This is a genomic window from Neptuniibacter pectenicola, assembly GCF_001597735.1.
Classification (GTDB): Bacteria; Pseudomonadota; Gammaproteobacteria; order Pseudomonadales; family Balneatricaceae; genus Neptuniibacter; species Neptuniibacter pectenicola.
The window spans coordinates 115,343-166,469 of the sequence record NZ_LUTS01000009.1 but is presented as its reverse complement, the minus strand read 5'-3'; the positions used below and the strand labels follow the sequence as shown (position 1 = coordinate 166,469).

The 51,127-nt window shown below is 45.9% G+C and carries 45 protein-coding genes and 4 tRNA genes (1 of these 49 only partly in view); 11 read left to right on the top strand and 38 right to left on the bottom strand.

Annotation, left to right across the window (positions count from 1 at the left end; genetic code table 11):
- Positions 1-350: 350 nt before the first annotated feature.
- Positions 351-1,025, bottom strand: coding sequence for an FMN-dependent NADH-azoreductase (locus tag A3773_RS13000; protein ID WP_067986699.1), 675 nt, complete (start codon positions 1,023-1,025; stop codon positions 351-353).
- 139 nt (positions 1,026-1,164) lie between these two features.
- Between A3773_RS13000 and A3773_RS12995 the strand changes: the two genes are divergently transcribed.
- Entirely contained in the window at positions 1,165-2,016 is an 852-nt protein-coding gene (locus A3773_RS12995; protein ID WP_067986723.1) for a LysR family transcriptional regulator, read from the top strand.
- A 345-nt stretch (positions 2,017-2,361) separates the two neighbouring features.
- Positions 2,362-3,141 (top strand): TSUP family transporter, encoded by a 780-nt coding sequence (locus A3773_RS12990; RefSeq protein WP_067986697.1) that lies wholly within the window; start codon positions 2,362-2,364, stop codon positions 3,139-3,141.
- A 668-nt stretch (positions 3,142-3,809) separates the two neighbouring features.
- On the opposite strand, the gene A3773_RS12980 is transcribed toward A3773_RS12990, so the two are convergent.
- From A3773_RS12980 to A3773_RS12885, 19 genes are all read right to left on the bottom strand, one after another.
- On the bottom strand, positions 3,810-4,382 hold the full coding sequence (locus A3773_RS12980; RefSeq protein ID WP_067986694.1) for a Tll0287-like domain-containing protein: 573 nt from the start codon (positions 4,380-4,382) through the stop codon (positions 3,810-3,812).
- Positions 4,383-4,478: 96 nt separating this feature from the next.
- Positions 4,479-5,237, bottom strand: coding sequence for an enoyl-CoA hydratase-related protein (locus tag A3773_RS12975; protein WP_067986692.1), 759 nt, complete (start codon positions 5,235-5,237; stop codon positions 4,479-4,481).
- A gap of 44 nt (positions 5,238-5,281) precedes the next feature.
- Positions 5,282-5,836, bottom strand: coding sequence for a DUF2889 domain-containing protein (locus tag A3773_RS12970; RefSeq protein WP_067986689.1), 555 nt, complete (start codon positions 5,834-5,836; stop codon positions 5,282-5,284).
- 14 nt (positions 5,837-5,850) lie between these two features.
- Complete coding sequence (locus tag A3773_RS12965; RefSeq protein WP_067986686.1) at positions 5,851-7,515, bottom strand: AMP-binding protein; 1,665 nt, start codon at positions 7,513-7,515, stop codon at positions 5,851-5,853.
- Positions 7,516-7,627: 112 nt separating this feature from the next.
- A complete protein-coding gene (locus tag A3773_RS12960; RefSeq protein ID WP_269454502.1) occupies positions 7,628-8,065 on the bottom strand; it encodes an SCP2 sterol-binding domain-containing protein in 438 nt (145 codons plus the stop codon).
- A 21-nt stretch (positions 8,066-8,086) separates the two neighbouring features.
- Positions 8,087-9,874, bottom strand: coding sequence for an acyl-CoA dehydrogenase C-terminal domain-containing protein (locus A3773_RS12955; RefSeq protein ID WP_067986683.1), 1,788 nt, complete (start codon positions 9,872-9,874; stop codon positions 8,087-8,089).
- Between the two features lie 344 nt (positions 9,875-10,218).
- Positions 10,219-11,463, bottom strand: coding sequence for a flagellar hook-associated protein FlgL (gene flgL, locus A3773_RS12950; RefSeq protein WP_067986681.1), 1,245 nt, complete (start codon positions 11,461-11,463; stop codon positions 10,219-10,221).
- A gap of 11 nt (positions 11,464-11,474) precedes the next feature.
- Positions 11,475-13,745: a flagellar hook-associated protein FlgK gene (gene flgK, locus A3773_RS12945; protein WP_067986678.1), complete on the bottom strand. Its 2,271-nt coding sequence runs from the start codon at positions 13,743-13,745 to the stop codon at positions 11,475-11,477.
- Positions 13,746-13,826: 81 nt separating this feature from the next.
- Positions 13,827-14,870: a flagellar assembly peptidoglycan hydrolase FlgJ gene (gene flgJ, locus A3773_RS12940; RefSeq protein WP_067986676.1), complete on the bottom strand. Its 1,044-nt coding sequence runs from the start codon at positions 14,868-14,870 to the stop codon at positions 13,827-13,829.
- Positions 14,870-15,958: a flagellar basal body P-ring protein FlgI gene (locus A3773_RS12935; protein ID WP_067986674.1), complete on the bottom strand. Its 1,089-nt coding sequence runs from the start codon at positions 15,956-15,958 to the stop codon at positions 14,870-14,872. Before A3773_RS12935 ends, flgJ begins: the two co-directional genes overlap by 1 nt.
- Before the next feature lie 12 nt (positions 15,959-15,970).
- Entirely contained in the window at positions 15,971-16,648 is a 678-nt protein-coding gene (gene flgH / locus A3773_RS12930; RefSeq protein WP_067986671.1) for a flagellar basal body L-ring protein FlgH, read from the bottom strand.
- A gap of 25 nt (positions 16,649-16,673) precedes the next feature.
- Positions 16,674-17,459, bottom strand: coding sequence for a flagellar basal-body rod protein FlgG (gene flgG, locus A3773_RS12925; RefSeq protein WP_067986669.1), 786 nt, complete (start codon positions 17,457-17,459; stop codon positions 16,674-16,676).
- Between the two features lie 20 nt (positions 17,460-17,479).
- Positions 17,480-18,223 carry a flagellar basal body rod protein FlgF gene (locus A3773_RS12920; RefSeq protein ID WP_067986666.1) on the bottom strand — a complete coding sequence of 248 codons (744 nt, stop codon included), beginning with the start codon at positions 18,221-18,223 and terminating at the stop codon, positions 17,480-17,482.
- A gap of 137 nt (positions 18,224-18,360) precedes the next feature.
- The gene (locus tag A3773_RS12915; protein ID WP_067986664.1) at positions 18,361-20,289 is read right to left on the bottom strand and encodes a flagellar hook protein FlgE; all 1,929 of its coding nucleotides are present in this window, start codon (positions 20,287-20,289) and stop codon (positions 18,361-18,363) included.
- 10 nt (positions 20,290-20,299) lie between these two features.
- Entirely contained in the window at positions 20,300-20,998 is a 699-nt protein-coding gene (locus A3773_RS12910) for a flagellar hook assembly protein FlgD (protein WP_067986662.1), read from the bottom strand.
- A gap of 31 nt (positions 20,999-21,029) precedes the next feature.
- Complete coding sequence (flgC, locus tag A3773_RS12905) at positions 21,030-21,464, bottom strand: flagellar basal body rod protein FlgC (RefSeq protein ID WP_067986660.1); 435 nt, start codon at positions 21,462-21,464, stop codon at positions 21,030-21,032.
- 2 nt (positions 21,465-21,466) lie between these two features.
- Complete coding sequence (gene flgB, locus A3773_RS12900; RefSeq protein WP_067986658.1) at positions 21,467-21,865, bottom strand: flagellar basal body rod protein FlgB; 399 nt, start codon at positions 21,863-21,865, stop codon at positions 21,467-21,469.
- A 326-nt stretch (positions 21,866-22,191) separates the two neighbouring features.
- Positions 22,192-23,040: a CheR family methyltransferase gene (locus A3773_RS12890; protein WP_067986653.1), complete on the bottom strand. Its 849-nt coding sequence runs from the start codon at positions 23,038-23,040 to the stop codon at positions 22,192-22,194.
- 32 nt (positions 23,041-23,072) lie between these two features.
- Positions 23,073-24,008: a chemotaxis protein CheV gene (locus A3773_RS12885; protein WP_067986651.1), complete on the bottom strand. Its 936-nt coding sequence runs from the start codon at positions 24,006-24,008 to the stop codon at positions 23,073-23,075.
- Positions 24,009-24,091: 83 nt separating this feature from the next.
- On the opposite strand from A3773_RS12885, the gene flgA reads away from it, so the two are divergent.
- The 4 genes from flgA (at position 24,092) to A3773_RS12865 (ending at position 25,890) form a co-directional block, all read left to right on the top strand.
- Positions 24,092-24,787 carry a flagellar basal body P-ring formation chaperone FlgA gene (gene flgA / locus A3773_RS12880; protein WP_067986649.1) on the top strand — a complete coding sequence of 232 codons (696 nt, stop codon included), beginning with the start codon at positions 24,092-24,094 and terminating at the stop codon, positions 24,785-24,787.
- 140 nt (positions 24,788-24,927) lie between these two features.
- Positions 24,928-25,239 (top strand): flagellar biosynthesis anti-sigma factor FlgM, encoded by a 312-nt coding sequence (flgM, locus tag A3773_RS12875; protein ID WP_067986647.1) that lies wholly within the window; start codon positions 24,928-24,930, stop codon positions 25,237-25,239.
- Positions 25,240-25,248: 9 nt separating this feature from the next.
- On the top strand, positions 25,249-25,734 hold the full coding sequence (locus tag A3773_RS12870) for a flagella synthesis protein FlgN (protein ID WP_067986645.1): 486 nt from the start codon (positions 25,249-25,251) through the stop codon (positions 25,732-25,734).
- 79 nt (positions 25,735-25,813) lie between these two features.
- Positions 25,814-25,890: transfer RNA gene (locus A3773_RS12865), tRNA-Arg, on the top strand.
- A gap of 78 nt (positions 25,891-25,968) precedes the next feature.
- Here A3773_RS12865 and A3773_RS12860 read toward each other — a convergent pair.
- Both A3773_RS12860 and A3773_RS12855 read right to left on the bottom strand, forming a co-directional pair.
- Positions 25,969-26,691: a response regulator gene (locus tag A3773_RS12860; protein ID WP_067986642.1), complete on the bottom strand. Its 723-nt coding sequence runs from the start codon at positions 26,689-26,691 to the stop codon at positions 25,969-25,971.
- A 4-nt stretch (positions 26,692-26,695) separates the two neighbouring features.
- On the bottom strand, positions 26,696-28,315 hold the full coding sequence (locus A3773_RS12855; RefSeq protein WP_067986640.1) for an ATP-binding protein: 1,620 nt from the start codon (positions 28,313-28,315) through the stop codon (positions 26,696-26,698).
- Between the two features lie 180 nt (positions 28,316-28,495).
- On the opposite strand from A3773_RS12855, the gene A3773_RS12850 reads away from it, so the two are divergent.
- The 3 genes from A3773_RS12850 (at position 28,496) to A3773_RS12840 (ending at position 31,618) form a co-directional block, all read left to right on the top strand.
- Positions 28,496-29,479 carry a tripartite tricarboxylate transporter substrate binding protein gene (locus A3773_RS12850; RefSeq protein WP_231902209.1) on the top strand — a complete coding sequence of 328 codons (984 nt, stop codon included), beginning with the start codon at positions 28,496-28,498 and terminating at the stop codon, positions 29,477-29,479.
- Positions 29,480-29,586: 107 nt separating this feature from the next.
- Positions 29,587-30,060 carry a tripartite tricarboxylate transporter TctB family protein gene (locus tag A3773_RS12845; RefSeq protein WP_067986634.1) on the top strand — a complete coding sequence of 158 codons (474 nt, stop codon included), beginning with the start codon at positions 29,587-29,589 and terminating at the stop codon, positions 30,058-30,060.
- A gap of 4 nt (positions 30,061-30,064) precedes the next feature.
- Positions 30,065-31,618 (top strand): tripartite tricarboxylate transporter permease, encoded by a 1,554-nt coding sequence (locus A3773_RS12840; protein ID WP_067986632.1) that lies wholly within the window; start codon positions 30,065-30,067, stop codon positions 31,616-31,618.
- Between the two features lie 181 nt (positions 31,619-31,799).
- Here the strand turns inward: A3773_RS12840 and A3773_RS12835 are convergent, their stop codons facing one another.
- On the bottom strand, positions 31,800-33,404 hold the full coding sequence (locus tag A3773_RS12835) for a tetratricopeptide repeat protein (protein WP_067986630.1): 1,605 nt from the start codon (positions 33,402-33,404) through the stop codon (positions 31,800-31,802).
- Between the two features lie 294 nt (positions 33,405-33,698).
- Between A3773_RS12835 and A3773_RS12830 the strand changes: the two genes are divergently transcribed.
- The gene (locus tag A3773_RS12830; RefSeq protein ID WP_067986628.1) at positions 33,699-34,622 is read left to right on the top strand and encodes a histone deacetylase family protein; all 924 of its coding nucleotides are present in this window, start codon (positions 33,699-33,701) and stop codon (positions 34,620-34,622) included.
- Between the two features lie 63 nt (positions 34,623-34,685).
- Here A3773_RS12830 and A3773_RS12825 read toward each other — a convergent pair whose 3' ends face one another.
- From A3773_RS12825 to pncC, 13 genes are all read right to left on the bottom strand, one after another.
- Positions 34,686-35,987, bottom strand: a complete 1,302-nt coding sequence (locus A3773_RS12825) for a sodium ion-translocating decarboxylase subunit beta (protein ID WP_067986626.1) — start codon at positions 35,985-35,987, stop codon at positions 34,686-34,688.
- 10 nt (positions 35,988-35,997) lie between these two features.
- The gene (gene oadA / locus A3773_RS12820; RefSeq protein WP_067986624.1) at positions 35,998-37,779 is read right to left on the bottom strand and encodes a sodium-extruding oxaloacetate decarboxylase subunit alpha; all 1,782 of its coding nucleotides are present in this window, start codon (positions 37,777-37,779) and stop codon (positions 35,998-36,000) included.
- A gap of 56 nt (positions 37,780-37,835) precedes the next feature.
- Positions 37,836-38,072, bottom strand: a complete 237-nt coding sequence (locus tag A3773_RS12815; RefSeq protein WP_067986622.1) for an OadG family protein — start codon at positions 38,070-38,072, stop codon at positions 37,836-37,838.
- Positions 38,073-38,296: 224 nt separating this feature from the next.
- The gene (gene thiI / locus A3773_RS12810) at positions 38,297-39,760 is read right to left on the bottom strand and encodes a tRNA uracil 4-sulfurtransferase ThiI (protein WP_067986619.1); all 1,464 of its coding nucleotides are present in this window, start codon (positions 39,758-39,760) and stop codon (positions 38,297-38,299) included.
- An 80-nt stretch (positions 39,761-39,840) separates the two neighbouring features.
- A tRNA-Arg gene (locus tag A3773_RS12805) sits at positions 39,841-39,917 on the bottom strand.
- A gap of 22 nt (positions 39,918-39,939) precedes the next feature.
- A tRNA-Arg gene (locus A3773_RS12800) sits at positions 39,940-40,016 on the bottom strand.
- Positions 40,017-40,025: 9 nt separating this feature from the next.
- A tRNA-Ser gene (locus tag A3773_RS12795) sits at positions 40,026-40,115 on the bottom strand.
- A 57-nt stretch (positions 40,116-40,172) separates the two neighbouring features.
- Positions 40,173-40,361: a carbon storage regulator CsrA gene (gene csrA / locus A3773_RS12790; protein WP_067986617.1), complete on the bottom strand. Its 189-nt coding sequence runs from the start codon at positions 40,359-40,361 to the stop codon at positions 40,173-40,175.
- A gap of 139 nt (positions 40,362-40,500) precedes the next feature.
- A complete protein-coding gene (locus A3773_RS12785; RefSeq protein ID WP_067986615.1) occupies positions 40,501-41,742 on the bottom strand; it encodes an aspartate kinase in 1,242 nt (413 codons plus the stop codon).
- Positions 41,743-41,763: 21 nt separating this feature from the next.
- Entirely contained in the window at positions 41,764-44,358 is a 2,595-nt protein-coding gene (gene alaS / locus A3773_RS12780) for an alanine--tRNA ligase (RefSeq protein ID WP_067986719.1), read from the bottom strand.
- Between the two features lie 204 nt (positions 44,359-44,562).
- A complete protein-coding gene (locus A3773_RS12775; protein ID WP_067986612.1) occupies positions 44,563-45,030 on the bottom strand; it encodes a regulatory protein RecX in 468 nt (155 codons plus the stop codon).
- Between the two features lie 89 nt (positions 45,031-45,119).
- Positions 45,120-46,160 carry a recombinase RecA gene (gene recA / locus A3773_RS12770; protein WP_067986610.1) on the bottom strand — a complete coding sequence of 347 codons (1,041 nt, stop codon included), beginning with the start codon at positions 46,158-46,160 and terminating at the stop codon, positions 45,120-45,122.
- Between the two features lie 90 nt (positions 46,161-46,250).
- Entirely contained in the window at positions 46,251-46,727 is a 477-nt protein-coding gene (pncC, locus tag A3773_RS12765) for a nicotinamide-nucleotide amidase (RefSeq protein WP_067986608.1), read from the bottom strand.
- A gap of 187 nt (positions 46,728-46,914) precedes the next feature.
- On the opposite strand from pncC, the gene mutS reads away from it, so the two are divergent.
- Positions 46,915-49,479 carry a DNA mismatch repair protein MutS gene (mutS, locus tag A3773_RS12760; protein WP_067986606.1) on the top strand — a complete coding sequence of 855 codons (2,565 nt, stop codon included), beginning with the start codon at positions 46,915-46,917 and terminating at the stop codon, positions 49,477-49,479.
- Positions 49,480-49,540: 61 nt separating this feature from the next.
- On the opposite strand, the gene rpoS is transcribed toward mutS, so the two are convergent.
- Together rpoS and A3773_RS12750 are read right to left on the bottom strand one after the other, a co-directional pair.
- Positions 49,541-50,548 carry an RNA polymerase sigma factor RpoS gene (gene rpoS, locus A3773_RS12755; protein ID WP_156473531.1) on the bottom strand — a complete coding sequence of 336 codons (1,008 nt, stop codon included), beginning with the start codon at positions 50,546-50,548 and terminating at the stop codon, positions 49,541-49,543.
- 55 nt (positions 50,549-50,603) lie between these two features.
- A protein-coding gene (locus A3773_RS12750; protein WP_231902208.1) for a peptidoglycan DD-metalloendopeptidase family protein crosses the window boundary here: on the bottom strand, positions 50,604-51,127 show its 3' portion. The gene runs 367 nt beyond the window's last position; only the last 524 of its 891 coding nucleotides appear in the window; its start codon lies beyond the right edge, outside the window; the stop codon is at positions 50,604-50,606.

Genomic DNA, 51,127 nt, shown 5'->3' with positions numbered 1-51,127 from the left:
GATATAAATCGCTATGGATGGTGACCTTCCTACAGAGGACTTTCACCTCATTAGTTCATGCCCATGCTGGGCGTACACAAGGTGCTCAAGTTCGTTCGCTGCCGCTCACTGGGACGCTCGCTTCGCTCGCGCCCCTTAGCACAGCGTTATGTTTCAGAGAGCTCGGTGCACATCCACACCAACAGGGTCAGGTCTTGCTTTTTGCAATACATAACAACAAGCACAACGGGGTCATATATGGTCCGCCTGCCTTGGCATTGCTCATAGCCAAGTCAATGACCTCGCCTCCACACTTTATGAGGCGTTCTTCAGTCATATAGTTACACACTATTGGCCTCGTTTTTTGACAATTAAGCTAGGGTTAAAGTACTCAGTTCTGATGCGATAATTTTGGCTCGATGTTTTGCATTGGCTAATGACATGCGGTGTCTATCATCACCAAATTCCTGATATTCAGAGGCAATCTCATAGATTGTATCCACCCCTAGATATTTACTCAGTGTCCGCAGGTGCGGTGTCAGGTGACCCGCATCTTCTCTAACTCCACCTTTTTCAAAACCAAACTCCCCGCTGGAAGTTACTATGATCAAGGTCTTACCTGAGAGTAGAGGCTGTAATGGGAAGTCCCCTCGTGCGAGATCGAAATCAAACGTTTTATTGATGCGTACAATTTGATCGAACCACGCTTTCAATTGTGCCGGCATACCGTAGTTATACATGGGTGAGGAAATCAAGATAACATTAGCTGCCACCACTTCAGCGATCAGTTGATCTGACAGTGCGAGTCTCTCTTTCTGTGCCGAGGTCCTCTTTTCCTCAGGAGTAAACACCGCACTAATCCAATCCTGTGTGATGAAATCAGGTGGATTCACTCCAACATCACGATAGATATACTCATCTTCAGACCGAATCTGTTTCCATGTATCAATAAATCGTAGAGCGATATTTTTAGATATGGAATCATGATCTGGATTCGTGTTATTCACAGCTCTCACGCTAGAGTCTATGTGTAATAATGTGCTCATATTCATTACCTTAATTGATTAATAACAGGAGCTATTTTGTGAGCCTGTATAAAATAGTACAAACGCAAAAGTTACACTTGTAGATGAGTTTAAATCATCTAAACTATCAATGAACTAGTTGCTAATGTGGGGATTAAGTTTGCAAGTATCGTTACAGGCACTGAAAGCCTTTGAGTCGGCTGCCCGTCAGGGAAGTTTTAAGTTGGCCGCAGAAGAACTTTCGCTGACGCCAACAGCCATTTCGCACCACATTAGCAACCTGGAAAGTCGGTTAAATGTAAATTTGTTTCATCGACTAGGAAGACGGATATCACTAACCGGAACAGGTATAAGGTTAGCTAAAGCAACCTCAGACGGATTTCGGAAAATTGACAGTGCTTTGGAAGAGGTGATGAAGGCTGGTAGTTCCGTCAGGGTGACGACGACATCATCATTTGCAGCGATGGTGCTAATCCCTTCCCAGCATGAGTTTGAACAAGCCAACCCCGATATTTCTATGGAAATATCGACCGGCGAGTCGGTTGACAGCCAATCATATATTATTCCAATTCGGTTCGGTGATGTCTCAGTCGCAGAGGATGCTGATGTTATTAAATCTGAGTCATTCAATGTATTTGGTACTTATGGAATGGCGCCTCCTTCTTGGTCGAATGAACCCATTACCCTTTTTACAACGGAGTGGAAGAATCAATCGTTACCGGCCCCTCCATTAGCCGCTTGGCTGGAAAAAAATGGACTCGATGGGTCTAATATTAAACTCAAAAAATTTGATCAAGAGCTTTTCGGGATCCAGCAGGCTATGGCAGAAAATGGACTTGTGTTCTGTTCTACGACACTCAGTAAAAGACTGTTAAAATCTAACTTGCTACAACAATTTGAAACTCGATCGGTCAAATCAGACCTTTGCTATTACGTACCAAATAAGCATAGCTTCGAAACTAGAAGTGCCATTAGATTTTTAAATTGGATCGAATATATGTTGAACCAGTAATTCGTGAGGGCTCTTCTGGCTAACCGAGTATTCCCAAGGCAAAATACCTGCATAACAAGCTACTGCTGTCGAAAAAATTACTCGCTGGAAAACCTTGAGGGTCAGGTCTTAATTGTTCAATACATAACGACAAGCAAGAGCTGACTCCTTACATAGGGCTATTAGTCACCCTCATCCTTCTCAACGTCTTTCGGATAAATGTTATGAAGGGAAAGCTGATTCTATTCATGATATTGGGGCATTCCAGACAACTGGAAAACTAACCGTAAATATTTAAATGAGCCTAAGGCGAATAACATAGTGACTTATATTACACCAGCGGTGTAAGGAAAAAGGCGTATCCCATTGGAATTTACGAACTACTCTATCGAATTACTGGCACTTTTATTTTTAGTGTCGGTTGTCGCCGGACTCCTTGATACATTGGCAGGTGGTGGCGGGTTAATATCAATACCCGCCTTAATTTTGAGCGGTGTTCCCCCTTTGGCTGCACTGGGGACCAACAAATTACAAGGTTGCATGGGGACGGCTACAGCGTCTTATATGATGCTTAAAAATAAAAGAATACGCTGGGACAACGTGAAGTATCTAATGTTGACAGCGTTTGTAGGCGCAGCATTGGGCACCATCGCTGTGCAATTTATAAATACAGATGTATTAGCCTTTGTTATTCCTATTGTTCTTTTATTTATCGCTATCTACTTTCTTATATCGCCAAAACTAATTAAAACTCAGGGTGTCGCTAAATTAACCAACACAAAGTATAAAAATATAGTTGTCCCTTTTATTGGTTTTTATGACGGTATGTTTGGTCCGGGTACGGGCTCTTTTTTCGCCCTGTCGGGTATTCTATGTCGAGGACATGACTTAATAACAGCGACAGCCACCGCTAAACCCTTGAACTTTGCGACCAACATCGCGTCTTTAATTATATTTTTAGTAGCCGGTCATATTATCTGGGGTGTTGGACTATTGATGATGTTGGGGCAATGCATAGGGGCATGGCTTGGCGCGCATTGTTTGTTCAAAATTAAGCCCGCCTATTTAAGAATCATTGTCGTTCTTATGTGTAGTGCTATGCTATTAAAGTATGCTGATTCAATGGGATGGTTTGTCTTCACCTAATCAGCCACTCAACAGGAAAAATAACGGGCGGCTCTTACGCCTTTGTCGCTTATGTTAACCCACTATAGTTTGTCTCTTGATGGAGCGTTATAGAGTAACCTTGTGATTAAAAACCTTTCTAAAACGAAGACGTTCATACTGGGTTGCGCTATCCCCACTGCGTTTATTGCCTTATTCCATACAGTAAAAACACTCGGGTTTGCTTGGGCTTCCTCCCTTGACGCCATCGTAATAGGATTTTTGGTGCTTTCCTTTCCATGGTCAGCGCCTTCATTTGCATTGGTTGGCGAGTTAAACGGGTTAATAGGATCGGAGTACCGTAGCTATCTCCAAGCGGCGTGCCTTATTCTCGGGTTCGGGATTAATTTCCTTATAGCCTTTAAGTTCGGTCTACGTTACTGGCTCGTTAGTGTTTGTCTCTTTGCTTTGTTCATCATTATATTAGCGCTATTGTTTACCCTTTGGACGCTATTTCGTGGCTATCTGTGAGCTGATACAACGAGTGCTGTCCCCCACCCTTTATGCCCTAAGCGAACGGGTTAGATTCTGGCCGCCAGCACAGCGCATAAAAAAAGCCATAGATTAAAAATCTACGGCTTTTTTTATTTAAGTACCGATATAACACCAGTGGATAACAGCCTAGTACGTACGTTAGTGCCAATAGGGCGTTATAGATATTTCTTCAGCGTAAATGCACCACGCAGGTCACCCGCGGAATAACCAGTTGCCTTATCCTCTGGATAGAGGGCTTGCAAGCTATCGTGCAAGGCTGGTTTGATGTTTGTGCCATGACAGGCTAAACATTGGTCGCCCACGGGGATCGCTTTCATCATGCGAAAGACTTTACGTCCGCTTTCATCGACGATGACTTGTGAGAAGCCTAAGGTTTTTAAGTTAGCACCTTGTTGCGTTTGTTTAGCAAACTGTTCAAGTACCTGCTTTTCCCACGCATCGGGTGCGTTATCAGGGTTACGCAGTTTTAAACTGGTACGGCCAATCTCCCAACCCGAGGATGCGGATACTTCGTGGGTAAGGGGCATCGCTTTTGTATGACAAACAGCAATGGCCGCTGGTGCACCGCCCTCTTGCTTGGCCTTTTTCAGCTCTCCCATTAAGGTTGAAGCTAACTGGGTAATCACTTGCTTAGCCTCGGCCTGAAGTGTGGGAATATCCACTGCGAACTCTTCAGCCTGTACTGAAGTGCTGGCAGCGATCATCACGACGAGTAGACGTGCTTTCATAGTAAATGCCTCTTTGCATGCAATCGATCTAATGAGGCAAAGTATATAGCACTCTGTAGATTAGTAAACACTAATATAGAAGTTATCGACAAAATCCTACTGGGATGACTTGTTCTGCAAAAACTGCATAAAGGCTTGTTGCGCTTCTGCCGAATATAATCGTTCATGAAACAGTGAGCCTTCCTCATCCATTACATGATGCAGCTGTTGAAGGTAGGCTTTTTTCATTAACATCTTAGATGTTTGAACGGACTGTGAGGGTAATAGTGCTAAGCGTGCAGCACGGGCGCGGGCGCTTTTTAATAAGATGTCACACGTTACAACTTGATTGATTAAGCCTATATTTAGCGCTTTTTCCGCATTAAAAGGCACCCCTTCAACCATCATCTCAAACGCTTGTCGATGACCGACCATGGACGGAAACAGTAAGGTCGAACCGCCTTCGGGAATCAGCCCTAATTTAACAAAGGGCATTTGGCAGTTTATATCATCGGCTGCCACCACAAGATCACAATGTAATAGCATGGTTGTACCTATACCTACCGCATTACCTTGGACGGCGGCAACAATCGGTTTTTTACACTCGGCTAGCTGGTGTAAAAAGCCGATAATAATTTTAATCGCATCCGCGCCATCGCCCACGGATATAAAATCTTGGATATCATTACCCGCACAGAAGCTTGTCCCTTCTGCTCGAATAAGTACCACATTAATTTCTGGATTTTCAGACGCTGAATCGAGCAGCTGGGTTAGTTGCTCATACATGGACAGGGTCAATGCGTTCTTCTTAGCCGTTCTGTTTAAAATAATCTCCAAAACGTCATTATTCTGCTCTGCAAGGACAAATTCATTCATAGGGTGTCTCAATCAGGTCCGATGTTTTATAAGAAGCACAGCCATTATTTATCAATATAATGTTCTGGCAGATAGGTTTTGACCATATCGCTGCTTTGCCCCCAGACATGACAGCTATTTAGCATGAATTTAGCGCCCTCTTTCAGCACGCCGCCATCCCCTTCTTTGCCTGAACTTGGCCATATCGCTTGTATTGCCGTTGTTGCAACAACCGGTAGTAGGTCATTCAGATGGGTACAACCGGCAACACCGCCTAGCAATGCTCTGGCCTGCTTTTGCCACCCAGGCCCAATACGGGACCCTTCCAGCTTTTGGAACGCGGAGGTAATCTGGCTACACATCCGAAAAGGTGATCCATCAATGACCGCTTCAACCTGGTGGATATATAACCCTTTATCGAGGGTCACGCGTATGCTGATATCGTGAAAGGCTTCACCCCCCGCCACATAACCACCCCGTTCGGCGTTATCCACATCATGGGTTTTAATATCGGTCATCCGCGCTTCGATATCCCACAATTGGTCATCACGCAGATAACCTGTACAGGTCACCGTGCGCGTATGTTGAGCCGAACGACGAGCAGGCTTAGATAATGGCATTATGCCTCCTCCGCTTAAACGTCATCGGTTTTTGGCGCTTTAAGCATACGGCGAAGCACTTTACCTACATTTGATTTAGGTAGGTCATCCGCAAACTCAACTTGCTTAGGCACTTTATAGCGGGTCAGTTTGTCCTTGCACCAGTCTCGAATATCTTCACGACTTAGCTCGGGATTACTACTCACAATAAAGACTTTGACTGTTTCACCTGCTTTTATGTCAGGTATCCCAACCGCAGCACATTCGATCACATCAGGGTGTTTGGTAATCACGTCTTCAACTTCATTCGGGTACACATTAAACCCAGAGACGATGATCATATCTTTAGCGCGATCCACTATTCGATAGTAGCCACCTTTATCTAACGTGGCGATATCACCGGTAATAAAGTAGCCATCATCAGTAAATGAACATGCGGTCTCTTTAGGACGCTGCCAATAGCCCCGCATCACCTGCGGGCCTTTAACACATAGCTCGCCCGCTTCACCGATAGGCACGTCTTGTCCGTCCGTGCCGATCACGCGGATATCCGTATGGATCATCGGTAAGCCAATGGTACCTATATGGTTGGCCATAGGAGGGTTAAAACAAACCGCTGGTGAGGTTTCGGTTAAACCGTACCCTTCGGTAATATCGCAGCCTGTTTTTTCACGCCATAACTCTGCCGTGGATTGATTGAGCGCCATGCCCCCTGAGGCTGTAAATTTTAGGTTACTAAAATCAACATCCAAGAAGGCCTCGTCGTTACACAAGGCAACAAAAAGGGTGTTTAAGCCGACAAAGGTACTCATTCTCCATTTGCCTAACTCTTTAATAAATCCGGAAATATCACGCGGGTTAGGAATTAAAACACTATGCCCACCCAACAAAGAGACAACCTGAGCAACCGTAAACGCGTAGATATGATAGAGCGGCAAAGGGGAGATAACCGTTTCGGTCCAATCAACACCCGGCACCCTCAGTCGATTTTCAGCTTGCAGCATATTCGAGATCAGGTTGGCGTGCGTTAAGATAGCCCCTTTAGATACGCCCGTTGTGCCCCCCGTGTACTGTAAAACCGCGATATCTCCCGGTTTCACATCGACTGGGGTTGGGGTTTCACCTAGGTACTTAAGTAAGGTGTCCCTTAACGGTAGCGCATCGGGCAGATAAAAATTAGGTTCCATTTTCTTGAGGTACTTAACCGCAGCGTTAAGTAAATTACGCTTCACAAACCCATGTAGGTCGCCCACTTGGGTTACAAACAGGTGTTCTATCTCTGTATTTAGCAGTATCTCTTCCGCTTTGTGGGCCATACTTTTGTGAATAATTAACGCTTTAGCGCCTGAATCACAAAACTGATGTTCCATCTCACTCGCGGTATAGAGCGGGTTTGTATTAACAATTACTAACCCCGCGCGTAATGCACCAAAAAGCACGACCGGGTATTGAATAAGGTTAGGAAGCTGAATCGCAACGCGGTCACCCGGCTGTAGATTAGTCTCTTTTTGCAAATACACCGCAAACGAGGCGGAAAGACGATCGAGTTCGTTATAATCTAACGTTCGCCCAAAGCTCGTGTAAGCGGGTTTAGGGCCAAAATTTTTGCAGGTGTACGCTAAGATATCAGGGATTGTTTTAAATCCGTAATGATTGATATCCTCCGGTATTTGGTCCGCTGCAGGTAACGGCTGTACCATTACAGGCTCCTCGTATAATTATTTTTATCGAGAACCTTTTCGGTTCTAGTATTGATTAATCATCATAGAGGAGCGGTGGTGGAATACCCACACACCCTCTATTAAAATTAGCTCAAAAAACGGGAAATAACACCGCTAATTTTGTCGCAAGCATAATATCGCCATCCGCCTGAATTCGACCGCTCATAAATGCTTGCATACCATCGAGTTCACCTGACATGACTTCTTCCAATGTAGTGCTATCCATACGCAAGGTCACGGTTGCATCGTCACTGCTGCCCTCTTCAACTGAACAGTTACCGTCTTGAACTGCAACAAACCATTCACCACCATCACTGATCTCATACTGAAAAATAGCGTCAGTACCCGCCGCCGCAGAGGCGTCAAACCGTTGTTCCATCTGGGAGAAAATTGCGTTTAAATCCGCCATGTTTAAAACCTCATTATTATTATCACTGTTTGTATTTTTTAGTTTGTAACGCGCTGCATTCAGCTTCAGTAGACCGCGCAGTAAGGTGCGGCCTACCAGGTTATTCAGTGCTTGTTTCATCCGTCTACCTACAATGCACAATTAAAATGAAAAGTGCTCTTGATCCATAGACATTAAGTTATCGGCACCGGACTGCATGGTCTCAACGAGCGAGCGTGTACGTGGCAATATACGCTGGAAGTAAAAGGTAGCTGTCGTTAGCTTCGCTTGATAAAAAGCGGTATCTCCTTCACCAAGGGCCAGTTTTTCTTGGGCAACTTTCGCCATACGTGCCCAGAAATAACCTAGTACGATATAACCGGAGTACATCAGGTAGTCCACTGACGCGGCACCGACTTCATCACGGTTTTGCATCGCCTTCATACCCACGTTCATGGTTAATTCACCCCACTCTTTGTTTAACGCCGCAAGCGGCTGGGTGAATGCTTGCATCTCTGAGTTATCCGCTTCTGTTTGACAGAATTTATGCATGATTTTGGTAAAGCCTTTAAGCGCTTCACCTTGAGTCATCAAGACTTTACGGCCCAATAGATCCAGTGCCTGTATCTGGGTTGTACCTTCATAAAGCATCGATATGCGGCTATCACGTACGTTCTGCTCCATACCCCATTCCGCAATATAGCCATGACCACCGAAGATCTGTAAACCATGGTTAGCGGACTCAAAGCCCACTTCCGTTAGGAACGCTTTTGCTATAGGTGTTAAGAAGGCGAGCAGTGCATCCGCATCTTTTTTCTCATCACCCTCACACAGCTTCACTTTATCCACCAGCTGGGCGCAGTAATAGATCATGGCACGACCCGCTTCAGCGAACGCTTTTTGCGTTAGCAGCATCTTACGTACTTCAGGATGAACGATAATCGGATCAGCGGCTTTATCAGGATAAGCGGGGCCGTTCAACGCGCGCATCTGCAAACGGTCTTTTGCATAGGCCAATGAATTTTGAAACCCCCATTCGGCGTGGGCTAAGCCTTGTAATGCAGTCCCTAAACGGGCGGTATTCATAAAGGTGAACATACAGTTCAAACCTTTATTGGCGGTACCGATCAAGTAGCCAGTCGCCCCATCAAAATTCATGACGCAGGTTGAGTTACCATGGATACCCATTTTATGTTCTAACGAGCCACAGCTCACACCGTTACTTTCATTCAAGGCATCAGGTAGATGTTTAGGCACAATAAAGAGTGAGATACCTTTAGTACCGGCAGGCGCATCCGGAAGACGGGCGAGTACAATATGTATAATATTATCCGCCATATCGTGTTCACCGGCAGAGATGAAGATTTTAGTCCCTGATATTTTGTAGCTGCCATCTGCTTGGGGTTCTGCTTTGGTTCTCAGCATACCTAAGTCGGTACCACAATGGGGCTCTGTCAGGCACATGGTGCCGGTCCATTCACCAGAGATCAATTTAGTCAGGTAGGTCTCTTTCTGCTCATCAGTACCGTGGGCGTCTAATGTGTTCATCGCCCCATGGCTTAACCCTGGGTACATACTCCATGACCAGTTTGCGGTACCTACCATTTCATTCAGTACAATGCCTAGGGACTCAGGTAAGCCCTGTCCGCCCCATTCTGTTTCATGGGCGAGTGAAGGCCACCCCCCTTCAACAAACTGCTGGTAGGCTTCTTTAAAGCCGTCAGGGGTTGTCACAACACCGTCGTTCCACGTACAACCTTGCTGATCACCTACTTGATTCAATGGCGACAGTACGCGCTCAGAAAATTTGGCACCCTCTTCCATAATTGCTGCCACCATATCGGGTGTTGCTTCTTCACAACCCGGCAGGTTTTGATAATGACGTTCGGCATCGAGTACTTCGTTAAGCACAAAGCTCATATCACGAAGGGGGGCTTTATATTCTGGCATGACATCTATCCTCAATATTATTTTTATAGCTCTGAGTGGTATTTATCACTTGAGCAATCGCTGCTAGGTACAATCTAAATTGGCAGCACTGTTGTTCAGATATACTTAAGGATGGTCGATAGACTGAATTTCGCCAATAACAAAAGCTACCATTATTAATGACAAAAAGTAGCACATGTTTTAAAACGCTTATTTTACGGGGGGATAATCGGGGCAAAGGCGGCGGTAATCAAGATAGAATTGACGATTTAAATGTAACAATATCCTTCAACTGACATTGCAGCGCACAATAAAAACAAAAAAGCCGACACATGATGTCGGCTTTAATTCTATGACGCAGAACGCTACAGGTAATTAAACAAGCTCAAATCCTTAATGGCAGCAAAGCTGGCATAGGAGGCTTCGAGTGCGGTTTCTTGTAGTGAAAACATACTGATCGCTTCGTTATAATCCATATCCTCAAATGAGGACCGGGCCTCTTCCGTAAAGAGAATGTAATCCTCATTCACTAGAAGCTGCTGTTCCAACGTATTGATACGGCCACCAATACTGGTACGTGCAGAGATATTCAGCTCTTCAATGCCGGACAGGTTCGTTAAGATTTGGTCCATCTTAGTGTTAAACAACTCTTTGCCGCTTTCCGTTGTAAAGTCTGCAGTTTCTAGCTGTTCTTTCAGATCCATCGCGGTATTAAGAATATTGTGCTGATCAAATACGTCTAAGGTCGCCGTGCCTTCGTTAGCCCCACTGACATCAAGCTCAACCCCAGCAATCGTTAATGTTGGTGCATTCGGGTTAGTCGATAGGTCATACCCGTTTAAGCTGACCGCAGGATCTTCGGCCGTAACAAATTGACCATTTTTATCGGTTACGGTCAGCAAGCCCGCCGCATCAACACTCATTGTTAATGGCCCATGTGCAGCCATATATTCACCAAATTCTTCGGCATCACCACCATCGATATCGATATTTGAAACCATCGAAACCGTTTGTGTCAGATCCGCTTCTATGTAACCAGGCACCACAGGTACTGTTTCAAATATATCGAAACCAGAGTCCGTTGAGGCAACCTTATTTTCTGGGCCGACCTGTAAGTAACGCTGACCGTCATCGCCATTAAACTCATAACGTCCGTTACTTTGATTATAGGTATAAGGTTGAGTGAAACCTTTATTACCGGCAAAAAGATACTCACCTTGAACATCTTTTGTGTTCATCAAGCTGGATAACGATTTTACGATCTCCCCAACTTCAGAGGCGATAGAGCTACGATCGCCATCACTTAGCACACCATTTTTACCTTGAAGCGTTAATTCTTTAAGGCGGATAGAGAGGTTATTGATCTGATCAATGGTCGTTTCTTCTAGGCTCAAGCGACGGTCGGCCACTTCGATATTTGCTGAGAACTGTTCTGTTCTGGCAATCTCTTTTTTAAATTTTTGAATCTGGGCGGACGCTAAAGGATCATCCGACGGCTGCAATACCCGCTTACCGGTTGAAAGTTGCTGCTGTGTTTTAAATAACGCCGCAGAGCTGCTATTAAGATTATCGATATTACTCAGAAAAATTTGCTGTGTAGAAATTCTCATGACTTATCTCCCTATACACTCTGCAACAAGGTATCAAATATGGTTTGTGCAACTTGAATCAATTGAGCCGACGCTTGATACGCTTGCTGATATTGAACCAGCTTAGCGGCCTCTTCATCTAAGTTCACACCCGATATACTTGAACGTTGCGCTATATTCGAATCAAGCACAGCTTTACCTGCTTGTGCATTTATTTGTGCGACTGCAGCCTCGGTACCAACACGCTCAACCGTCTGACCGTATTTATCTTGGTAAGACGCACCTTCAATCGTTTTAACAAATTGAAGATCCGAGAGCAGTAACGCGTTACTGTTATCTGACACCCCATCGGTATTCGGCTGTATTGTAAAAGTATCATTCAAATTAGGTTGGTTAGTGATCGTAACGTCGAACCCTTCAAGCGTAATTGACTCGCTAGGATCAAACGCACCCACCTGACGGTCGCCCTCTTCATCCGTGAGCTGATAGTACGCAACCACGTCTGAATCATCATGATCAATGGTAAATACATCGCCATTCGCCACCGCGGCAATATCCACGGTAAAGCCGAACGTTGCTGTAAGATCTAACTCCGCATCACCAATCGCACCGACACCGGTAAGGGTTGTGGCCGGTGAGCCAGAGTCGGTAATATTAAACGCCCCGCCCACCGCAGTAATAGTGACCGGGTACGTAATACCAGACAGGGTATCGTAATCTGCAATTTGTACATTGGATGCCGTACCTGTGTTAGCTACCGCACCACTTGCGTCTAACGGTGAGAGAAAACTCAGGTTTAATGGCGGAGTTAACTGGCTAACCACTGCTGATTGATCAGCATAATCTTTATCAGTAATCGCAACGTTAACAACGCCGGTACCCGTATTCGCTGCATCTGCAGATGTGGATAAAGGTGATCCTAGTGCTAACTGGCTCGCATCATTAATAACAGTATCAATCTCTGACGCTGCATTGCGCGTTGGCTGAATTAAGAATTTATCGCCTTGAGAGAAAGAGGTCGCGCCATCAAGCTGTAAGGTAAACCCATCGATTCTTAAAGTCAGATCACCGGTAGCCGCATCTAAGTAATACTCACCATCTTCATCCACTTCCGATGCATTGGCCGGAGGTATACCGGTCGAATTAAATTCATTTTCATCCCAGCGAACTTGGTCATTACCTCGAATAAGCGTAAAGCTATCATCACTGTTAAAAATCAGCTCATATTCTGTCGCTTCAACCTTAGTGACATCATTGATGATAACCATGCCGGACGCAGATGATAAATTATCGCTTTCTGCTAATACGCGATTTCGCGCAGCGGTAGAATTATTAATGTCGGTAAACATCAACCCACCAGCATCACCATTAAGGTCCATCCCTTTCTGGTGCTGCTCATTCATAGTATCAGCAAAAACAAGTGCGATACGGCCTAACTCATCTAAGGTTTCATTTAAGGTTGTGTCACGATAATCAAGCATACCGCCAACTTTACCGCCCGACACTTGGCCGGTGATATCACCGACAGTACTCCCTATTTGAATCCCAAGATTAAGCTGCGTACTATCCGCTGGGCTGGTCATCGTCGTTAAGGTATTAGCAGACTGCCCAACAACTAAAGGGGCACCATTACCGATAAAGACACTGACTTCTTTGGTATTACCATCTTCAATAGTGGTGAAGCCTATATACTCGGACAGCTCCTCCAATTTTAGATCGCGCTGATCGAGAAGTTCACTCGATATGCCATTACCCGCAGCGTTAGCAATACGTATATCATCATTCAGCTGCGCGATATTCTGAGCAATTGAGTTGATGGCAGCAACACTGCTTTCCAACTGCCCATTGATCGTTTCATTTTGACGGCGGATGTTGGCATCTAAATCATTAAAGCGCTGGGTCAAAGACTCTGCCTGCGCAATAAACAGTTCACGGTTAGGTAAACTAACAGGGTCATCAACCGCGGTTTGCATGGCCCCAAAATAGTTATCCATCGCCGTAGAGATGCTGGTCACATCTGAGGCCATAAGGTTATCAAGTTCGTTAGCAAAGTCTTCAAAAACATCGTAGCTGCTATAGGTCGAACTATCCGCCCAAATCTGACGATTTAAGAAGTCATCCGCCACGCGATCGATATTATCGATAGTGACGCCACCTTGGCCTTCGCGTGATTCAAACACAGGACGCTGGCGTGTGTAACCCTCAGTATTTACATTACTGATATTCTGGCCGGTAACGGCGAGCGCAGTCTGGTTAGCCTGCAAGCTCTGCGTTCCTAATGTAAGTAAACCAAAACTAGACATTTGTGACTCCTTTTGAAGTGCAATGCTACCGTAACGAAGTAACGGTTAAGGAGAGCTGAGTAATAGCTTATCGGCTATTAGCTAACTCTCTTTAGGAAAACCGCTTCGACTTGCCAGTAGATCACCCTCAAAAATATTTTTAATCTTTTCAGCGTATTCAGGATCAGTTGCATACCCTGCTTCCTGTAATTTCTGGACATAGTCATAGGGATTACCCGCGCTTTCTATCGCCATCTGGTAACGCGAACTTCCTTTTAGGAAATTGACATAATCTCTAAAACTATCTTCGTAGCTGTCATAGCTACGGAATGATGCATTTTCACGTTGTGCTAAACCATCACGGTATTCTAGGGTGGACACTTGAGCACTTGCCCCCTCCCAACGTCGATCCGCTTTGATATTAAATAAGTTGTTACTGTTGCTACCATCTGCCTGACGTACCATAAATCGACCCCAGCCTGTCTCTAACGCTGATTGGGCAAGGAGCACCCGAGGATCAACCCCCAATTCGCTGGCTACTTTTTCAGCCAACGGTAACAATTTTTCTACAAACTCTTCCGGCGACTCAAAACGGTCAGGCAGGTTTTCTTCGCTCGCATTTGAAACGGCATTCAGCTGCTTTTGAAAAACCTCTTTCACGGTACTGATCTGATCGTCAGTTAAGGTAATGCCGGGTGGGTTCTCTTTCCCTTCGGCTTTAGCTAACAGGGCGGAAGCAGCAATAGACGCCGCTTGGTCAAATGCTTGATTAAGTCGGCGGCTATTAATATCCAAATCATCTAATTCGACTTGGCGCTGACTGTTCTCATTATTGCCACCTAACTGCCTGACTAAAACATCTGTAAGACCAATCCCTTTATTGCCCGACATCTCCATTGCAATTTGATTATCGTACATGCTCTGGAACAGTTTGGTCTGGCTGCTATTCATGAAATTATCATCACCAAACGCAGCATTGGCATCACGCATAGATTTGAGCAGCATATTGACGAATAGTTGCTCAAATTGCTGAGCGGCTAAACGTAAGCCCTCATCACTATTGGTTCGGGCTTTAGCCTTTAGCTTTTGCAGTTCAGCAAGATCGGAATAAAGCTGAGCATGACCGCCGTCACCCGTTTTAATCATTAGATCACCACCAATTCAGCTTTAAGGGCACCGGCTTGTTTAAGTGCCTCAAGAATCGCCATCAAGTCACCCGGTGCAGCACCTACGCGGTTCACTGCATCAACAATGTCTTGTAAATTTGTGCCTGGAGAAAACTCAAACATATGACCCGAACCTTCATCCACCTCAATACCTGTGCGCGGCGTCACGACAGTCACACCATCGCTGAGAGGGTCTGGCTGATCCACATTTAGCTCTTCAGCAATGGCGACCGTTAACCCACCGTGGGTAATAGCAACAGGCGAAACCCGTACATTTTGGCCAATAATGATGGTGCCCGTACGTGAATTAATCACCACTTTGGCCGCATCCATCGCTGGCTCAACATTTAAGTTTTCAAGTACCGATAAAAAAGACACGCGCTGCGATGGATCCCTAGGCGCACGCACACGGATAGAGGTTGCATCCATTGACGCGGCCATACCCTCGCCCAATAGATGATTGATCTGTTCAGCCACACGGCGTGAGGTTGTAAAATCAGACCGATGTAGGTTAAGCACTAAACTATCGCCCTGTGAAAACGCGGTAGGTACTGCACGCTCGACCATCGCACCATTAGGGATACGACCCACACTCGGAACATTTAAAGAGAGTTTTGAACCGTCAGCACCCTGAACACCAAACCCTGATACCACTAAGTTACCTTGTGCGACCGCATAAACCTGACCATCAGCCCCTTTCATCGGCGACATCAGCAAGCTACCACCGCGTAAACTTTTGGCATCACCTAAAGCAGACACCGTAATATCAATTTTCTGCCCAGGTTTTGAAAACGCAGGAAGATCTGCATGAATAGCCACGGCAGCAATATTCTTCGATTTGGGATCGACCGAAGTAGGAATCGCCACACCAAAGTTATTTAACATGTTGCGGAACGTCTGTGAGGTAAAGGACGTTTTATCACCGGTACCATCTAAACCTACGACTAAACCATAGCCAACCAGCTGGTTAGAACGCACGCCGGAGATACTGACCATATCTTTTAAGCGACTGGCTTCAGCAGTAATACTCAACAACAAACTAACAATTAAAAGTAATGTAATTCTCATGACCCTATCCCCTTAAAACGGCATTAACGCGCCAATAAAGAAGCGAGACATCCACCCCATTACATTGGAATCATTGACGGCACCCGTACCACTATACGCGATACGTGCATCGGCTAATTTTGTCGACTCAACCGTATTATCAGACCCTATATCTTGTGGGCGAACCATACCGCTAATCCGAATATACTCGTCACCTTGGTTAAGGTTTAACCACTTTTCACCTTTAACGATTAATACCCCGTTAGGCAAAACATCATGCACGGTGACGGTAATATTACCAGTTAAGTTATTACTCATATCGGACGTGCCTTCACCTTCAAACGCAGTCGTTGTCGACGGTAGCGTAAAGCTAACTGGCTTACCCAACGCCGTTACAGGTGAACCAAACGCCGTTGCTTGCTCTAACGAGGTGGTGCCGCTTTTATCAATCTCTGTTGTAGCGCTTTTCTGAGAGCTTGTACTTTCCTGCAAGGCGATCGTTAAAATATCCCCAACACGATGTGCACGCCCATCACCATACAAATTAATACTGGTGGCCGCGTTATAGATAGAACCGTTAACGGGCTGTGCATCCGTTAAACCTTGTGGGCGAACAGGCGCGTACTCAGGGTTATTAGGCTGCACCTGTTTTTGCACGCACCCCGTTAATAACCCACTAACCACCACAAGACTTAGAAGTATTTTTTTCATGTTCATATCACCTCATTTTGTCCAGTTAAAGCTGCTGGCTCACGAAGGAGAGCATCTCATCTGCAGTAGAGATCACTTTTGAATTCATCTCATAAGCACGCTGCGTGGTAATCATGTCCACCAGCTCTTGCACTGAGTTCACATTCGAACCCTCTAGCGCACCTTGTATTAACTGACCTGTTCCATTTTCACCGGGGTTACTCACTAAAGGTCCACCACTCGCTGCTGACTCTTGATAAAGGTTTTGCCCTAAAGCAAGAAGCCCTTGAGGGTTCACAAAATCAGCCAGTTCCAATTGTCCTATTTCAGTCGGTTCTGAATCTCCAGCAACCGTCACTGACACAATGCCATCAGTACTGATGGAAAAGTTTGTCACTTCCCCCGGCAACGTAATCGCAGGCTCTAATTGATACCCTTCTGCTGACACTAATTCATTATCAGAGTTAAGGTGTATCTGCCCGTTACGGGTATAAGCAAGATCACCATTCGGTAAGGTAACCTGCAAGAAGCCTCGGCCATTGATGGCAACGTCAAAAGCCTCATCCGTTATCTCAAGATCACCTGTACTAAACAGTTTCTGGGTACCGACCGTTCGAACACCTGAACCGATTTGCAACCCAGAAGGAAGCTGTGCCTCTTCTGCGGTTTGCGCACCTGGCTGGCGACGAATTTGATACATTAGATCTTCAAATACAACCTGATCTCGTTTAAAACCAACCGTAGAAACGTTTGCCAGGTTGTTAGATATCACCTTCAGATTTGTATCCTGAGCGGTCATACCTGTTTTAGCTACATTCAGTGCACCGTGCATCTATCTGTCCTCGATTGGTTCTATGAGAGTTTCAAAATGGATGTGGCAGATTCAGAATTTTCTTCAGCCGTTTTCATCATCTTAATTTGCATTTCAAACTGACGGGAGGACGTAATAATCCCCGTCAACTCACTTACCGCATTTACGTTACTTGTTTCTAAATACCCTGCTCGAAGCCTGACATTTGGGTCGGGTTCCAGCGGAGCTTGAGCCCCTGTCGTCATTAAACCATCCGTGCCTTTAAATAAGGTTTTAGGATCAGGGTTCACCAGTTTCAATTGATCTGCGACCAATAACTCAACCGCATTATCCCCCACTGGGCGAATGGTAATAATGCCGTTTGTTGCAATATCGATATTCTCAAAGGGCGGCAACGTAATCGGAATTCCGCCATTGCCCATCACCGGCAAACCACTGCCCGTAACCAGTTGGTTAGCGGCATTCATCTGCAGAGACCCGGCACGGGTATACCCCTCCGTACCATCAGGTCTCACTATCGTTAACCAGCCGTCTCCAGCGATAGCGACATCGAGTTTCCGGCCAGTATCAATCAACGCACCGCTGGTCAGGTCCGTCGCTGGACGTTCTGTTTGGGCATAGACACGAGAAGCATAACCTTCCCCAAACACTTGCATAGCGCGGGCTTGAGCAAGATCTGACTTAAAGCCCGTTGTGTTGGCATTAGCAAGGTTATTGGCATAGGACTGCTGCGCAAGCATATTTTCTCGCGCACCACTCATTGCTAAATAAAGAACCTTATCCATCTATCACTTCCAGAATTTGGCGGCATAACCGCGTTTTTATCTATGAATTTATTTTTCTCTAGTTATATAGATAGCAACACACGTGCCAAAAACAAAAAAGGCCGCAAAAGCGGCCTTTAATAGAAAGGAGATAAACCTTATATCTGCAAAATATTCTGCGTAACGGTATTGAGTGTTTCCAAGGTTTTTGAGTTCGCCTGGAAATTACGCTGCGCTTCAATCAAAGAGACAAGCTCGGCAGACAGGTCAACGTTAGATTGCTCAAGTGCGGCAGATTGCAATGTACCATTAAGGCCCGTACCTGGCGGGTTCACAATCGCATCCCCTGAGGTAAGCGTCGACGTCCACTCCGTATCACCTGACGGCGATAGGCCTGACTGGTTTTCAAACGTCGCGATAGCAACAACACCTAAGTCCTGAGTCTGACCATTGGAGAAGCTTGCAACCATTTCACCGGTGCCCGCAAATGTAACCCCGATCAAATCACCTTTGGTATAACCATCTTGAGTCGATGCTTTAACAATCGATGAGGACGCAAACTGAGTTGTATTGGCAATATCTAGATCAATTACGGTTGTCGAATCCGCTGGATCCGCACCGGTAATCGTAATCGTTGGCACAACAGAGCCGGCAGAGAACTGATCACCGTTAATACCCGTTAGCAAACCATTGGATGGATTAAACTTAATCAAGATAGGGCCTGGCTCAGTCCCTGTACCGGTTTCACCCGGATCGAGCTCTTTCCCAATATCTAATTGCTCAGATCCATTCAAGTAAGCATACATTCTGTATACCCCCTCAAATGAATTATCACCATTTTTCACAATTGCAGCTTCAAAAGGCGCACCGGCGGCAACACCTGATGTTTCTGTAATCGAAATGGCTTCAGCAGGTGTAATATCACCTGCTTCAGCCTTATAAGTCACAACAACTTCTTGGTTGACGTTGTCGTAGATAACTGACTCTACACTCGGGTTAGCATCGAGTATTTTCGCTTCACTTGCCGTTATCGCTTGGCCAATCTGATCCGCTGTAGAACCCACACCTAAGGTGCCGATTGAAATCCCACCAACCTCAAGCACTACGGCTGCAGCCAACGGCACTTCACCACTATCAATCGCAAAAGTGTAAGTCTCGTTCGCATCAATTTCATCAATTTCAGCAACCGTCGCGCTACCTGAGATTTGTACTAGATCAGGTTCTGGAAACTCAGATTTAAACCGTAGCGTGATATCATTCGGTCCATTATAAACAACACTTCCAATTCTGGAGTCGCCCGTCACCGGATCGGTAAGATCACTAAAAAATGCACCCGAAGAGATCACGTCTCCCGCTGTATAACCTGCAAGTTCAGCCATATGGGCCGCTGTTACCGTAACACCCGAGATCGTATCCCCAGTCGTCAACGAAGTAACTTGCTGCTGAGCTTGTACAGGACGCGCTTCAGCCATATTAATTTTAACGGTATGCTCATTACCTAAACTATCAAAGGTTCGAACCGTCGTACTATACGTAAAAGAACCCGGTTCATCTTTGTCATAATCATTTAACAGCGTCGCAGAATCTTCCCGGGAATCGATATTAAATGAGAGATCAATCTCTTCCGTCGCTTTAGGCGGACTCTCTTTCTCAGTTACGGCCAAGTTACCAATCGGTAAACGGTTACCCTCTTCATCTAAACCGTAACCCTGTAGGTATTTACCGGTTTTCGACACCATAAAACCATCTTTATCTAGCTCAAAGGCACCGGCACGGGTATAGGTTGTGCCACCTTGACCGTCATCAAGCTGAAAGAAACCTGAGCCATTGATCGCTAAATCAAGGTTGTTATTAGTAAACTCGACCGTACCTGCTTGGAAATCCTGAGCGATATCGGTAACGGTAACACCTGCACCAGCCACATTCGAAGAACCCGCACCGACAACGGCCGTCGCATAAATGTCACCAAACTCTGTACGTGAAGATTTAAAACCTACCGTACTCGCATTTGCAATATTGTTACCGGTTACATCAAGGTCTGTTGTTGCTGCCTTCAGACCGGTTACTGCTGTATTAAAACCTGCCATTATCCTGTCCTCACACGCCGATCTTTTTCACGTCACTGACATCAAAAGAGCCAGCATTCGTATTAACTTTCATGCCGATACCATTCTCACCCAAGGTCACACTGTTCACCTGATAGGCCAAATTAGTGTCTACGGCGCTGTATTCGTTATCATCTAAGCGTTCGACCGTGAATGTATAATCACCCGCGGGTAGCTCAGGATTACCGTCCTCATCAAACGCCATCTGCCAAGCAAACTCATGCTCACCCTGCTCAACAGAACCAAGCTGCATAGTGTCTACAAGAGAGCCACTTGAGTTATAAACCTTAATCCGCACATCCGATGCACTGGTCTCTAAATTAAATGAACCATGAGCATATGGATTCGCCTGTGTACCTACTTCACCGGTATCACCTGGAATATAAACCGATTGACCCACCATGGCCGAAGCCTGCAAAGCCGCTTGGCTTGATAACATAGACTGCGACAGCTCATTCATCGATGTATTCAGCTGGTTGATACTCTCAACCTGCGACATGGTGGCGATCTGTTGCATGAAGTCACTCGTATCAGCAGGACTAGAAGGATCCTGGTTCTGCAGCTGAGCAATCATCAGCCGCATGAACATATCACTATCTTCTTCCGTCTGACTTTTCGATGTGCTCGACGTCTGATTCGTTTGATTAATTTGTTCAAAGACGTTTTGATTTACGCCACTTACAGTACTCATGGCTATTTAGCCTCGCGTCTTAATTTATTGATTACTGCCCAAGGCGGATAGTTTGTTGCAACATCTGCTTGGCCGTATTTAGAATTTCGGTATTAATCTGGAATGAGCGAGAGGCTGAAATCATATCTGCCATCTCTTCGACCACATTAACATTAGGGTAATAGACAAAACCTTTTTCATCCGCCATCGGGTGCGATGGATTATATTCCTGACGCAAATCTGCTTTGCTCTCAACAATACCTAACACCTGCACGCCCTGCCCTGCCTCAGGTCCAAAACTACTTTGTGGATCGGCAAGTGGATCAGCCTGCTGTACTGCAAATACAGGTTTACGGGCACGATAGGTTTCATCAACACTAGAACTAACACTTTCCGCGTTGGCCATGTTGCTTGCTGTAGTATTTAAACGGATCGTTTGCGCATTCATCGCAGATCCAGCAATACCAAACACATTACTCAAAGACATGACTACTCACCCTTAATCGCTGATTTCAGCCCGGTAAACTTTTTGTTCAAAAATTCGAAAGAGGCTTGATAACCCAAAGCATTCTCAGTGTAACGTGCCATCTCTTGCTGAACCTCAACCGTATTGCCATCAACCGAAGCCTGCGTTGGGATACGAAACATCATCTCGGCCGCCATACCTGGATCAAGTAACGCAGTTTGATGCCCCGGCGATGTTGCTACCTGTTTAATTGACATCGTGTCCGACGCGTTATTAAGCGCCTGAGAAAACGTTATATCTTTTGCTTTAAAGTTAGGCGTATCAGCATTAGCGATGTTATTAGCGAGCACCTCTGCACGACGTGCACGGTGTAACAGTGCATCTTCATGTATACCCAGCGCTGCATCAAAGCTAATTGCCATAAAACCATCTCCTTTTATCGATAGATCTTATTAAGCAATACACATACCAAAACAATAAAGTTCTTATTTAACAAAAAGATAGATAAAATAGCGCCCAACAACCAGTCATCCCAACGGCTAGAACCGGCAAGATAAAACCCCTTAATTGCCGCCCGGCAAAAAAATACAAGCGGAAAGCGGAAAGCGGAAAGCGGAAAGCGGAAAGCGGAAAGCGGAAAGCGGAAAGCGGAAAGCGGAAAGCGGAAAGCGGAAAGCGGAAAGCGGAAAGCGGAAGATAAAAAAGCAGGCGTTAAAGCACAACCTACTTTTTAATGTTTATAAAAAACTTAGATCGCTTGATAGATAATGCCAGGCCGACAATGAATCATCTGATATTTATCAGAGAGACCTGACAAAAATTCAGAGGCACCCAAAATCAAAAAACCACCCGGTTTAAGGACGCCGTGCATCTTTGTTAAGATTTCGGTTTTTTTCTCACTAGAGAAGTAAATAAGAACGTTACGACAGAAAATCACATCGAACTTACCCATAGCGGAATATTGGCCTAATAAGTTAATGCTCTGAAAACGAACCCGCGCTTTGATATCAGGCTTAACCGCCCAACAACCACTTGCGGTTTCAGTAAAGTGCTGCGTTAAACGCTCTTGGGACAAGCCTCGACCGATCGCCAACATCTCATACTCGCCACGCTTCGCTTGCGCTAAGACCTGAGTTGAAATATCGGTTGCGACAATCTCTTCAGAAAACGATTTACCCGGTGTTTTTTTTCTAAACTCATCAAACGTCATACTGATCGAATAAGGTTCCTGCCCTGTTGAGCAGGCCGCCGACCATATGCGTAATTTAGAGCCCGCACTCTTTTCTAGCAACTCAGGTAAGATACGATCCCGTAGAATATCGAATGGGTGAACATCCCTAAACCACAACGTTTCATTCGTTGTCATGGCGTCAATGACTTGCTCACGTAATTTTTTTGCGGCCGGGCTCTCTAGCCTAACGATGAGATCCTTTAAGCTAAGACAGTTCTGCTCTTTAACAATTTTACCTAACCGACTTTGCACCAAATACTGCTTATGTTTAGCCAGTAATATGCCACTTGTCTCTTCTAGAAAACGACTAAATAGCTCGAAATCAGAATCAGTTATAGTAAAACCCGTCCGAGGTGTAATACTCATAAAGAGCAGGAACTCCTATTCCACATTCTCAACTATTGCTCGACCTGATTAATACGCTGCACAACGGCTGTCGCTAAGTCATCTGGGTTAAATTTAGCAAGAAAGCCGTCGGCCCCTACCTTTTTAACCATCGAAACGTTGAAACCACCGGACAGTGAGGTGTGTAACACAACATGCATACTCTTCATACGCTCGTCATCACGAATCATCGACGTTAAGGTATAACCATCCATTTCAGGCATCTCTATATCGGAGATAACCATCAAAAAATGCGTTGTAACATCCACGCCTCGATCCGCCATATCACAGAGGTAATCCCATGCTTCGCGACCATTATTACAAGACGTTACTTTGATCCCAAGTCCTTCCAGACTTCGCTTCATCTGATTACGTGCGACAGAGGAGTCATCCGTTATCAGTATTTGATAGTCTTTTGCTTTTTCTCGAACCTGATCATCAGCCACTTCTTTGCTAACTTCAGTAGGCATAGGGTAGAGATCCGCCAGTATCTGCTCGACATCTAAAATCTCAATCAGGCGGCCATCATACTCAAAAATAGCGGTCAAATAATTCTCGACACCGATCTCTGTCGGCGGCGCCATAATCTGATCCCACTGTGTATTAAGGATGCGGTCTACTTTGCGCACCAAAAACGCCAACGTCCGCCGATTATATTCAGCAACAATCAAAAAACACTCTAGGCGCTGGTCTTTAGGCACGGCGTCACGGCCAATCGCCTCAGACAGATCCAATACAGGGATTGTCTCTCCGCGAATATGTGCCATACCTTTAATAGCAGACGTCTGCCTAGGGACTTCCGTGAGTTTAGGGCATTGCAGAACTTCGCGTACTTTGAACACATTAATACCGTACTGCTGATCACTTTCTAAAGCGAACAACAATAGTTCAAGCCTGTTCTGGCCTACCATTTGAGTACGTAGGTTTACACTATCTAGGATACCTGACATGATCTAACAATCCCGTAGAGATTAAAGCAATTCTATTTTTATATTACACACAATAACGCCACCCAAGATGTTAGTGACACAACGTGAATACTTATAATTTAACACGACTTTTCTTACTAACCACTTTTCTTTTGTTTCCCATCAGCCTTTTTGCTGCCAATGAAACAGATAAACTCGAACACGCAGCGACACAGTATCTACACGAACACTACAAAAACAGTTCACCCAATGCACGCATTGAGGTCAAACTTAACCCGATTAGCAGAAAAATCAAACTAAAAACCTGCCTACTACCCTATGAATTTCAAACACCTAAGGGAAGCGGTAGCCGTATAACACTGAGGGCACGCTGTCCGTCGCCCCTTTGGCAGCTCTTTGTCGCAGCCGAAATAAAACAGTTTGGCCTCGCTGTCGTCGCCAAATCAAGCTTACCCCGTGGCACATATATCAGCATACAGGACATTAAGATCAAAGAGGTCGATTTAACCTCATTAAGATCGCCTTATTTCACTGACACCAACGCAATCCTAGGCTGGACAAGCAAACGTAGCATTGCTGCCGACACCGTCATTACCGCGACGATGCTCAAACCCCCGTTGGCGGTTTCCAAAGGGGACGCACTGATTATAGAAGCAAAACGCAACGGTGTAAGTATTCGTACATCAGGTACCGCACTTGAAAACGGAAGCCTAGGCGAGCAAATTAAAGTCAGAAACGATCGCTCAGGTTTTGTCATTAAAGCTAAAGTCATCCAAGCCGGTTTAGTACAAGCCCCTTAGTCTCAATCCTAAGTGGATGGGCTATTCTGCAACTGCTATACTGTGATTAATATTTTTTAAGAAAATAACTTAAGTTTTTCTTAAAGTTCTATATAGAGCCGCCGATAAGTAAGTTCAGATACAGTATTGAGGACGGATAAATGATTAATGATCTCACGAGCCTGTCATCATCTCAGACGGCAAACACTCGTGCACGGACTAGCGAACAAAGTAACGCTGCCAAAAATGGCAACGGTGCTTCTGTGCAGCAGTCCCCGTCCAATAAAGGTGATACAGTTAATCTCAGCAATGCAGCTCAGTTACTGCAGAATGTTGAAAAACAATTGTCGAATACACCTGATGTGGACAATGAACGTGTCGAGCGACTCAAACAGGAAATAGAAAGCGGTACCTATCAGATTAACGCTGAACGCGTGGCTGAAAAAATGCTTAATTTCGACAACCTACTTTAAAGCCCTGACATGACTGAACAGCAATTAACAGAACTTAATACCCTGCTAGAGCAGGGTATTTTACTTTTAGAATCGCTGAACTCAATCTACGACAAAGAGCTTGAAGCGCTCAGTAGTAAAGACCTTGATCGCCTCAGCGATACCACGCAAGAAAAGATGGCCCTCCTAAACCGTTTCCACGACTTTACGCTTGAACGCGTAGAACTCCTTAAATCATTTGGTTACAACACAGAGATTGGGGATTACGGGTTACCAGACGCAGTCGAGGAGAATCCATCTCAACGCGTCACAGCCGAGCACTACGTGGTTATCAAGCAACACCTAAAAGAGCTGCAGCAGAAAAACAAACGCAACGAACAAGCGATTCACCGCAGCCAACAAAACGTAACCCAGTTACTGGCCATCGTGCGCGGTCACAAAAAACAAGATCAGCTCTATAACAAAGCAGGTAGCTCTGGGCTCTATAAAGCACAAAACAGAATTGGCAAAGCCTAAACAACCGCAATACCACCCCTAGCTAGTGACTCTTAACAAAATTAGCGCTAGAATCTCGCAGAATTTCACACCTACTTCAGTCCCAGTAGCTCAGTAGGATAGAGCGGTCCCCTCCTAAGGGACAGGCCAGGGGTTCGAATCCTCTCTGGGACACCATTAACCTCTAATACCCCCCGTCTCACGTCACCTTGAGCACAAGATAATAAACAACGCCATGGATTAAAGCCCTAACCCCTATTGATCGATCTCTTGCTCTTTATCGATTCGACGATAGCGTCGCTCAGGCCGCCCAACCGTGCCATAGCTTACTTCTGCATGTAACTCTTCATTACTCACTAGGTACTCTAGATAGCGCCGTGCAGTCGTTCTGCTGGCGCCAATAAGTTCGCCTACCTCTTCGGCACTGAGTGGACGATCGTCCGACCGAAAAACCTTTTGCACGGTGTCCAGTGTCAACCCATCGATACCTTTAGGCAGCCTTTTCTCAGCAAGCGTAACATCCTCTTGAGGATCGGTAGAGCCTCCCCTCGGCATAAGATTATCCACATCACTTTGGGCAAACTGCGCCATATATTGCAGTGTATTTAAATGCTTCTGGTAGTTATCCAACGTCTCTTTTAAGCGTTCAAACACCAAAGGCTTAATAATATAGTCGAACACACCACCATGCAGCGCTGCACGTAGCGTTCCAACCTCTTTGGCCGCTGTGATTAAAACCACATCCACTTTGCTACCGCTCGCTCGCATCTTACGCAAAAGGTCTAAACCCGTGCCGGTTGGAAATTGTATATCTAGCAACAGGAGTTCCGGCTGTAACACATCCACTAAGTCCTCAGCTTCTTCCAGCCCATGGGCAACACCCACCAGCTCAACATTGTCTATCCGCTGGAGAAATCGTTTTTGGATCTCTGCAATCTGCAGGTCATCTTCCGCTATAACAATCCGAATCTTATTCATATTTTTATACTTGCGTTAGCGTCTGTTGTTTTGGGATATAGACAATAAAGCGACTTCCCTGATTATCTGCTGGCTCAACCGTGATCGTCCCCCCTAGCTCATTCAGCAGGCTTTGAACAAGATGTAAGCCAAACCCATGACCTATATTTGCTTTACTACTGACCCCTTTTTCAAAGATCTTATCTTTGATTTGATCATCAATACCCGCACCTTGATCTTCTATTTCAAAAATCAGTTCATTACCTAGGTCTGTCATACTCAGGAACACCTGCCCACCGGGCCCGCGCCCCTCCAATGTTGCTTCGAGCGCATTATCAATCAGATTACCGATAATGCTCACTAAGTGCTCTCTCGGTAGGCTTTCGGGTAACGCTGCCATATGACTTTCGGCATCGATAACCAACGTCAAATTCAGCTCTTTTGCTCGATTATATTTACCTAAGAGGCAACCCGCTAAAATCGGGTCAGGGACTGATTCGATCAGGAGGTTAATCAATTCTTGGTGACTTTGTGATTCCTGTCCAATTAAAACCAAAGCCTCATCCGTGGCCCCAATCTGAATGAGGCCCGCGATCGTATGCAGTTTGTTAGAGTATTCGTGAGACTGACTACGTAAACTATCGGCATATTGCTGTATACGGGTTAACTTTCTGCTCACGAGTGCTAACTCATCTTTACGGCGAAAACTCGATACAACGCCGGTAATGGTATTACCCTGCCTTAGCGGTATACGGTTCGCAATAATACTATGATCATGGCGCCAGACTTCCCTATCAAACTGCGGCGCTCCACTTTCTAGCACCTCTCGCATAGCACTGTCAGGTAACACATCTTCAATAGGTAATCCGGTCAACTCTCTATTTTCAGGCAGCCCTAGCGTCTCTATTGCGGCTCGGTTTATCGTGGTAATGACCCCTTCGCTATTGATGGCAATAATCCCTTCACGAATAGACTCGAGGGTCGCTTTTTGCTCATCAAACAAATAGGCAATCTGCTCAGGCTCCAAGCCGAATATGGCCTGTTTAAAGTGGTTTGCAAACCAAACCGCAATGCCCGCACTTAACAGAAAGGACGCGAGTATGACAAATATAAGGGTTAATTTATAACGTAGAATAATCAACTCAACATGATCAAGATGGTAACCTACGGACACCACCCCTATAACGTCTTTTGTTTCATTAAAAATCGGGGCCTTACCACGTACTGACCACCCCAGACTCCCCTTGGCTTTAGAGATATAGCCTTCGCCATCCACCAGCACCGGTATATTCTTATCACCCTCATCGTCAGACATGAGCTGACCAATTTTTTCCGCTTTAGGGTGAGCGAGACGAGCGCCGTTTTTATCCCCTATGACCACAAATCTAGCGTGGGTCTGCTGGGCAAAAATAAGACTAAGGGGCTGAAGAAACTCGCTGTCATGGCGCTGAACCGCTGAGATTATTTGTGGGGTGCTGGCAATGGTTTTCGCAACATTAAGCGCGTGTTGGCCAATTTGCTCACCTAAGGACTCATGCAGGTAATGCAGGGCAAATACACCAATAAAGCCGGTCTGCACCAATGCCATAACGCCCAAAATAAGAATCATGCGGCTTTTAAGTTTTAGCTTGCCCAGTAACTTCATACAGACACTCAGAAAAATATACCTGCTCTCATCTTAAACAAACCCACTAAAAAACACCCGTAAACAATATGAACAAAATGATTTTTATAAACTAAAAAGCCTTTAAGTTCATAAGCTTTATTAAAATTATCGGGCGCTCTAACTTGTAGGCATCATAAAAATAAATACGAGGTCATGGTGATGTCTTTCTCCCGTAAACACAGTAAAAAAATTTTAGCGGCGGTTCTTACAACCTGCATTACAGCGAGTGTATCTTTGCAAGCACAAGCATTAGAAAGCATTCACTTTCTAATTCCGGGTGGCGCAGGTGGCGGCTGGGATAGCACCGCACGCGGTACCGGTGAGGCACTATTAAAATCAGGATTAGTCGAGACGACCTCTTACGAGAACATGTCGGGCGGCGGTGGCGGCAAGGCCATTGCTCACTTAATTGAAACAGCCGATCAAAAGCAAGACGCCTTAATGGTGAACTCTACGCCTATAGTGATTCGCTCACTCTCAAAAGTATTCCCGCAATCCTTCCGAGACCTCACACCGATCGCCGCAACTATTGGTGACTTTGGTGCATTTGTTGTCAAAAAAGACTCTAAATACACCACCTTTAAAGAGGTCGTGGCCGATTACAAAAAGAACCCAAGATCCATCAAAATTGCAGGCGGCTCTGCGCGAGGCAGCATGGACCATTTAGTGGCAGCTATGGCCTTTAAAGCAACCGGGGGCGATGCTCGCCAAGTGCGATATGTCGCTTATGATGCCGGCGGCAAAGCGATGGCGGGGCTTCTCTCGGGGGAGACTCAACTCCTATCTACCGGTTTCAGCGAAGCTCTTGCGCTTGCTGACGCAGGTGAGGTCCGCATTTTGGTGATGACCGGTACGGAGCGTAACGAGGCAGCACCTGAGGTCCCTACCCTTAAAGAGCTTGGCTATGATGCAGTTTTCGTCAACTGGCGTGGTTTTTTTGCAGCCCCGGGTATAGATGACGCTCAGAAGGCTGAGTTTGTCTCTGCATTGGAAAAAATGTACGACACCGAGGCATGGGAAAACGTACGTGCCCGCAACGGTTGGACCGAAATATTCAAACCCGACACACAGTTCATCGCCTTTCTTGAAGATCAGGAAAAAGAGATAGGCATGCTCATGAGAGAGCTAGGGTTCCTCAAGTAGGCCTCCCTTAAGCGGCGGCACAACAACCTTTATTAAAGGGAATGCGCTCACCATTCCCTCTTTTTTCTGACCCCCTAATGGCAACATTGCCGTATCAGGAGAACCCCATGACGCTAAGCAAAGATCATATCGGAGGTCTGGTATTTCTGGCTCTATCTGCAACCTACGGTTATTACGCAGGTCATATTGCACTCTTACCAGGGGATGAATTTGAACCCTTTCATGCCCAAAGCCTCCCCAATGCACTCGCAATATTAGGCGCTCTGTTATCTATCGTTTTACTGCTAACCGCCAATAGATCACCCGGTAGCACGCTATCACTAACAGGTTACGACTTCCGATTGGTCACACAATTATTAGTGCTAGTCGTCGCATTTGCACTCGCACTGGACTGGGTTGGCTTTTTTATTGCGACCATCTTTTTCCTCATTGGTGGGTATTGGTTATTAGGCGAAAGGCGGATCAAAACCTTGCTAGTGGCCTCAGTGCCTTTTGCCGGAGGTATTTGGTTTGTATTAACCCAACTGCTTGATATCTATCTTGCGCCAGGTCAGTTATTCACTCACCTTTTCGGAGGGTAATCTCATGTTAGACGGAATTATAACGGGGCTAACCACAGCGGTAATGCCCTTTAATTTACTCATGGTTGTCGTCGGCTGTTTTGCCGGCACCTTTATCGGCATGCTTCCAGGCTTAGGCCCTATCTCTGCCGTTGCGTTGATGATTCCTATTACCTACGGACTCGACCCTTCATCCGGTATTATTTTAATGGCCGGTGTCTATTATGGTGCAGTGTTCGGCGGCTCCACATCGTCTATTTTGATCAACGCGCCCGGCTGCGCCAGCACCGTTGTAACCTCCTTTGACGGTTACCCGCTGGCACAACAAAAACAAGCGGGCAAAGCTCTCGCATTAGCGGCTTACTCCTCTTTTACCGGCGGGACCATTGGCGCCATTGTGCTGCTTTTTGCCGCCCCGGCTTTAGCCTCGGTATCACTTAGCTTCCAGTCCAGTGATTATTTTGCGTTGATGATTTTAGGCCTGACAGCGGTCGCTGCATTCTCGGGTAAAGGACAGGTTATTAAAGCGCTGATCATGACCGTCTTTGGCCTCATGATTGCGACCATCGGTACCGATGTCACATCAGGCACTACCCGTTTCACCTTTGGTAATGTGAACTTAATCGACGGCATCAGCTTCTTGCTGTTAGCGATGGCAACCTTTGCACTGGCAGAAGTCGTCATGACCGTACTTAAAGGCCAACATCGTGAGAAAGAAGAAGCGATGGATATGAGCCAGCTTGGTAGCATGAAGTTAAGCAAAGAGGAGATTTTACATGTCGCCCCGACCATTGGTAGGTCATCTATTTTTGGATTTCTAGTCGGCGTACTGCCCGGAGCAGGCGCCACTATTGCCTCGTTCCTCGCCTATGGATTGGAACGAAACCTAGCGTCAGCAAAAGAGAAACTTAAATTTGGTAAAGGTGCATTACGTGGTTTAGCCGCTCCCGAATCGGCTAACAACGCTGCATCCACAGGGTCATTTGTACCGCTTTTAACACTAGGTATCCCAGGCTCCGGCACAACCGCAATCATGCTGGGCGCACTCATTGCTTATGGTATTCAACCAGGCCCTCGGTTGTTCATTGATAATCCTGATGTTTTTTGGTCAGTTATTATCTCAATGTACTTTGGCAATCTAGTGTTGCTGATCCTAAACCTGCCGCTTATTCCTTATATTTCTCGTTTGTTGGCGATCCCACGCCCCATCTTAATTCCACTCATTCTGTTCTTCTCCATTACTGGCGTTTATCTGGTCAGCTTTAACAGTTTTGATATACATATGATGGCGTTGATTACAGCTATCGCTATTTTCTTGAAGCTGCTTGAGTTCCCAATGGCACCCATGCTACTTGGCTTTATTTTAGGTGGGTTGATGGAGAATAATCTCAGCCGCGCACTGACTATTTCTGATGGTAGTTTTGCGTTTCTCTGGGAGCGCCCTCTTACCCTTGGCATTGTGAGTGTCGCGTTGATCGTTTTAATTATTCCTCCTTTAATCGAACTATTGAGACGCTCAAAAACAAAAGAGCCTCTGCCTAGAGGCCCAGAAACCTCTATTTCAGAAGGTGAAGGCTAATAGGATACGGGGCTGAATTTCAGCCCCTACGCTTAACTAAGGACGAGTCAAAGCCGCTCAATAAAAGCTAAGTCGCCAACAAGGGTCAGGGGAGGAAAAAGAACAATAAAGGTGCCGAACAGAAGTGAGCACCTTATAAGCAAAGTAGCAGTGGCTTAAACAAACAGCCCGACAATGCGCATTAGCGTATAAGGTTCCCCAAGGAACCATCGGGGAGTTTATCTATGCCTGAGTCTAGATACGCCTGTAATTGATGATGTTTATCCTTCTCGACACCCTCAGCCACCAACCGGCTCGACAGCTTCAGATAACGCGCTACCATTTTTGCACGCTCCGCACGTTTATCCACTGAATCTCGCGCTGACTCCAGAAAAAGCTGGGCTAAATTAAGCAGCGCGCTTACATTTGTCGTGTCATATTCCGTTGCTAACCCGAAATATTTAAGGGCTTGAGGCATTTTACCGGACAGATAATGCTTAACCCCTAAGCGGTTCACTTTGACACTCATCTCAGGATCATGCTTTTTACTCACGGTCGGTGTTGCCCGTTTTGCTTTTTCAGGTTCGAGCAGCGGCACCGCATCACCCGTCACATTCAACAGCTCACGCTCTAAGTCGAGTGGCGCGGATAACTCAGAATTAGCACGCTGAGCATCACGGGTACATTTATTCGCCTCGTCAGTATCACCTAGCTGATTATAGAGCTCACTTTTTAGCAGCGAAGCTTTGACTTGTAACAGGTGGTCTTCGGGAAAAGATCGGTACGCTTGATTAATGATACTATCAAACTCACTTTTTAGTTCAGAGGCAACAGGACCTTCAGCAGCCGATAACTCTAAGCGTTTTACATTGGCCAAGCGGAGATAAGGTTCAGGCGACTTGTAACAGCTATGCCGCCCTAACATGATCGACTTTTTATAAGCCCCGCCAGCAAGATCCAGCTTTTTAGCCTGCGTAGCCAAACGGCCAAGTTCCATTTGCCGGGGGATGCCTAAAGGTGAGCGTTGGGTTGCTTCATTGACGGTTTCACAGGCCAATTCCAAGTCACCATTTTTTTCATGACTCGATGCTAACAGGTCATAGGCGACAATAAATAAGGGGTATTCTTCGATTAACTCTTTTAATAAACGCTGCGCTTCTTTTACTTCATCCTGCGCCAGCAACGCTTGAGCCCAACATAAGCCTGCGTCCTTCTCATGCGCTTTCCAATAAAGTTTTTCTGCAACCTTAGCCGCTTCCGCCGGTTTACCGAATTGATTAAGCAAACGCGATAGCATCAGCTGCGCTTCATCAAATTCGGGATCGGAACTGGAAAAATTGTTTTGGCAGTAACTAATCGCTGTCGGGTAGTCGCCCACCTCAATCGCATCATCAATCGGTTTAAAAATAGACTTACGGAATAGTATATTATCCAACCGATGCTTAAGCTCATCAATCGAGAAGGGCTTCATGATAAGTTCATCTGGACGGCTATCAATGGCATGCAAGATTACTTCTTGGGAAGCATCACTTGTCATAAAAACCCAGCAAGCACTCGGCTTGATGTAACCAAGGTAGCGACACTCTTCAAGAATCTGAATACCCGCCAAACTATCATTTACGTTGTGACCAAGAAGAATAACATCGTAGTTATGTTCTGATATTTCAGGAAGGACGCGATCATTGATGGTGACCGCTTTTAAGTTCACCACACCCAAGCTTCTTAGCATATAGAAGATTGTTGCACGCATGTTGCCACTACTTTCAATAAGCAACACTTGTTTATCAGAATAATCTATTTTAGCCACTCAACCATCCGCGATGAAATCACATACATCTATGCAGTATAAAAGCGGAGCGCTCAAGACTAAAGCATTTACTGAAAACAAAAAAAAGCACCAAGCGTAGGGTGAAACACTTGGTGCCAAGACAGTTCTATGCTGTGTCGACTATGCTATATCTACAGCATTCAAACACGAATGACACAGATCAAGAAAAATGCCTCTGGCTGGGCGTAGTCTAGAGGTATTGATACAATTTGATAAGATCCAGACGCATGGGTTTCAGGTACACTTAATAAAAACATATAACAATAGATACCTATGACTACAGCATTTATCACACATGATGATTGCGGCCTGCATAATATGGGCCCCGAACATCCTGAAAGCCCTATTCGTCTCATCGCGATTCGAAAAGTGCTTGAAAAAACAGGGCTTATGCAGGAGCTTGAGCGCATCCAGTCAGTTCATGTGCTCCCCGAGCAGATTCAGTTGGCCCATGCCCACCTTCATCAAAAGCGTTTGGAGATGAAACTCCCTGAACACGGTGTCGTATATACCGATGACGATACCGCGCTCTGCCCAGACTCACTCCATGCCGCAAGTTTAGCCGCAGGCTCAGCCATACTCGCCGTTAACCGAGTGATTGCAGGGAAAGCTCAGAACGCTTTCTGCGCCGTACGCCCACCTGGCCATCATGCTGAACACAACAACCCTATGGGGTTTTGTTTTTATAACAATGCAGCCATTGCGGCGATGCATGCTTTACAACAGCCTGATATTCAGCGGGTTGCTATCTTTGACTTTGACGTTCACCAAGGTAACGGTACGGTTGATATATTTAAAGACAAGCCAGAAGTGATGGTCTGTTCAACCTTTCAACATCCGTTTTACCCTGAACGTTATAGCGATATTGTACGCGACCATATCATTAACTGTCCGATGGACGCCCACAGTGACGGACTGGTTTTTCGGAAGCTCGTTGAGTCTAAATGGCTACCGGCGATTCAGGCCCATAAGCCAGACATGATTATTATTTCAGCCGGGTTTGATGCCCACCATGAAGATCCTATGGCTGATATAAAATTAGATGAAGAAGACTACCGTTGGGTAACACAGTTCTTAATGGATGCAGCAAAAACCTACAGTAAAAACCGTATTGTCTCTATCCTTGAAGGCGGCTATAACCCTGTTTCGCTAGCCTTTAGCGTACAAGCCCATATTGAAGTACTGTCAGGCCACTAAGCGCCTAAGCATGACATACAAAAAAGGCTGCCCATGGGCAGCCTTTTTTAATTGCTAATAGACTTAGCTTACAAACTTGATCATCACACCCGCAGCAACTGCAGATCCAATTACACCCGCTACGTTTGGCCCCATAGCATGCATCAAAAGGAAGTTTTGAGGGTTCGACTCAAGACCAATCTTATTTGATACACGTGCAGCCATAGGTACAGCGGATACACCAGCAGAGCCAATCAGTGGGTTAATAGAGTTACCACCGGCCATCTTGTTCATGATCTTAGCCATGATAACACCGCAAGCCGTACCAATACCGAATGCAACAATACCTAAGCAGAGGATACCTAGTGTCTGTAGATCCAAAAACTTATCCGCAGATAGTTTAGATCCGACTGACAATCCTAAGAAGATTGTTACGATATTGATCAGTGCATTTTGCGCAGTATCGCTCAAGCGATCCACTACACCACACTCACGCATTAAGTTACCAAAACAGAACATACCCAATAATGGAGCAGCATCTGGCAATAACAATGCAACCAAGATAAGCAGCAAGATCGGGAAGAGAATCTTCTCTATTTTGCCAACATGACGTAACTGATGCATCGCGATTTTACGCTCTGCTTCCGTCGTCAATGCTCTCATGATTGGCGGCTGAATAAGCGGAACAAGCGCCATATAGGAGTATGCAGCTACGGCAATTGCACCTAGCAAATGAGGAGCAAGCAAGCTCGTTACATAGATAGCCGTTGGTCCATCAGCACCACCGATGATACCAATAGCAGCGGCTTCCTGAATGTTAAAGTCCATAACACCCACCGCTGTTAGGCCAACAGCCCCTAATACAGTTGCAAAGATACCAAACTGCGCAGCAGCACCTAAGAACAGTGTTTTAGGGTTCGCCAACAAGGGACCAAAATCGGTCATGGCCCCTACGCCCATAAAGATCAGCAATGGTGCGGCACCGGAAGCAATAGCAACCGTATAGAAGTTATACAACATACCGTTGTTATAACCACTATCCTGCGCAGCATAAACTGCAGCTGTATGCTCGGCAGCTGATGCACCATGATAAGCATGAATAATATCATGGGGATCTGTACTGGCGATATTAAGCGCACCTGCAAGCGCATTCAATACATCCGGTACGGCAAAATGCACTGCATTTTCAACAGCAGAATAAGCAAGCCCCGCTTCTGGGATGTTTGCCATAATGCCGCCAAAGCCAATAGGCACAAGCAACAACGGTTCAAAATTCTTTCGGATGGCTAGAAACAATAGCAACAAGCCAACCAAAATCATGATGAACTGGCCGCCTGTGATATTGTAAATACCTGAGGCTGTAAACAGTTGCGTTAACTTTTCCATCAAGAATACCTTAAGCCAGTGTCAGCAAAGAATCGCCAACCTGAACAGCGTCACCTTCGCTTACGTCGATAGTCACAATCGTACCTGCGCGTGCTGCACGTACTTCCGTTTCCATTTTCATCGCTTCTAGGATAACAAGTACATCACCCTCTTGAACCGCCTGCCCAGCAGACACTTCAACTTTCCAAATGTTACCCGCTAGCGGTGCAGGAACCTCTTCACCTTCGCCGGCAGCTGCAGGAGCAGCAGCTGGCGCAGCAGATGCAGGTGCTACAGCAGAGATATCTCCGCCTTCAGCCACTTGTACAACGTAGTTCTGACCGTTAACAGTGATTGTGTAAACTTCTGATCCAGATTTCTTAGGTGCAGACATCGCTAGTGCGTCCTCTAATGTAGGTACAGGTTCAAATGCATCAGGGTTATTACGATTTTCAAGGAATTTAAGGCCAATCTGTGGGAATAACGCGTAGGTTAGAACATCGTCGACCTCGTTCTCACCGGTCGTTAGACTGATGCCTTTTTCAGCTGCAAGATTTTTCAATTCAGCAACCAATTTATCCATTTCTGGCTCAAGTAGATCAGCAGGACGACAGGTAATCTCTTCGCCGCCATCTAAAACACGCGCCTGAAGTTCCGCATTGTATGATGAAGGAGCTGCACCATACTCACCCTTAAGGATACCTTGAACTTCTTTAGAAATTGTTTTGTAACGCTCGCCCATAAGGACGTTAATCACCGCTTGCGTACCTACAATCTGAGACGTAGGTGTTACCAACGGGATCCAGCCAAGATCTTCACGTACACGTGGAATCTCTGCCAACACATCGTCAAACTTATCAGCAGCGCCTTGCTCTTTCAGCTGGCCTTCCATGTTAGTCAACATGCCACCAGGCACTTGAGCAACAAGAATACGAGAGTCAGTACCGCGCAAAGAACCTTCAAATTTAGCGTATTTCTTACGTACTTCACGGAAGTAAGCTGCAATCTCTTCAAGTTGAAGCAGATCCAAGCCTGTATCACGATCCGTACCGGCTAACGCCGCCACAACAGACTCAGTCGCCGTATGGCCATAAGTCATAGACATAGAAGAGATCGCTGTATCAACACGGTCGATACCCGCTTCTACTGCCTTCAGGATTGTCATATCAGACAGGCCTGAGGTTGCATGTGCGTGTAGCTGCACTTCTAGATCCGTTTGCGCCTTAAGACGAGAAACCAGATCGAATGCATCATAAGGCGTCAAGATACCGGACATATCTTTGATCGCTATAGAATCGGCACCTTTATCTTCTAACGTTTTTGCATATTCAACCCACATATCTGTGGTGTGAACAGGGCTTTTAGTAAAAGAGATTGTGCCTTGAGCGTGCTTGCCAGTCGCCTTTACTGCTTTAATTGCAGTTTCAAGGTTACGGGGATCGTTCATCGCATCAAAGATACGGAACACGTCAACGCCGTTCGTCGCTGCACGCTCAACAAATTTATTTACAACATCATCAGCGTAATGACGGTAACCTAATAGGTTCTGTCCACGCAGAAGCATCTGCTGTTTAGTATTTGGCATGGCCTGCTTAAGCAGACGAATACGTTCCCACGGATCTTCTCCGATAAAACGAATACATGCGTCAAATGTTGCGCCGCCCCAGCTTTCTAGGGACCAAAAGCCTACTTTATCCAGCTTTTCCGCGATCGGCAGCATATCTTCAACTCGCATACGCGTAGCAAAAAGTGACTGATGTGCGTCACGTAGAACTACATCGGTAATACCAAGTGGTTTCTTAGCGTCGGTCATGGGTAATGGCCTTCTGTCTATTAATGCAGATTATTCTTTATTGATCCGTTCTTTGTTTATGAACGGTATTTATGAACGGCAGCTGTCATAACAGCTATCAACTCATCATTACTAGCCGTAGCAGCTGCAGGCGCAGCTTTCTTTGCTTTTGGCTTAGCAGGTGCTTCTGGGAAATATTTGCTAACTACTTTTGACATTCCTGCAGTTGTAAAGATCAACAATGTCAAAAATACAAATACGAACCCCATACCAAAGACCATCAATTCGAGGCCTTCTGATAGCAGATTTTCCATCTTGTGGATGCTCCTGTACTTATCGAAACCCATTCGCTTAATGAGTGACTTTTGGTCCGTTTACAAAATGTAAGCGTCCATTAGCGAATGCACTGGTTGCAAATGGACCATAATTAAACCCGAAAAGTCCATTTCTGGCAATAAATTGAGGTCAAAATTCACTTAATTGGGGGTATATATCATCAAATACACCCTAACCTGCCCCCAATTTTAGCCCAAGCTCGCTATTCAGTCGCGCCAGGACGGTATACTTTCACATTACTAAAGCCTCTTTCCTGCATCTGATGCGCATGCATTTGGCTCATCACACCTTTCTCGCAGTAAAGCAGGTATTCTTTTTCTTCAGAAAATTCATCGGACGCAGCAGCAAGAGCAAAAAACGGGACCAGTTGAATTTCACAACCCGGTAGGTTGAGCGGTTTCTTTTCTTGCTCATGGGGTGCGCGAATATCCACAACAACCTGATTAGGACCAACCTTCGTGAGCGCCTCAACCTCGGCATGAACATTCACGTCTTCAATAATTTCGTCGATACTAATCACCTGACGACGCTCCAAGGCCCTTTCTAGCACCTCGTAGTCAAAATCTAACTCCTCTTTCTCAACGCGGTCTTTTTTAGCGCATGTCGTCGGACGGTCGGAGATAACACCGCAGTATTCGGGCATATTTTTCGCGAAATCATAAGCCCCTATCTCACGCGTTATATCGATAATATCCTGCTTATCCATTGTCACGAGCGGTCTGACCACCAGTTTCTCTGTCGCCGCATCAATAATGGCAAGGTTAGGCAGCGTTTGACTGGAGACTTGAGCAATACTTTCCCCGGTAACTAAGGCATCAATACCCATACGGTCAGATACTTTCTCCCCTGCTCTCATCATCATGCGCTTAAGCACAACACCCATATGTGAGTGATGGACGGACTGAAGAATCTCACCGATGACTTCATCAAACGGGATCGTAATAAACTTAACCCGCGCAGAGGAGCCATATCGCTGCCATAAATAAAGCGCAACCTGCTTCACACCAATCTCGTGTGCATGCCCACCTAAGTTAAAGAAAAGGAAATGGGTTTTACAGCCACGTCGCATGGACATGTAGCTGGCAACGATGGAATCAAATCCACCCGAGATTAAAGATAAAGTCGCTTCTTGTGTACCCAGCGGAAAACCGCCAAGGCCTTTGTAAGTATTCGTAACAACGTGCAGCTTATCCTGACGGATCTCTAAATCCACATAAAGATCAGGCTTATGCACATCCACGCCAAGCGCTTCTGAGTGCTGATTTAGCCCACCCCCTACGTAACGCTCAACATCAATAGAACGGAACTCATGCTTGCCTGAGCGCTTCACACGCACCTTAAAGGTTTTACCCCTTAACTCATCCGCATAAATGGCGTGTGCTTTTTCGTAGATATCGTGAAAATCACCCAACGGGTACTCTGTCACTTCCACAAAGCTATGGATACCCGGCGTACGCTGCATAAGATCAACCACCTGCGCAACGACATCAGCATCCGCACCTTCACACACCACATCAAGTTTATCCCAATGGCCACGCACTTTGATCTGTTCATCAATGCGGCGCGTCATATTTTGCAAATTACTTTGCAGACGCTGAATTAAGCGTTTACGTACAGGACGACTTTTGATGGTAATTTCTGGAAAGAGACGAATAGAGAACTTCATAGCGGGGAGCTCAACAATATAAAAGAATATGAATGATTATTATAAAACGAAGGGAGGTACATATACAGTTTAGGATCAGATGGCGCGCCCGAGAGGATTCGAACCTCTGACCGCCTGGTTCGTAGCCAGGTACTCTATCCAGCTGAGCTACGGGCGCATATCTGAAATATTTTTTGAAGTGGCGCGCCCGAGAGGATTCGAACCTCTGACCGCCTGGTTCGTAGCCAGGTACTCTATCCAGCTGAGCTACGGGCGCTTAATCAAATGGCGGTGAGCTAGGGATTCGAACCCTAGATAAGATTTCTCCTATACGCCCTTAGCAGGGGCGCGCCTTCAGCCACTCGGCCAGCTCACCAACAACGGCGCGTAATATACCTAACTGATTGTAAAAAGGAAAGAAAAGATTATAAATTTATTGCTGTTTTTCCTCTTCTTCCTTTTCACGCTGGATACGCTGATAGATTTCCTCTCGGTGAACAGACACATCCTTAGGCGCATTTACGCCAATACGAACCTGATTTCCCTTAACACCAAGCACTGTGACAGTGACTTCGTCACCAACCATTAAAGTTTCGCCTACACGGCGAGTAAGAATTAACATGACTTTGAATCTCCTGTGTACATCCAAGGCTAGCCTGCTTTAAAAACAAACCACACGCCGACATTCATCCAATACTCTGCCGATATGCTGCCACATAATAACGCTAACCTAACTATAGACCAGCTTCTCGCTATAAGTTCTATTTTTCACTTACAGAATTGTTCACATCCAGCTCAAAAGCAGTGTGTAAAGCACGCACAGCCAGCTCTAGATACTTCTCCGCAATAACAACAGAAACTTTAATCTCAGAGGTAGAAATCATCTGAATATTAATATTTTCTTCTGCTAAAGCGTCAAACATTTTACTTGCTACACCTGCATGAGAGCGCATACCCACGCCCACAATCGAGACTTTGGCAATTTTGTTATCACCCACCACATCTCGAGCACCAAGCTCTTCTGCCACCTGATTAAGAACCGTACAGGCCTCTTCGTAATCATTCCGATGTACAGTAAACGTAAAATCCGTTGTGTTATCCGCAGCCACATTCTGCACAATCACATCAACTTCAATATTGGCACGACTAACCGGACCTAAAATTTTAGACGCCACACCTGGGATATCGGGCACGCCTATAACGGTTAGCTTTGCTTCATCACGGTTAAACGCGATGCCTGAAATTATTGGTTTTTCCACTGTTGACTCATCCTCTATGGTAATCAACGTACCCGGCCCGTCTTGGAAGCTATGTAACACTCTCAAGGGAACCTTATACTTCCCTGCAAACTCAACCGCACGAATCTGCAATACTTTTGAGCCGAGACTGGCCATCTCTAACATCTCTTCAAACGTAATAACGTTGAGACGCTGAGCCCCTTCAACAACCCGAGGGTCTGTAGTGTATACGCCGTCAACATCCGTATAGATCTGGCACTCATCCGCCTTCAGTGCCGCCGCAAGCGCCACACCGGTCGTATCTGAGCCACCACGACCTAAAGTAGTGATATTGCCGCCAGCGTCCACACCTTGGAAACCAGCGACCACAATGACTCGCCCCTCAGCCAGATCCGCCTGCATGGAAGATACCTCAATATCTTCTATACGCGCTTTCATGTGCGAGGAGTCGGTCAAAATTTTCACTTGACCACCCGTATAAGAGCGCGCAGGCACACCACGCTTCTCCAATGCCATACAGAGCAAGGCGATAGTCACCTGCTCACCGGTAGATACCAGCACATCCATCTCACGAGGATTTGGCGTATGCGGCTGAATCTCTTTTGCCAAACCGATAAGACGGTTTGTTTCGCCACTCATCGCCGACACAACCACAACAATGTCATGCCCCTGCCGTTTAAAACCTTGTATCTTTTCGGCTACAGCTTCAATCCGTTCCACACTACCGACGGAGGTTCCACCGTACTTTTGAACATACAGCGCCATAATTATTTTCCTGTAAGCAGGTTAGACTGCCGCATCAACAAGACTTGCAACCGACTCTAGTGCGGCAGGCAAGGCATTAAGATCAGTACCCCCACCCTGCGCAAAGTCAGGACGTCCACCGCCCTTACCGCCAATTTTTCCAGTCAAATCTTTGATGATATCCCCTGCTTTAATCTGCCCTGTAAGCGCTTTGCTTACCCCAGCAGCTAAGGCAATTTTGTCGTCCTGCACGGTTGCTAATACAACAACGCCTTGACCGAGTTTATTCTTTAGCTGATCAATCGTGTCACGGAGGGCTTTGGGCTCAACACCTTCTAACTGAGCCGCCAGAACCTTAATACCCTTCACATCAATCGCTGTACTTAAAAGATCAGAACCCGCGGCAGAAGCCAGCTTAGTTTTTAACTGCTCAAGCTCTTTTTCCAACTGACGGTTACGGTCGGATAGGTTTTTAACCTTATCAACAACCGATTCACGGGAACCTTTAACAAGCGCTGAGACTGTAGAAAGCGTAGCATCGGTTTCACTCAACCACTTGAAGGCACCTTCACCGGTTACCGCTTCAATACGTCGAACACCGGCAGCAACACCACCTTCAGAAACAATTTTCAGTAAACCTATATCGCCAGTACGTTTGGCATGCGTACCGCCACAAAGTTCAATAGAAAAATCACCTCCCATAGAAAGTACTCTGACGGTCTCGTCATATTTTTCGCCAAACAACGCTGCAGCCCCTTTCTCTTTAGCTGCATCTATCGCCATGACCTCAGTCACAACTGCTGAGTTTTGACGGATCTGCTCATTAACAATACGTTCCACTTCGCTAATCTGCTCAGCCGTCATTGCCTCAAAGTGAGAGAAGTCAAAACGTAAACGCTCATCATCATTAAGAGAGCCTTTCTGTTGTACATGATCACCGAGCACGGTCGACAATGCTGCATGCAATAAATGGGTCGCAGAGTGGTTCAATGCAATAGCTCGACGGCGCGTTTCATTCACTTTAGGAAGGACAGAGTCGCCCACCGCCAATGAACCTGACGTTAATACACCATGATGAAGGTGGTTTTTGCCCTCTTTGGTACAATCGGTCACATCAAACAGAACCGCGTCCGCTGTCAATGTGCCACTATCACCCACTTGGCCGCCGGATTCTGCATAGAATGGCGTTTGATCAAGCACAACAATACCGGTTTGGCCTGCAGTCAACTGCTCAACTTCAGCACCGTCAGCAAACAACGCAACAACCGTAGCGTTCCCCTCCAACACCTCATACCCTGTAAACTCAGTCGCACCATCCAATCGGATCGCATCATTATAATCAACTGAGAACTTACCTGCGGCACGGGCACGCTCGCGCTGAGCATCCATGGCACGATCAAAACCAGCCTCATCAACGCTCAACTCATACTCACGCGCAACGTCAGCGGTTAAATCAAACGGGAAACCATACGTGTCATATAGCTTAAAGACCGTTTCTCCGGGAATCTCTGTCCCTTCTAACTGGTCAATCGCTTCCTGCAGTAAGCGCATCCCATGATCGAGCGTTTTCGCAAACTGCTCTTCTTCTTTTAGAAGTACACGCTCAACCTGCGCCTGCTTTTCTGTTAATTCAGGGTAGGCACCACCCATCTCTTTAACCAACGCAGCAACCAGCTGGTTAAAGAAAGGTCCACTCGCCCCTAACTTCTTCCCATGTCGTACGGCGCGACGAATAATACGTCTTAATACATAGCCCGCACCTTCATTAGAGGGTAATACACCATCCACAATAAGGAATGAACAGGAGCGAATATGGTCCGCAATAACGCGTAAGGACTTATTATCTAGATCATTGACACCAACCGCTTCTGCCGTTGCTTTTAGCAAGTTTTGAAACAGGTCAATTTCGTAATTGGAGTGAACATTCTGCATAACCGCAGCGATACGCTCTAACCCCATACCCGTATCAACCGATGGTTTTGGCAGGGGCGTCATTTCACCGGCAGCGTTGCGGTTATACTGCATAAATACGACGTTCCAGATTTCGATATAGCGATCGCCATCTTCTTCTGGGCTACCTGGAGGGCCACCCCAAACATCTGCCCCATGATCAAAAAATATTTCCGTACAGGGACCACAAGGGCCGGTATCACCCATCGACCAGAAATTATCTTCATCTAGTTTAGAAAAGCGTTCAGGATCAATCCCCATCTCCTCTTTCCAGATCTGCTCAGCTTCCGTATCAGAATGATGGACCGTGACCCACAAGCGTTCTTTAGGCAGCCCCATCACCTCAGTCAAAAAGCGCCAAGCAAACTGGATCGCATCCCGTTTAAAGTAGTCGCCAAAACTAAAGTTCCCGAGCATCTCAAAAAACGTATGGTGACGCGCGGTATAACCCACATTCTCTAAATCGTTGTGCTTACCACCAGCACGCACACAACGCTGAGAACTGGTCGCACGCGAATAGCTACGTTTATCACTACCCAGGAAAACATCTTTAAACTGAACCATACCCGCATTCGTAAACATCAATGTGGGATCATTAGCAGGAATGAGAGAGCTACTCGCTACAATCTCATGACCTTGCTCATTAAAATATTCTAAAAAAGCTTGGCGAATTTCAGCGCTTGTCATGTATTTCATTAGATGAACCGTATGCGTGTCCGTTCTGGTAAACCTGCCTAATGGCAAATTAATCGCCATGACAGAAAAAAGTAACCACAAATATGGGCGCCATAGTATATATCGTGTACTGAAATTGTTCGAATATTTTTGAACCAATGACCATTAATAGAGCAACTAATGGGGCTAGCGTGGACGGGTCGTGATCATTTACGTTTAATTAACAGGTTCTGAGGCGTTACTTTCAGCATAGTGTATTTCTTCAAAAGAAAACCCTCGCTGACTCATAAAACGCACACGTTTAGCGCGCTCTTTATAGTCCAATGGTTTAGATGAGAGCGCATACTTCCGCTGATAGAGCGCCAACGCCAGCTCATACCAATCAACATCATTAGCCACTAAGGCATCTTCAATTAAGCCCTCATCAACCCCTTTACGTTTAAGATCAAACCGAATACGCATCAAACCATGACCTTGTGCAATTCTCATACGTAAAAAACTGTCAACAAACCGCTCATCCGATTGATACCCCTCCGCTTCCAACTCATGTAACACTGGCTCTACATCAAGGTTTTCCGATATTAACAACAGTTTATTGCGTAATTCAGCTTTTGAATATTCACGCCGTGAGAGCAAGCCTATCGCCCTATTCCATAAATCTTTTTGGGTGATCTCTTTCGCCATACCCTCCCCCTTTTAAATCTCAGCACCCTAAAACGCAAAAACCCCCATCACCAGCAGTGAAGGAGGTTTTAATCATGACCTATGTCACACTAAATCAGATCAAGGTTTTCAGAAGAGTCACTCTCTTCTTTAACTTCAGGCTCAGCAGCCAACAAGCGTTTGCGCAATTCGACCTCAATCTCATTCGCTATCGCCATATTTTCTTCTAAATACTTAGCCGCATTTGCCTTACCTTGGCCAATTTTATCGCCATTATAAGCGTACCAAGCACCCGATTTATCAACCAAGCCCTCTTTAACACCTAAATCAATCACCTCACCCATATGGTAAATACCTTTACCGTACATGATTTGGAATTCAGCTTGACGGAATGGCGGCGCCACTTTGTTCTTCACAACTTTGACGCGGGTCTCGTTACCAATAATCTCATCGCCCAGTTTAACAGCGCCCGTACGACGGATATCTAATCGAACAGAGGAGTAAAACTTAAGCGCATTACCGCCCGTTGTTGTTTCGGGATTACCAAACATAACGCCAATTTTCATACGGATCTGGTTAATAAAGACCAGCAGGCAGTTTGAGTTTTTAACATTACCTGTCAATTTACGCAGCGCCTGAGACATCAATCGTGCCTGCAAACCAACGTGCGTATCACCCATATCGCCCTCGATTTCAGCTTTAGGGGTTAATGCGGCAACCGAGTCAACAATAATTACATCAACCGCATTAGAGCGTACAAGCATGTCAGTAATTTCTAACGCTTGCTCACCCGTATCAGGCTGTGACACTAATAAGTTATCCACATCAACGCCTAACTTCCCAGCATAGATTGGATCTAACGCATGCTCAGCATCAACAAACGCACAGGTTTTACCCTCTTTCTGCGCTTCTGCAATCACTTGCAAAGTCAGTGTTGTTTTACCTGAGGACTCCGGACCATAGATCTCTACGATTCGACCATACGGCAAACCACCTATGCCTAAGGCAATATCCAGACCCAAAGAACCTGTGGATACAGCAGGGATCGCTTCTCTCGGCTGATCCCCCATTCGCATGACTGCACCTTTACCAAACTGTCTTTCAATCTGCCCTAATGCTGCATCAAGCGCTTTTTTACGATTCGCGTCCATCTTAAACCCTGTCTAAGTCATTTCACATTACGTTGAAATATACTGTATGTATGGACAGTATTATTTCATAACATTTCTGGATTGCAACCCTCATAAGGTCAAGTTCTGCAAAATTCCTTCAAGCGCTACCCTAACCGCTTGTTTTCGAACGGATTCACGATCGCCATTAAACTGAAAAACTGCCGTTCGGGTCGGCTTATCACGCACCGCCCACGCAAACCACACCGTACCCACCGGCTTTTCAGCACTGCCACCACCCGGTCCAGCAACGCCGCTCGTCACAACCGACAACTGGGCAGAGCTATGCAATAACACACCTTCGGCCATCTCAATCACGACCGGCTCGGATACCGCCCCATACTGCTCAAGGGTCTGCTCAGCAACCCCCAGCATCTCATGCTTGGATTGATTACTGTACGTCACAAACCCTCGATCAAACCAAGCAGAACTACCTGCAACGGCTGTTATTTCCTGTGCAATCCAACCGCCGGTGCATGATTCCGCTGTTGCAATCATCACGTTTTCAGCAACCGCTTGACGACCAATATCACTCACTAACTGCTGCATATTTCACACTCCAATCCTCACAGAAGATTTATTCCTCGTTTGCGCTTAAGTTAACGCCACATAAAAAACAGCCACCTGCACACAAACAAACACACCTATGTTGTCATATCCATTTAACGTACAATACACCCCATAACGTCTGCAGTTTAGCAGAGCTAATTTACCTTAAAATAGACAGTATAATTAGATGGTTACAAAAGCATCCCCAACCCACACTCCCATGATGCAGCAATACCTACGCATTAAAGCTCAGCATCCCAACCAGCTTGTGTTCTATCGAATGGGGGACTTTTATGAACTTTTTTACGATGATGCAAAAAAAGCCTCTGAATTACTGGATATCTCGTTAACTGCACGCGGAAAATCCGGTGGGGAACCGATCCCTATGGCCGGCATCCCCTACCATGCGGCAGAAACCTATGTAGGAAAAATAGTTCGAGCAGGGGAATCCGTTGTCATCTGCGAGCAAATCGGCGACCCCGCCACCAGCAAAGGGCCTGTTGAGCGTGCGGTTGCGCGCATTATTACCCCAGGCACGGTAAGCGATGAAGCCCTACTGGATGAAAATAGAGATAACCTATTAGTCGCGATCAACCAGATAGATGATACTTATGGCCTTGCCATTGTCGATATCACTTCAGGTCGCTTCAGTATACTTGAGGTCAGCAACCAAGATTCGCTTCTAAGCGAGCTAGAACGTTTACGCCCCTCAGAAACGCTCTATAACGAAGAAACAACCTTAGGAAGCCTATTAGCCAACCGCAAAAGCTTACGGCCTCAAGCGCCATGGCACTTCGAATCAGATACAGCCCACAACCTCTTATGCCAGCAGTTTAAAGTTAAAGACCTAGGTGGGTTTGGCTGCGAACACTACACGGTCGCAATAAGCGCCGCAGGTTGCTTACTACAATACGCAAAAGACACACAAAGAACCGCACTCCCCCACATTCGTCGCATCCATGTTGAACACCACAACGACTGTGTAGCATTAGATGCGGCAACCCGCAAAAACTTAGAGATAGACCAAAATCTCTCGGGTGGCTTTGATAACACATTAGCCCAAGTGATCGACAAATGCCGTACACCGATGGGTAGCCGTTTACTCCGACGCTGGTTACACCGCCCTCTACAAGACAGACATACGCTATTAGCTCGACAAGCATCTATACAGTGGTTTCAAGATGAATACCGCTTTGAAGCCATAGAGCAAGATCTTAAAAAAATCGGTGATAGCGAACGTATATTAGCGCGAATAGCATTGCGCTCAGCACGTCCGCGCGACTTGGAACGACTCAAAAACTCATTAAATATACTGCCCAGTTTACAGGGCAAGCTAAAGGAAACAACCGCGCCAAGGATAGCTGAACTGGCATCCACGATTAACGAGTTTCCCGTTTTAGCAGACCTACTCAGCCGTGCAATTATCGATAACCCACCGGTTATTATTCGAGACGGCGGCGTTATCGCCACAGGTTACGACAGTGAGCTTGATGAATTACGCGGCCTCAGCGAAAACGCCGGTGCCTACTTAATTGAACTTGAATGCCGGGAACGTGAACGCACAGGCATTCCAACACTAAAAGTGGGCTATAACCGCGTACACGGCTACTTTATTGAGATAGGCAAAGCGCAAAAAGCCGAACTCCCCGCTGAGTATATCCGTCGCCAAACATTAAAAAATGCCGAACGTTATATCACACCTGAACTAAAAGAATTTGAAGACAAAGCCCTCTCGGCCAAAAGCCGAGCACTCTCTCGAGAAAAAGCGCTCTATGAAGCCCTACTCGAAACCTTAGCCGCTGAACTCGCCGAATTGCAGGATTCTGCCGCGGCCATCGCCGAACTCGACACGCTTAACAACTTAGCGGAACGCGCTTCAACCCTAGATTATATTCCCCCCACACTGACCGACGAGCCGCAGATACGCATCCAACGGGGCCGCCACCCGGTTGTTGAGAGCGTATTAGACGACCCCTTTGTCTCCAATGATTTAGAACTTGATTCCAAGCGTAAGATGCTGATCATCACGGGACCAAACATGGGCGGTAAATCCACCTACATGCGCCAAGCCGCCCTAATTACACTGCTTGCCCATATAGGCAGCTATGTCCCTGCGAGTGCAGCAACAATCGGTATTGTGGATCGCATATTCACCCGTATGGGATCATCTGATGACCTTGCCGGTGGTCGATCAACCTTTATGGTCGAAATGACTGAAACCGCAAACATTATGCATAACGCCACAGACCGTAGCCTTGTGCTCATGGATGAAGTCGGTCGAGGCACAAGCACCTTTGACGGTTTATCCCTCGCGTGGGCGTGTGCAGAAAACCTTGCCCGAGAGACCCGCGCCTTTACACTGTTTGCAACCCATTACTTTGAATTAACCAGCTTGCCTGAACAGGCACCGAGCGTATTTAATGTGCATTTAACTGCGGTTGAGCACAATGACCACATTGTATTTCTGCACGAAGTAAAAGAGGGCCCCGCTAGCCAAAGCTATGGTTTACAAGTAGCGCAACTGGCCGGCGTACCTTTACAAATAATACAGCAGGCCAAAACAAAGCTTCTGCAATTAGAACAAGATGTGACCGTCGCGGCCCAGATGACCACGCCTCCACCACCGGTGCAAAATGATATGTTCTCAGCACCGACCCACAAGGCAGTAAAAGAGCTGAAAAAGATCTCGCCGGATGAACTTTCACCTCGGCAAGCACTGGATCTACTCTATACACTCAAAGCACTGGTTTAACAGACACAAAAAAAAAAAAACCGCCGACGGCGGTTTTTTATTTATCTAAACAGATCTACAACTACTGCTGAAGTAGATCTTCTCCACTTAAACCATTTTTTTCTACAATATCACGCAGTTTGCGCAGCGCCTCAACTTGAATTTGGCGAACACGCTCACGCGTTAAGCCAATTTCACGCCCAACCTCTTCTAAAGTACTCATCTCATAACCACGAAGACCAAACCGCCGCGATAACACTTCAGCGTGTTTTTCCGGTAACGCACTCAACCAATTATCAAGATTGCCACTGATATTTGAGTTCTGCAGTAAGGTCGCAGGATCGGTTGAAACCGTATCAGGAATGGTATCCAGCAAAGACTTATCTGAATCTTTACCCATAGGCGTATCGATAGACGTTACTCGCTCATTAAGACCAAGCATACGTTCAACATTTTCGACAGGCTTATCTACCAACTCTGCAATCTCTTCAGCAGAGGGCTCATGATCAAGCTTTTGCGCCAACTCTCTCGCGGCCCGAAGATACACATTGAGCTCTTTAACAACATGAATAGGCAAACGAATGGTTCGAGTCTGGTTCATAATCGCTCGCTCAATGGTTTGACGAATCCACCATGTCGCGTATGTAGAAAAGCGAAACCCTCGTTCAGGGTCAAATTTTTCAACAGCACGAATCAGACCTAAATTTCCCTCTTCAATAAGATCTAATAATGTCAGACCCCGATTGATATAACGCCGAGAAATTTTAACAACTAACCTCAAATTACTTTCAATCATGCGCTTACGCGCCGCTTCATCGCCCTTAAGCGATAAGCGAGAGAAATACACCTCCTCCTCTGCACTTAATAAAGGTGAAAATCCGATCTCGTTCAGATAAAGCTGTGTAGCATCTAAATTTTTAGCATTCAATAAATCCTTATGCGCAACGCTCCCACGTCCTCGCCCGCTATTTAACAACTCCTTTTTTGTCGATGCTTCAGTTTTTTTACCCGGTGTTTCTCGCTGAAGTTGCTTATTATCTACAGCAACATCCTGCAACTCCGCTTTGCAGTCGTTATCGATATTTTCCATAACCCGTCCCTTAACCGTCGTCTTCTAACACAAATATTGCTTTTATTATTATTAGCTATCGCTTGGGTAGGTATCTCAATGGATCTACAGGCTTTCCATCACGCCGTATTTCAAAATGCAACATGACTCTATCCGCGCCACTGCTACCCATTTCAGCAATTTTATCGCCTGTTTTAACCATATCATTTTCTTTTACTAAAACACGACTATTATGTGCATATGCACTTAAAAATTGCTGATTGTGATCAATAATTACCAGATTCCCATAACCCAATAAGCCATTACCCGCATAAACCACCTTCCCAGACGCCGCCGCTTTAATCGCAACGCCTCTAGAACCGGCAATATCAACCCCTTTATTAACCACACCTTTTGTTTTAAAGGTACTTAAAATCCTCCCTGTTACAGGCCATTTCCAATAAATCTTACCTGTTGCATTTGTTTTAATAACGGCGGGTTTATTGTTGTTTTTTGCGGGGGTCACCGCTGTAGGTTTGGATGCGGTTTGAGCGGTGGTTCTAGGTTTAGACACAGGCTTAGCTGTGGTCGAGGTTTTAGACGACGTACTTTTAGAGGGGG

Bases quoted from the DNA above. Each gene is read 5' to 3' on its own strand.
- A3773_RS12975 (WP_067986692.1), bottom strand. From the start codon at position 5,237: ATGAATGAATTTGTCCTTGCAGAGCAGAATAATGACGTTTTGGAGATT.
- A3773_RS12955 (WP_067986683.1), bottom strand. From the start codon at position 9,874: ATGCCAGAATATAAAGCCCCCCTTCGTGATATGAGCTTTGTGCTTAAC.
- flgC (WP_067986660.1), bottom strand. From the start codon at position 21,464: ATGTCTTTGAGTAATGTGTTTGGTATTGCTGGATCTGCGATGAATGCG.
- recA (WP_067986610.1), bottom strand. From the start codon at position 46,160: ATGGACGCGAATCGTAAAAAAGCGCTTGATGCAGCATTAGGGCAGATT.
- A3773_RS12815 (WP_067986622.1), bottom strand. From the start codon at position 38,072: ATGGAAAATCTGCTATCAGAAGGCCTCGAATTGATGGTCTTTGGTATG.
- A3773_RS12840 (WP_067986632.1), top strand. From the start codon at position 30,065: ATGTTAGACGGAATTATAACGGGGCTAACCACAGCGGTAATGCCCTTT.
- flgG (WP_067986669.1), bottom strand. From the start codon at position 17,459: ATGCACGGTGCACTGAATGTAGCTAAAACAGGTATGACCGCTCAGGAT.
- A3773_RS12870 (WP_067986645.1), top strand. From the start codon at position 25,249: ATGACTGAACAGCAATTAACAGAACTTAATACCCTGCTAGAGCAGGGT.
- flgH (WP_067986671.1), bottom strand. From the start codon at position 16,648: ATGAAAAAAATACTTCTAAGTCTTGTGGTGGTTAGTGGGTTATTAACG.
- A3773_RS12970 (WP_067986689.1), bottom strand. From the start codon at position 5,836: ATGCCATTATCTAAGCCTGCTCGTCGTTCGGCTCAACATACGCGCACG.
- flgK (WP_067986678.1), bottom strand. From the start codon at position 13,745: ATGTCTAGTTTTGGTTTACTTACATTAGGAACGCAGAGCTTGCAGGCT.
- mutS (WP_067986606.1), top strand. From the start codon at position 46,915: ATGGTTACAAAAGCATCCCCAACCCACACTCCCATGATGCAGCAATAC.
- thiI (WP_067986619.1), bottom strand. From the start codon at position 39,760: ATGAAGTTCTCTATTCGTCTCTTTCCAGAAATTACCATCAAAAGTCGT.
- pncC (WP_067986608.1), bottom strand. From the start codon at position 46,727: ATGCAGCAGTTAGTGAGTGATATTGGTCGTCAAGCGGTTGCTGAAAAC.
- alaS (WP_067986719.1), bottom strand. From the start codon at position 44,358: ATGACAAGCGCTGAAATTCGCCAAGCTTTTTTAGAATATTTTAATGAG.
- A3773_RS13000 (WP_067986699.1), bottom strand. From the start codon at position 1,025: ATGAGCACATTATTACACATAGACTCTAGCGTGAGAGCTGTGAATAAC.
- flgM (WP_067986647.1), top strand. From the start codon at position 24,928: ATGATTAATGATCTCACGAGCCTGTCATCATCTCAGACGGCAAACACT.
- A3773_RS12965 (WP_067986686.1), bottom strand. From the start codon at position 7,515: ATGGTACAGCCGTTACCTGCAGCGGACCAAATACCGGAGGATATCAAT.
- A3773_RS12850 (WP_231902209.1), top strand. From the start codon at position 28,496: ATGTCTTTCTCCCGTAAACACAGTAAAAAAATTTTAGCGGCGGTTCTT.
- A3773_RS12885 (WP_067986651.1), bottom strand. From the start codon at position 24,008: ATGTCAGGTATCCTAGATAGTGTAAACCTACGTACTCAAATGGTAGGC.
- A3773_RS12960 (WP_269454502.1), bottom strand. From the start codon at position 8,065: ATGAAACAAGCACTGAATAACCTGGTAGGCCGCACCTTACTGCGCGGT.
- A3773_RS12980 (WP_067986694.1), bottom strand. From the start codon at position 4,382: ATGAAAGCACGTCTACTCGTCGTGATGATCGCTGCCAGCACTTCAGTA.
- A3773_RS12830 (WP_067986628.1), top strand. From the start codon at position 33,699: ATGACTACAGCATTTATCACACATGATGATTGCGGCCTGCATAATATG.
- csrA (WP_067986617.1), bottom strand. From the start codon at position 40,361: ATGTTAATTCTTACTCGCCGTGTAGGCGAAACTTTAATGGTTGGTGAC.
- flgL (WP_067986681.1), bottom strand. From the start codon at position 11,463: ATGAGAATTTCTACACAGCAAATTTTTCTGAGTAATATCGATAATCTT.
- flgJ (WP_067986676.1), bottom strand. From the start codon at position 14,870: ATGATTAAAACGGGTGACGGCGGTCATGCTCAGCTTTATTCCGATCTT.
- oadA (WP_067986624.1), bottom strand. From the start codon at position 37,779: ATGACCGACGCTAAGAAACCACTTGGTATTACCGATGTAGTTCTACGT.
- A3773_RS12785 (WP_067986615.1), bottom strand. From the start codon at position 41,742: ATGGCGCTGTATGTTCAAAAGTACGGTGGAACCTCCGTCGGTAGTGTG.
- rpoS (WP_156473531.1), bottom strand. From the start codon at position 50,548: ATGGAAAATATCGATAACGACTGCAAAGCGGAGTTGCAGGATGTTGCT.
- A3773_RS12910 (WP_067986662.1), bottom strand. From the start codon at position 20,998: ATGAGTACTGTAAGTGGCGTAAATCAAAACGTCTTTGAACAAATTAAT.
- A3773_RS12775 (WP_067986612.1), bottom strand. From the start codon at position 45,030: ATGGCGAAAGAGATCACCCAAAAAGATTTATGGAATAGGGCGATAGGC.
- flgB (WP_067986658.1), bottom strand. From the start codon at position 21,865: ATGGCAATTAGCTTTGATGCAGCGCTGGGTATACATGAAGATGCACTG.
- A3773_RS12915 (WP_067986664.1), bottom strand. From the start codon at position 20,289: ATGGCAGGTTTTAATACAGCAGTAACCGGTCTGAAGGCAGCAACAACA.
- A3773_RS12935 (WP_067986674.1), bottom strand. From the start codon at position 15,958: ATGAGAATTACATTACTTTTAATTGTTAGTTTGTTGTTGAGTATTACT.
- A3773_RS12890 (WP_067986653.1), bottom strand. From the start codon at position 23,040: ATGAGTATTACACCTCGGACGGGTTTTACTATAACTGATTCTGATTTC.
- A3773_RS12845 (WP_067986634.1), top strand. From the start codon at position 29,587: ATGACGCTAAGCAAAGATCATATCGGAGGTCTGGTATTTCTGGCTCTA.
- A3773_RS12860 (WP_067986642.1), bottom strand. From the start codon at position 26,691: ATGAATAAGATTCGGATTGTTATAGCGGAAGATGACCTGCAGATTGCA.
- A3773_RS12855 (WP_067986640.1), bottom strand. From the start codon at position 28,315: ATGAAGTTACTGGGCAAGCTAAAACTTAAAAGCCGCATGATTCTTATT.
- A3773_RS12825 (WP_067986626.1), bottom strand. From the start codon at position 35,987: ATGGAAAAGTTAACGCAACTGTTTACAGCCTCAGGTATTTACAATATC.
- A3773_RS12920 (WP_067986666.1), bottom strand. From the start codon at position 18,223: ATGGATAAGGTTCTTTATTTAGCAATGAGTGGTGCGCGAGAAAATATG.